48 protein-coding genes and 1 tRNA gene (2 of these 49 running past the window's edge) are annotated in these 56,180 nt (G+C 72.4%); 24 read left to right on the plus strand and 25 right to left on the minus strand.

Translation table 11 applies throughout. The features are described 5' to 3' along the window. A protein-coding gene (locus tag ACIP8Z_RS33015) for an MHYT domain-containing protein (RefSeq protein ID WP_319308481.1) crosses the window boundary here: on the minus strand, positions 1 to 72 show its 5' portion. The gene continues 828 nt to the left of window position 1, outside the view; the window shows 72 of its 900 coding nt (coding positions 1-72); its start codon is at positions 70 to 72; its stop codon lies off the left edge, out of view. Positions 73 to 282: 210 nt separating this feature from the next. Between ACIP8Z_RS33015 and ACIP8Z_RS33020 the strand changes: the two genes are divergently transcribed. Together ACIP8Z_RS33020 and ACIP8Z_RS33025 are read left to right on the plus strand one after the other, a co-directional pair. Then, positions 283 to 849 carry a methylated-DNA--[protein]-cysteine S-methyltransferase gene (locus tag ACIP8Z_RS33020; protein ID WP_402089972.1) on the plus strand — a complete coding sequence of 189 codons (567 nt, stop codon included), beginning with the start codon at positions 283 to 285 and terminating at the stop codon, positions 847 to 849. 88 nt (positions 850 to 937) lie between these two features. Then, on the plus strand, positions 938 to 2,236 hold the full coding sequence (locus ACIP8Z_RS33025; RefSeq protein ID WP_402089974.1) for an MFS transporter: 1,299 nt from the start codon (positions 938 to 940) through the stop codon (positions 2,234 to 2,236). Between the two features lie 16 nt (positions 2,237 to 2,252). Here the strand turns inward: ACIP8Z_RS33025 and ACIP8Z_RS33030 are convergent, their stop codons facing one another. The 4 genes from ACIP8Z_RS33030 to ACIP8Z_RS33045 form a co-directional block, all read right to left on the minus strand. Continuing rightward, a complete protein-coding gene (locus ACIP8Z_RS33030) occupies positions 2,253 to 3,248 on the minus strand; it encodes a TolB family protein (protein ID WP_402089976.1) in 996 nt (331 codons plus the stop codon). 3 nt (positions 3,249 to 3,251) lie between these two features. Then, a complete protein-coding gene (locus tag ACIP8Z_RS33035) occupies positions 3,252 to 4,544 on the minus strand; it encodes an MFS transporter (RefSeq protein WP_402089978.1) in 1,293 nt (430 codons plus the stop codon). Then, entirely contained in the window at positions 4,544 to 5,884 is a 1,341-nt protein-coding gene (locus ACIP8Z_RS33040) for a discoidin domain-containing protein (protein ID WP_402089980.1), read from the minus strand. The genes ACIP8Z_RS33035 and ACIP8Z_RS33040 overlap by 1 nt, the downstream gene beginning before the upstream one ends. Positions 5,885 to 6,180: 296 nt before the next feature. Next, entirely contained in the window at positions 6,181 to 6,537 is a 357-nt protein-coding gene (locus ACIP8Z_RS33045) for a cupin domain-containing protein (RefSeq protein WP_402089982.1), read from the minus strand. Positions 6,538 to 6,810: 273 nt separating this feature from the next. On the opposite strand from ACIP8Z_RS33045, the gene ACIP8Z_RS33050 reads away from it, so the two are divergent. Next, positions 6,811 to 7,779, plus strand: a complete 969-nt coding sequence (locus tag ACIP8Z_RS33050; protein ID WP_402089984.1) for a pseudouridine-5'-phosphate glycosidase — start codon at positions 6,811 to 6,813, stop codon at positions 7,777 to 7,779. After that, a complete protein-coding gene (locus tag ACIP8Z_RS33055) occupies positions 7,776 to 8,690 on the plus strand; it encodes a carbohydrate kinase family protein (protein WP_402089986.1) in 915 nt (304 codons plus the stop codon). Before ACIP8Z_RS33050 ends, ACIP8Z_RS33055 begins: the two co-directional genes overlap by 4 nt. A gap of 43 nt (positions 8,691 to 8,733) precedes the next feature. Here ACIP8Z_RS33055 and ACIP8Z_RS33060 read toward each other — a convergent pair whose 3' ends face one another. After that, a complete protein-coding gene (locus tag ACIP8Z_RS33060) occupies positions 8,734 to 9,375 on the minus strand; it encodes a uridine kinase (RefSeq protein WP_402090060.1) in 642 nt (213 codons plus the stop codon). Between the two features lie 5 nt (positions 9,376 to 9,380). Next, a complete protein-coding gene (locus ACIP8Z_RS33065; protein ID WP_402089988.1) occupies positions 9,381 to 9,890 on the minus strand; it encodes a hypothetical protein in 510 nt (169 codons plus the stop codon). 43 nt (positions 9,891 to 9,933) lie between these two features. Here ACIP8Z_RS33065 and ACIP8Z_RS33070 point away from each other — a divergent pair, with 43 nt between their 5' ends. Together ACIP8Z_RS33070 and ACIP8Z_RS33075 are read left to right on the plus strand one after the other, a co-directional pair. Then, the gene (locus tag ACIP8Z_RS33070) at positions 9,934 to 10,686 is read left to right on the plus strand and encodes an SDR family NAD(P)-dependent oxidoreductase (RefSeq protein WP_402089990.1); all 753 of its coding nucleotides are present in this window, start codon (positions 9,934 to 9,936) and stop codon (positions 10,684 to 10,686) included. Between the two features lie 26 nt (positions 10,687 to 10,712). Then, positions 10,713 to 11,069, plus strand: a complete 357-nt coding sequence (locus ACIP8Z_RS33075; protein WP_402090062.1) for a MerR family transcriptional regulator — start codon at positions 10,713 to 10,715, stop codon at positions 11,067 to 11,069. Between the two features lie 100 nt (positions 11,070 to 11,169). Here the strand turns inward: ACIP8Z_RS33075 and ACIP8Z_RS33080 are convergent, their stop codons facing one another. After that, positions 11,170 to 11,811 (minus strand): winged helix-turn-helix transcriptional regulator, encoded by a 642-nt coding sequence (locus ACIP8Z_RS33080; protein WP_402089992.1) that lies wholly within the window; start codon positions 11,809 to 11,811, stop codon positions 11,170 to 11,172. Between the two features lie 91 nt (positions 11,812 to 11,902). Between ACIP8Z_RS33080 and ACIP8Z_RS33085 the strand changes: the two genes are divergently transcribed. From ACIP8Z_RS33085 to ACIP8Z_RS33095, 3 genes are read left to right on the plus strand one after another with little or no spacing between them, the layout of a single operon-like run. Next, positions 11,903 to 13,114: a pyridoxal phosphate-dependent aminotransferase gene (locus ACIP8Z_RS33085; protein WP_402089994.1), complete on the plus strand. Its 1,212-nt coding sequence runs from the start codon at positions 11,903 to 11,905 to the stop codon at positions 13,112 to 13,114. 53 nt (positions 13,115 to 13,167) lie between these two features. After that, a complete protein-coding gene (locus tag ACIP8Z_RS33090; RefSeq protein ID WP_402089996.1) occupies positions 13,168 to 13,662 on the plus strand; it encodes a hypothetical protein in 495 nt (164 codons plus the stop codon). Positions 13,663 to 13,675: 13 nt separating this feature from the next. After that, positions 13,676 to 14,365 (plus strand): DUF2293 domain-containing protein, encoded by a 690-nt coding sequence (locus ACIP8Z_RS33095; RefSeq protein ID WP_319308519.1) that lies wholly within the window; start codon positions 13,676 to 13,678, stop codon positions 14,363 to 14,365. Positions 14,366 to 14,411: 46 nt separating this feature from the next. Here ACIP8Z_RS33095 and ACIP8Z_RS33100 read toward each other — a convergent pair whose 3' ends face one another. From ACIP8Z_RS33100 to ACIP8Z_RS33110, 3 genes are all read right to left on the minus strand, one after another. Beyond that, on the minus strand, positions 14,412 to 15,218 hold the full coding sequence (locus ACIP8Z_RS33100; protein ID WP_319308523.1) for a chaplin: 807 nt from the start codon (positions 15,216 to 15,218) through the stop codon (positions 14,412 to 14,414). A 124-nt stretch (positions 15,219 to 15,342) separates the two neighbouring features. After that, complete coding sequence (locus ACIP8Z_RS33105) at positions 15,343 to 16,611, minus strand: SWIM zinc finger family protein (protein ID WP_402089999.1); 1,269 nt, start codon at positions 16,609 to 16,611, stop codon at positions 15,343 to 15,345. Further along, on the minus strand, positions 16,608 to 19,478 hold the full coding sequence (locus ACIP8Z_RS33110) for a DEAD/DEAH box helicase (protein WP_402090001.1): 2,871 nt from the start codon (positions 19,476 to 19,478) through the stop codon (positions 16,608 to 16,610). Before ACIP8Z_RS33110 ends, ACIP8Z_RS33105 begins: the two co-directional genes overlap by 4 nt. 207 nt (positions 19,479 to 19,685) lie before the next feature. Between ACIP8Z_RS33110 and ACIP8Z_RS33115 the strand changes: the two genes are divergently transcribed. Together ACIP8Z_RS33115 and ACIP8Z_RS33120 are read left to right on the plus strand one after the other, a co-directional pair. Next, complete coding sequence (locus tag ACIP8Z_RS33115; protein ID WP_402090003.1) at positions 19,686 to 20,024, plus strand: hypothetical protein; 339 nt, start codon at positions 19,686 to 19,688, stop codon at positions 20,022 to 20,024. Positions 20,025 to 20,099: 75 nt separating this feature from the next. Further along, positions 20,100 to 20,369 (plus strand): DUF6343 family protein, encoded by a 270-nt coding sequence (locus ACIP8Z_RS33120; protein ID WP_402090005.1) that lies wholly within the window; start codon positions 20,100 to 20,102, stop codon positions 20,367 to 20,369. Positions 20,370 to 20,391: 22 nt separating this feature from the next. On the opposite strand, the gene ACIP8Z_RS33125 is transcribed toward ACIP8Z_RS33120, so the two are convergent. The 4 genes from ACIP8Z_RS33125 to rpsA form a co-directional block, all read right to left on the minus strand. Then, positions 20,392 to 20,778 carry a tetratricopeptide repeat protein gene (locus tag ACIP8Z_RS33125; RefSeq protein WP_388304277.1) on the minus strand — a complete coding sequence of 129 codons (387 nt, stop codon included), beginning with the start codon at positions 20,776 to 20,778 and terminating at the stop codon, positions 20,392 to 20,394. A gap of 51 nt (positions 20,779 to 20,829) precedes the next feature. Next, positions 20,830 to 21,432 carry a dephospho-CoA kinase gene (coaE, locus tag ACIP8Z_RS33130; RefSeq protein ID WP_402090007.1) on the minus strand — a complete coding sequence of 201 codons (603 nt, stop codon included), beginning with the start codon at positions 21,430 to 21,432 and terminating at the stop codon, positions 20,830 to 20,832. A 31-nt stretch (positions 21,433 to 21,463) separates the two neighbouring features. After that, the gene (locus tag ACIP8Z_RS33135; RefSeq protein ID WP_402090009.1) at positions 21,464 to 22,402 is read right to left on the minus strand and encodes a PAC2 family protein; all 939 of its coding nucleotides are present in this window, start codon (positions 22,400 to 22,402) and stop codon (positions 21,464 to 21,466) included. Between the two features lie 202 nt (positions 22,403 to 22,604). Further along, positions 22,605 to 24,119, minus strand: coding sequence for a 30S ribosomal protein S1 (gene rpsA / locus ACIP8Z_RS33140; protein ID WP_030325237.1), 1,515 nt, complete (start codon positions 24,117 to 24,119; stop codon positions 22,605 to 22,607). 346 nt (positions 24,120 to 24,465) lie between these two features. Here rpsA and ACIP8Z_RS33145 point away from each other — a divergent pair, with 346 nt between their 5' ends. Continuing rightward, complete coding sequence (locus tag ACIP8Z_RS33145) at positions 24,466 to 25,305, plus strand: class I SAM-dependent methyltransferase (RefSeq protein ID WP_402090011.1); 840 nt, start codon at positions 24,466 to 24,468, stop codon at positions 25,303 to 25,305. 178 nt (positions 25,306 to 25,483) lie between these two features. Then, positions 25,484 to 28,156 carry an ATP-dependent RNA helicase gene (locus ACIP8Z_RS33150; RefSeq protein WP_402090013.1) on the plus strand — a complete coding sequence of 891 codons (2,673 nt, stop codon included), beginning with the start codon at positions 25,484 to 25,486 and terminating at the stop codon, positions 28,154 to 28,156. On the opposite strand, the gene ACIP8Z_RS33155 is transcribed toward ACIP8Z_RS33150, so the two are convergent. The 3 genes from ACIP8Z_RS33155 to ACIP8Z_RS33165 form a co-directional block, all read right to left on the minus strand. Further along, positions 28,140 to 29,120: a DUF3068 domain-containing protein gene (locus ACIP8Z_RS33155; protein ID WP_402090015.1), complete on the minus strand. Its 981-nt coding sequence runs from the start codon at positions 29,118 to 29,120 to the stop codon at positions 28,140 to 28,142. The two genes, ACIP8Z_RS33150 and ACIP8Z_RS33155, sit on opposite strands and share 17 nt — an antisense overlap. A 10-nt stretch (positions 29,121 to 29,130) precedes the next feature. After that, positions 29,131 to 29,271, minus strand: a complete 141-nt coding sequence (locus ACIP8Z_RS33160; RefSeq protein WP_106975990.1) for an SPW_0924 family protein — start codon at positions 29,269 to 29,271, stop codon at positions 29,131 to 29,133. Between the two features lie 264 nt (positions 29,272 to 29,535). Continuing rightward, positions 29,536 to 31,332 (minus strand): lytic transglycosylase domain-containing protein, encoded by a 1,797-nt coding sequence (locus ACIP8Z_RS33165; RefSeq protein ID WP_402090017.1) that lies wholly within the window; start codon positions 31,330 to 31,332, stop codon positions 29,536 to 29,538. 281 nt (positions 31,333 to 31,613) lie between these two features. Between ACIP8Z_RS33165 and ACIP8Z_RS33170 the strand changes: the two genes are divergently transcribed. Next, entirely contained in the window at positions 31,614 to 32,513 is a 900-nt protein-coding gene (locus ACIP8Z_RS33170; RefSeq protein ID WP_402090018.1) for a DUF4184 family protein, read from the plus strand. A gap of 23 nt (positions 32,514 to 32,536) precedes the next feature. Here the strand turns inward: ACIP8Z_RS33170 and polA are convergent, their stop codons facing one another. Next, positions 32,537 to 35,248 carry a DNA polymerase I gene (gene polA, locus ACIP8Z_RS33175; protein WP_402090020.1) on the minus strand — a complete coding sequence of 904 codons (2,712 nt, stop codon included), beginning with the start codon at positions 35,246 to 35,248 and terminating at the stop codon, positions 32,537 to 32,539. Positions 35,249 to 35,382: 134 nt separating this feature from the next. On the opposite strand from polA, the gene ACIP8Z_RS33180 reads away from it, so the two are divergent. From ACIP8Z_RS33180 to ACIP8Z_RS33210, 7 genes are all read left to right on the plus strand, one after another. Then, on the plus strand, positions 35,383 to 37,665 hold the full coding sequence (locus ACIP8Z_RS33180; RefSeq protein ID WP_402090022.1) for an FdhF/YdeP family oxidoreductase: 2,283 nt from the start codon (positions 35,383 to 35,385) through the stop codon (positions 37,663 to 37,665). Positions 37,666 to 37,730: 65 nt separating this feature from the next. Next, on the plus strand, positions 37,731 to 38,225 hold the full coding sequence (locus ACIP8Z_RS33185) for a hotdog fold thioesterase (RefSeq protein WP_319308554.1): 495 nt from the start codon (positions 37,731 to 37,733) through the stop codon (positions 38,223 to 38,225). Between the two features lie 561 nt (positions 38,226 to 38,786). Continuing rightward, a complete protein-coding gene (locus tag ACIP8Z_RS33190) occupies positions 38,787 to 40,004 on the plus strand; it encodes a branched-chain amino acid ABC transporter substrate-binding protein (RefSeq protein WP_402090064.1) in 1,218 nt (405 codons plus the stop codon). Positions 40,005 to 40,120: 116 nt separating this feature from the next. Next, positions 40,121 to 41,050 carry a branched-chain amino acid ABC transporter permease gene (locus ACIP8Z_RS33195; protein ID WP_209494229.1) on the plus strand — a complete coding sequence of 310 codons (930 nt, stop codon included), beginning with the start codon at positions 40,121 to 40,123 and terminating at the stop codon, positions 41,048 to 41,050. Between the two features lie 5 nt (positions 41,051 to 41,055). Next, positions 41,056 to 42,888 (plus strand): branched-chain amino acid ABC transporter permease, encoded by a 1,833-nt coding sequence (locus ACIP8Z_RS33200; RefSeq protein ID WP_402090024.1) that lies wholly within the window; start codon positions 41,056 to 41,058, stop codon positions 42,886 to 42,888. A 3-nt stretch (positions 42,889 to 42,891) separates the two neighbouring features. Beyond that, on the plus strand, positions 42,892 to 43,971 hold the full coding sequence (locus ACIP8Z_RS33205; protein WP_402090026.1) for an ABC transporter ATP-binding protein: 1,080 nt from the start codon (positions 42,892 to 42,894) through the stop codon (positions 43,969 to 43,971). Then, positions 43,968 to 44,684, plus strand: coding sequence for an ABC transporter ATP-binding protein (locus ACIP8Z_RS33210; RefSeq protein ID WP_209494232.1), 717 nt, complete (start codon positions 43,968 to 43,970; stop codon positions 44,682 to 44,684). The genes ACIP8Z_RS33205 and ACIP8Z_RS33210 overlap by 4 nt, the downstream gene beginning before the upstream one ends. A gap of 98 nt (positions 44,685 to 44,782) precedes the next feature. Here ACIP8Z_RS33210 and ACIP8Z_RS33215 read toward each other — a convergent pair whose 3' ends face one another. Next, positions 44,783 to 45,436 (minus strand): ANTAR domain-containing response regulator, encoded by a 654-nt coding sequence (locus ACIP8Z_RS33215; RefSeq protein WP_187623954.1) that lies wholly within the window; start codon positions 45,434 to 45,436, stop codon positions 44,783 to 44,785. Between the two features lie 98 nt (positions 45,437 to 45,534). Between ACIP8Z_RS33215 and ACIP8Z_RS33220 the strand changes: the two genes are divergently transcribed. Together ACIP8Z_RS33220 and ACIP8Z_RS33225 are read left to right on the plus strand one after the other, a co-directional pair. Beyond that, positions 45,535 to 45,609: transfer RNA gene (locus tag ACIP8Z_RS33220), tRNA-Leu, on the plus strand. A 109-nt stretch (positions 45,610 to 45,718) separates the two neighbouring features. Further along, positions 45,719 to 46,504, plus strand: coding sequence for a helix-turn-helix domain-containing protein (locus ACIP8Z_RS33225; RefSeq protein ID WP_402090028.1), 786 nt, complete (start codon positions 45,719 to 45,721; stop codon positions 46,502 to 46,504). A 3-nt stretch (positions 46,505 to 46,507) separates the two neighbouring features. Here ACIP8Z_RS33225 and pyk read toward each other — a convergent pair whose 3' ends face one another. Both pyk and ACIP8Z_RS33235 read right to left on the minus strand, forming a co-directional pair. Further along, complete coding sequence (gene pyk / locus ACIP8Z_RS33230) at positions 46,508 to 47,935, minus strand: pyruvate kinase (RefSeq protein WP_402090030.1); 1,428 nt, start codon at positions 47,933 to 47,935, stop codon at positions 46,508 to 46,510. Positions 47,936 to 48,081: 146 nt separating this feature from the next. Then, complete coding sequence (locus ACIP8Z_RS33235; RefSeq protein WP_355956462.1) at positions 48,082 to 48,765, minus strand: SIMPL domain-containing protein; 684 nt, start codon at positions 48,763 to 48,765, stop codon at positions 48,082 to 48,084. A gap of 160 nt (positions 48,766 to 48,925) precedes the next feature. Here ACIP8Z_RS33235 and ACIP8Z_RS33240 point away from each other — a divergent pair, with 160 nt between their 5' ends. Continuing rightward, on the plus strand, positions 48,926 to 50,728 hold the full coding sequence (locus ACIP8Z_RS33240; protein WP_402090032.1) for a bifunctional metallophosphatase/5'-nucleotidase: 1,803 nt from the start codon (positions 48,926 to 48,928) through the stop codon (positions 50,726 to 50,728). 14 nt (positions 50,729 to 50,742) lie between these two features. On the opposite strand, the gene ACIP8Z_RS33245 is transcribed toward ACIP8Z_RS33240, so the two are convergent. The 3 genes from ACIP8Z_RS33245 to pepN form a co-directional block, all read right to left on the minus strand. Continuing rightward, a complete protein-coding gene (locus ACIP8Z_RS33245) occupies positions 50,743 to 52,155 on the minus strand; it encodes a lysine N(6)-hydroxylase/L-ornithine N(5)-oxygenase family protein (RefSeq protein WP_402090034.1) in 1,413 nt (470 codons plus the stop codon). Next, positions 52,152 to 53,570 carry a pyridoxal phosphate-dependent decarboxylase family protein gene (locus ACIP8Z_RS33250; protein ID WP_402090036.1) on the minus strand — a complete coding sequence of 473 codons (1,419 nt, stop codon included), beginning with the start codon at positions 53,568 to 53,570 and terminating at the stop codon, positions 52,152 to 52,154. The genes ACIP8Z_RS33245 and ACIP8Z_RS33250 overlap by 4 nt, the downstream gene beginning before the upstream one ends. Before the next feature lie 361 nt (positions 53,571 to 53,931). Continuing rightward, positions 53,932 to 56,180 carry the 3' portion of an aminopeptidase N gene (gene pepN, locus ACIP8Z_RS33255; RefSeq protein ID WP_402090038.1) on the minus strand. The gene runs 235 nt beyond the window's last position, so only the last 2,249 of its 2,484 coding nucleotides appear in the window; its start codon lies beyond the right edge, outside the window; the stop codon is at positions 53,932 to 53,934.

A 56,180-nucleotide genomic window follows, 5' to 3' on the forward strand; every position in this document is an offset into this window, starting at 1 on the left:
CAGGCACGCCATGAGAAAGGCCGCCACCGGAGTGACGATCCCGTAGCTGAATCCGTCGACCGTGCCCTGCATGAGCGTGTGTCCTCCACCCCTGGTCCCACGTCGTCCGAAAACAGTCGGTACCGCTGGGTAGTACTACCGGGGCGAGATTATGGCGCGCCGGGGGCCACGCGACCACGTGACCGGGGAATTTCCGCTCGTGAGACCTGAGCGAGACCGGTTCGTGATCTTGCGCTCGCGTTCCGGGCCCCGCTGTCGGTGGTGGGTCGTACCGTGGGCGGCATGGACATCGAAGCGGGGCCGGGGGGCGGCGGGCGGGCCGTCCCGGTGGAGTGGACCGTCATGGAGTGCCCCCTCGGGCCGCTCTTCCTCGCCGCGACCGAGCGGGGGCTCGTGCGGGTCGAGTTCCACGCCGACGCGGCGCGGCGGGACCGGATGCCCGACCGGCTGGCGGCGCAGCTCGGCGCGGAGCCGGTGGAGCGCGCCTCGGGGCTGCTCGCGGGCGCGATACGCCGGCTCGACCGGTACTTCGCGGGCGAGCCGGGCGATGTCGACCTGCCCCTGGACTGGAGCCTGACGGCCGGGTTCAACCGGCAGGTGCTGCGCGAGCTGGCGAGCGGTGTGCCGTACGGCACCGTCGTGGGGTACGGGGACCTGGCCAGACGCGTGGGGCAGCCGGGGGCCGCGCAGGCGGTCGGCGCGGCGATGGGCTCCAATCCCCTGCCGGTCGTGGTGCCCTGCCACCGCGTGGTGGAGAGCGACGGCGGTCTCGGCGGTTTCGGGGGCGGTCTGGAGACCAAGCGGCAGCTGCTCGCTCTCGAAGGGGTGCTGCCGACGCCGCTGTTCTGAGGGCCTCTCCCGAGGGCCGGGCCCGGGGCCTCGGCGGCCTCGCCGGGAGGCGTTCCCATCAGGTGGGACGGCTGGCACACTCACGTAAGTGACCCACACCCCCGGCGCCCCTGACGCCACCCTGCCCGGCCACATACCCGGCCCCGCCCCCGTCACCGACGCCGAGCTCCCCGCGCTGCGCCGGCGCGTCCAGGCCGTGCTCCTCGCCACCCAGATCCTCGGGGGCCTCGGCATCGCCACCGGCGTCGCGCTCGCCGCCGTGCTCGCCAGGGACGTCAGCGGTTCCGAGGCGCTGTCCGGTCTCGCGTCGACGGCCACCGTGGCGGGGCCCGCGCTGCTCGCCATGCCGCTGGCGGCCCTGATGGCCTCGCGGGGCCGCCGGGCCGGTCTCGTCCTCGCGTACCTCATCGGCGCGGTCGGCGCGGGCGTCGCCGTGCTCGGGGCGGTCGCCGGGAGCTTCCCCCTGCTGCTGCTCGGCCTCGTCGGCTTCGGCGCCGGGTCCTCGGCCAATCTGGCGGCCCGCTTCGCCGCCGCCGACCTCGCCGAACCGGACCGCAGGGCGCGGGCCATCTCCACCGTGGTGTGGGCGACGACGATCGGGGCGGTCCTCGGCCCGAACATCGCCGCGCCGGCCGGGAAGAGCGTGGCGGGTCTGGGGATACCCGCCACCGCGGGCCCCTTCGTCTGGGCCGCCGGAGTCTTCGTGATCGCTGCGGCCGTGGTGGCCGTGCTGCTGCGCCCCGACCCCCTCCTCACCGCCCGCGCGCTCGACGGGACGGGCGCGGGCGAGGCGCCGGAGGAACGCTCCCTGCGGGCCGGGATGCGGGCCGTACGGGAGTCCCCGAAGGCCCGCCTCGCGGTGGTCACCGTCGCCGGCTCGCACACCGCGATGGTGTCGATCATGTCGATGACCCCGGTGGCCCTCACCCACCACGGGGCGGACATCCGGCTGATCGGGCTCGTCATCAGCGGGCACATCGCCGGCATGTACGCCTTCTCGCCCCTGATGGGCTGGTTGTCCGACCGGCTGGGGAGGCTGTCGGTGATCGGGCTCGCGGTCGGTCTCATCGGCGTGGCGGCGCTCGTCGCGGGCACGGCGGGGCCCAGTCACGGACGTACCGCCCTCGGCCTGTTCCTCCTCGGCCTGGGCTGGTCGGCGGGCCTGGTGTCCGGCTCTGCGCTGCTCACGGACTCGGTGCCGCAGGCCGCGCGGGCGGCGGTCCAGGGGCTCTCCGACTTCATCATGAACACCTCCGCCGGCGTCGGCGGCCTCGCGGCGGGCCTGATCGTGGCGCAGGCCGGCTACGGGCCGCTGAACGCGATCGCCGCCTGTCTGCTGCTGCCGATGGCGGCGCTCGCGATCCGCGGCTCGCTCCGGAAGGCGTGAGGGTCCGCCTGGTCGGTCAGCCCGGCACGGCCGGGGAGGACGCCCCGCTCGCCAGCCGGCGCGGGGTGCCCGTGCCGTCGGCCGGGACCGACCAGACCGCTCCCCCGTAGCCGTACGCGAGGGTGCTCCGGTCCGTCCAGAGCGCCTGGTCGTCGATGCCGCGCCGCTCGGCGACCGCGTGCTCGCGCCCGGTGCCCAGCTCGTACACGTACAGCCGCCACGGCTCGCTCGGGCCGTCGGAGACCCGCTTCTTGAAGGCGAGCCGGGTGCCGTCCGGGGAGAGCGACGGGCATTCGACGTTCTCCCGGAGGGCCTTGGCGGACCAGTTCCGCATGTCGCCCTCGACGAGATGGGTGCGTCCGCCCGTGGAGACGGTCGCGTAGAAGCGGTTGTCGTCGGCTGCGAAGCTGACACCCCAGTAGTTGACGTCGGGGGCGTGGTACCGGCGGCCGCCGAGGGTGAGCGGGATCTGTTCGATGTTCTTCACCAGATAGCCGGTGCGCAGATCGAGGATCGAGGTCCGGGTGGAGAAGGACGAGCGCGCGTAGGAGTCGCCGGTCGCGAACATCGTCCAGGCGAGCATGTTCCCGGAGGCCGAGACCCGGGCCCGGCTGGGGATGCCGGGCAGTGCGATCCGGCGGACCTCGCGCAGCCGCCGGTCGAGGACGAGGACGTACGAACGGGCCGGGACGCCCGGCCTGCGCTGGAGGCAGAGGGCGGTGGGCCCGGCCGCGTGGAAGCGGTCGCAGGAGGGGCCGCCCAGCACCCGGCCGCCGGGCGCTGCCGGGTCCACGCGCGCGACGCGGCCGCTGGCGGTGTCCCGCGCGTAGAGCGCGCCGGTGGCGCGTTCGAGGGTGAAGCCGGGGTCGGCGGTCCCGGCGACCCCGGCCTCACGGCCCGAGGCCGCGCGCAGCGTATAGGCGGTGGCGCCGCCGCCGAGCAACAGAAGGGCGAGTACGAGGATCCACACGCGCGTACGGGTGGACGGCCGGGCGCCGGTCAGGGCGGACATGGGTCAGTCGCTCCTCTCGGAGGGCGCGGAAGGAGTCGCGGGCAGCAGCCGCGCGGCGCAGCACAGGGCCGCCGTGAGGGCGAGCAGCGCCGCGACGAGCGCGGTCTCCGGCCCGCTCGCGGTCCAGACGGCGCCGAACGCTACGGCGGCACCGAGCCGGGCCAGCGCCTGCGCCGTCTGGACCACGGCGAGGCCGCTCGCCTGCCGGCCCTCGGTCAGGAAGGGGCCCGCGAGGGCCATCAGGACGCCGTCGGTGGCGGCGTAGAAGACCCCGAGCAGGAGGAGCACGCCCAGGAGCACCACGGGGTCGGGCAGCGGGGCGAGGAGCAGTCCGTAGGCGAGGAGCAGGGCCCCGTGCCCGTACAGGAGCGGTGCTCGCCGCCCGGCCCGGTCGGCGAGGCGTCCGGCGGGGACGGCGAGCAGCAGATAGACGGCTGCCGCGCCGAGCGGCAGGAACGGGAACCAGGTCGCGTCGAACGCGAGCCGTCGCTGGAGCAGCAGGTAGAGGAAGGCGTCGCCGATGGTGGCGGCGCCGAGGGTTCCGGCGCAGATCACGATCCGTCGGTACTCGGGCGAGCGCGGCCCGCCGAGCAGCCCGCCGAGCAGCCCGCCGAGGAACCCGCCCCGCGCGCGTGCCTCCGCCGGGACGACGGGCGCCTTCTTGTCGCCCCGCGTCCGCCCGGGGACGAGCAGCACCCACAGCAGGACGCCGAACGCCCCGACGCTGAAGCTGACGGCGAAGACGGCGTCGTACGCGTCGGCCGTCGCCCACAGCAGTGCGAAGGCGGCCAGGGGGCCGAGGAGGGCGCCGGTGGTGTCCATGGCCCTGTGCGTGCCGAAGGCGCGGCCCAGGTCCTCGGGCGGGCTGTGCAGGGTGATGAGGGCGTCGCGCGGGGCGGTCCGGACGCCCTTGCCGAGCCGGTCGGCGGTGATCGCGGTCGCGATCCAGCCGGTCGCGCCGCCGGCGAGGAGGAGACCGAGCCGGGAGCAGGCGGACAGGGCGTAGCCGAGCCCGCCGACCTGCTTGTGGCGGCCGCCGCGGTCGGCGGTGGCGCCGCCGAGGAGCCGTACGACCGCGGTGGCCCCGGTCGAGAGGCCGTCGAGCAGCCCGAACTGGAGCGGGGAGAGACCGAGTCCGAGGACCAGGTAGAGCGGCAGGACGGCGGTCACCATCTCCGAGGAGACGTCGGTGACCAGGCTGACCGCGCCGAGCGCGAGGACGGTGCCGGGGACGCGCCGCCGGACCCCCGAGGGGGCGGGCGGCGCGTCGGGGCGACCGGTGGTCGCGAGGTACATCAGTGGCAGGTGTAGGTCGGGCCGGAGTCCTTCACCTGGTTGTCGGTGCCGACGTACTGCCAGGTGTAGGTGGTGTCGGTGAGGTCCAGCTTCAGGACGCCGTACGGACCGCTGATCCGCTTCTGGCTGTTGGGCTGGACGGTCTCGATGTCGTAGGGCTCGGCGCCGCCCATGCCGCCGACGATCTCGACGATGCCGTCGGCGGTGGCCCGCCCGTCGGGGTCCTGCGGGGCGAAGCGCTCGTAGTGGTGGTCGTGGCCGTTGAGCACCAGGTCGGCCTTGGCGTTGTAGAGGATCTTCCAGACCGGCTTGGAGACCGGGTCGTTGCCGTGGCCGCCGGAGGAGTACAGCGGGTGGTGGAAGTAGGCGGCGACGCAGCCCTTGGTGTTCCGTGCGAGGTCGTCCTTGAGCCACTGGATCTGGGCGGCGTCGTCGAAGGAGTTGGAGTCGAGGGCGACGAAGTGCCAGTTGCCCTGGTCGTAGCTGTAGTACGGCTTGCCCTGCGGGTAGGCGATCGAGCCGAAGTAGGACTTGTAGCCGGCGAGCGGGCCGGCCGGGTCGTAGGTCTCGTGGTTGCCGGGCACGGGGCGGGTCTTCGCCTTGAAGGCGCCCCAGGACTTGTCGTAGTAGTTGCGGAAGTCGGAGAGCAGGGCGTCGTCGTACTGGTTGTCGCCCATCGTCAGATAGAAGGACGGCGCGATCCGCTGGGCCAGGGCCGCGGTCTTGGGATGGGCGCAGGAGCTGCTGGAGGCCGTGCACTGGGCGGCGATGTCGCCGGCCGCGACGACGGTGAAGGCACCGGTGGGCGGCTCCGTGGTGCCGGTGGTGCCGTAGACCTCCACCGTGAAGAGCGAGTAGCCGTACGAGGTGCCGCGGGCGGTCCCGTACACACGGAGGTAGCGGCCCTGGCCGGTGAGTCCGGTCCAGTCGTCCGTGGCGCCGTTGCCCGCGGTCTCGTTGGCGAGGCGGGTCCAGGTGGTGCCGTCGGTGGAGATCTCGACGCGGTAGGCCTTGGCGTACGCGGCCTCCCAGACGAGCTTGACGCGGGAGACGGTGGCCGAGGGGCCGAGGTCGACCCGGATCCACTGGGGGTCGACGCCTTCGGCGCTGGCCCAGCGGGTGGTGGAGACGCCGTCGAAGGCCTTCTCCGGGCCGAGGGTGCCGTCCTCGACGGAGGAGGAGGTGGCCGGCCGGCCCTGGGAGATCAGGACGTCGGCGGCGGCTCCGGCCCGGTCCGGGAGGGCGAGCAGGAGCCCGCCGACGAGCAGCAGCACGGCGGCGAGGACGAAGGGGAGTGGGGTGGAGGTGCGGCGGGGTGGGGCGGAGGCGTTCAGGCGCATACCTGGGCTCCCTGGCCTGGGGGGTCGGCGAGAGCTGGACACCGGTGCGGCGCACCACGGACCTGCCGTGCGGCGGCGGGCCGGGGCGCCCGTGCCGTGGGGTACGGGCACGGGCGACCGGCCGGGTGGCGATTCGGGGCGCCACACGGCGGGGGGCGGTGCTCAGCGGCCGGGTCAGAGCTCTCGCTGAGCGCGTCACGCCCCTTGGGGTGGGGCGCCGCGCCAAGCCGCTGCCGGGGATGCTAGCCGATAGGAAGGTTTCCTACCAGACCTCGACCGGGCTTCCCACCGCGACCTCAGAGACTGATGTGGTACGCCTTGCGCAGGGTCTCGTGCACGGTCCAGGTCGTCCGGTCGCCCTCGCGCAGCACACAGGCGTCGCCGGGCCCGATCTCCAGGGTGGCCCCGCCCTCGACGGCGACGGTCGCCCGGCCGGAGACCACCACGAAGAGCTCGTCGGCCTCGGTGTCGGTGACGACGCCGGGCGTGATCTGCCAGATGCCGCGCAGCTGCTTGCCGTCGGCGGACTCCCACAGCACCTTGCCCGTCACCTCGGGCGTACCGGAGACGATCTGGGCGGGGTCGAGCGGCTCCACCTCAAGCTCCGCGTCGGGGATGTGCACGGCGAAGGAGGGCTGGTCATGTGTCGTCATGGGCGGTGACTGTAGCGGGGGTCCAGGGCCGCTCCGAGGCCGGGACCGGCTGGACGGAAGCCCTCCGCTTCACCTCCCACCAGGCGTGATGCCCGGAACCCGACGCGGCGACGAAATCCGCACGACCCCTTCGGCGCAGCGCCCGACGGGTGCCGCGGCCGCCCCGGACGACCCCGCCGGGCGCCCCGTGACGGAATCCGAAGGCGCCCTCACGGTGTGGCCGGAGCTCGCCGGCGAGGTTTGCGGGGCCGGTGGTCGCGCCAGGAATGGGACATGTCCACACAGGTGTCCGAAGAGGTATGCGAGGCGCTCCACGAGGGGCGTCCCGTCGTCGCGCTGGAATCGACGATCATCGCCCACGGCCTGCCGCGCCCGCGGAACCTGGCGGTGGCCCTGGAACTGGAGGAGCTGGTGCGGGCCGGGGGCGCCGTCCCCGCCACGATCGCCGTGGTCGACGGCACGGCCAGGGTCGGCCTGGACCGGGCTGCCCTGACCCGGATCGCCGAGGACCCGGCGGTACGGAAGCTGGGGCACCGCGACCTCGCCCCGGCCCTGGCGACCGGAGCGACCGGGGCGACGACGGTGTCGGCGACGGCCTGGCTCGCGGACGCGGCCGGCATACGCGTGTTCGCGACGGGAGGCCTCGGCGGTGTCCACCGTGAGTGGACCGACACGCAGGACGAGTCCGCCGACCTGCGGCTGCTCGCCCGGGTCGGCACCACCGTGGTGTGCGCCGGGGTCAAGTCGATCCTCGACGTGCCCGCGACGCTCCAGCGCCTGGAGACGCTCGGAGTGACGGTCGTCGGGTACGGAACGGACCGCTTCCCCGGCTTCTACCTCGCCTCCTCGGGCGAGCCGGTCGACTGGACCCTGCGGACCCCGGAGGCGGTGGCCGAGGTGATACGCGCCCAGGACCGGCTCGGCGGGCCCCGGGCGGCGCTGATCGTGGCCAATCCGGTCCCGGAGGCGGAGCAGTTGGACCCCGCGCTGCACGACCGGGTGCTCGCGGGCGGCCTGGCGGCGGCGAAGGAGAAGGGGATCACCGGGCAGGCGGTGACACCGTTCCTGCTCGAATACCTGACGACGCACACGGAGGGGGCGTCCCTGGAGGCCAACCTGGCGGCGGTACGGGGCAATGTGCGGCTCGCGGCGAGGATCGCCGGGGCGTACGGCGCGGGAGCGGCGGCCGGCGCCGAGGCCGGGCGGGACTCCGGGTCCGCGCCCGGCGTGGGCGGCCGGTGAGCAGGGCGGCGGGCGCGCTGCTCGTCGTCGGGGACGTGGTCACGGACGTCGTCGCCCGGCACCGGACCCCGCTGGCGCCCGCGACCGACACGGCGGCGGAGATACGGACCCTGCCGGGCGGCGCCGGAGCCAACGCGGCCTGCTGGGCGGCGCGTTCCGGCTGCCCCGACGTGCGCGTCCTCGGCCGGGTGGGGACGGACGCGGCCGACTGGCACGAGCGGGCGCTCCGGCGCGCGGGCGTGCGTCCCCTGCTCGTCCCGGACGCGGAGGCGGCGACGGCCAGCGTGATCGCGCTCGTGGACTCCTCGGCCGAGCGCACGTTCCTCACCGACAGCGGCGCCGCCCTGCGCCTCTCCCCCGACGACTGGTCGGCGGGTCTGCTCGACGGCGTGGCCCGGCTGCACATCTCCGGCTACATGTTCTTCGCCGCGCCGAGCCGCGAGACGGCCCGGCTGGCGCTGCGGGACGCGCGGGAGGCGGGGGTGCCGGTGAGTGTGGACCCGGCGTCGGCGGGGTTCCTGGCGGAGCTGGGGGTGGACCGGTTCCTGGCGGCGGCCGTCGGCGCGGAGGTCCTGCTGCCCAACGCCGACGAGGCCCGGTCGCTCACCGGGCACGACGAACCGGAGCGGGCGGCGGCCGAGTTGAGCCGCCGGTTCCCGCTGGTCGTGGTCACTCTCGGGGCGGCGGGCGCGCTGGTGGCCGAGGACGGCTCGGTGACCGCGCGGGTGACGGCCCCCGTGGTCCGTCCGGTGGACTCGACGGGCGCGGGCGACGCGTTCACCGGGGCCTTCCTGGCGGCCCGGCTCGCGGGCGCGGACCCCGCGAAGGCCGCGGAGACGGGCTGCCGCGCGGGCGCGGAGGCGGTCACGATGATCGGCGGCAGACCGCCGACGGGCCCACCGGGCGCCTGACACGGGGAGGACCGTGAAGCCCCCCTCGCCCGTCCGACCCTGATCAGGGAGTCTCGCCGAACCCCGTCCAGGCCGGGTGGCGCGGGTCGTCCGCGCGGACGACCACGTCCGCCACGTCGCCGGGACCGACCTCCGTCTCGTACCGGGCGAAGGCCGGCAGCGTCCAGGCCTCCTCGGTGCGTCGGGCGAGAGCGGCGGCCGAGAGCCGCAGATGCACGGTGAGGTCGAAGGGGAACCAGTGGCCGAGCAGGAACGGTCCGTGCAGCACGAGCACCCCGCCCGGCGGCAGCGTCACGTACGGGCTGCGGGTCGCACGGTCCTTCACCGGGTCCCAGAGGTCGGGCAGCACCTTCCCCGTGCCGCCGGGCTCCAGCGGCCCGAAGACCTCCCGCCACAGCGCCCCGTTGTCGGTCCACCCGTCGTAGTACGCGTCCGGGTCCTGCTTCCCGTACTCGTACCGCAGCGACGCGGGCCGCAGGAAGCCGCCGGTCCCCGCGACGAGGACGGAGCGCCCGCGTGTCCGCAAGGCCCCGGCGAGCTGTTCGGCGAGCTCGCCGCCGGGCGCGGCGGGCGGCCCGTCGACGGCGACCTTGAGCCGGCTGCTCCCGTCGGCCGGCGCGGCGCCGTCGAGCCGGCGGGCGAGCGCCTCCGCCAGCCGTTCCCAGGTGATCGCCTCGTATCGCATCCCGCTCATCCCGCTCGCCCCGCGTCTCCCGACCATCCTGCCCGCATGTCCGGCGGCCCGTCGTCGCCGGGGCCGCGGAGCGGTACTCCGAACCGGTCTGCCAGGGCCCGTGCGGTGGCGAGGGGCTCCGCCCAGTCGGCCTGCTGCCACTGGGCCAAGGGGTGCGGCCGGGCCGCCGGGCCGGGGAGGACGGCGCCGAGCAGCAGGATCCAGCCCCAGGTGTCCCCGTCCCAGTCCAGTTCGAGGGCGACGGGCGGACGGGGGAGCTCCGAGGCCCGCCCGGCGAGCGCGTCCACGTCCTGGCACGGGAGCGGTACGAGCCGGTCGGCGAGGATCTCCTCGCGTACGGCACTGAGGACGACGCAGTCGTTCAGGTCCGGCCGGGGCAGGACGCCCGCCTCCCGGATCTCACGGACCGCCATGATCCGTTTCCTCAGGATCACCAGCGCGTCCACCCGTTCGCGGGTCTCCCACGGCAGGGCCAGCCACAGTTCGTGCGCCTTCTCGTACACCACGGCTTGACCTTGTCACTGGCGTCACTGTTTGACCATCGGATTCATGAACACCACCACAGCCACCAGGGTCGTCCTCGTCACCGGTGCGGGCACCGGCATCGGCCGGGCCGCCGCGCGCGCCTTCGCCCGGCAGGGGGCGACGGTCCTCGCCGTCGGCCGCAGGGCCGAGCCGCTGCGGGAGACCGCCGTGGGGCATCCCGGCATCCACCCGCACGTCGCCGACGTCACGGCGGAGGGCGCGGCCGAGGAGATCGTCGACGCCGCCCTGACCGGCCACGGCCGCCTCGACGTGCTCGTCAACAACGCCGGGATCTCCCTCGGCGGCCCGCTCGGCACCCTCGACCGCTCCGTGATCACACCGCTCCTGGAGACCAACCTCGTCGCCCCCGTCCTGCTGACGCAGGCCGCCCTCCCCTCGCTCAGGGAGTCGCGGGGCGTCGTGGTGAACGTGACGACGACGATCGGCCAGCGCGGCTGGCCGGCCAACTCCGTCTACCCGGCGACCAAGAGCGCCCTGGAGACCCTGACCCGCTGCTGGGCGGTGGAGCTCGCACCCGACGGCGTCCGGGTGGTGGCGGTCGCCCCCGGTCCGATCGAGACCCCGATCGCGGACCACATGGGCCTCTCCCCCGAACAGGCGAAGGCCTTGCGGGCCTGGCAGCTCGCGCACGTTCCGCTGGGCCGGATCGGCCGTCCCGAGGAGGTCGCCTGGGCGATCACCTCGCTCGCGGCGCCGGACGCCTCCTTCCTGACCGGCACCGTGCTGCCCGTCGACGGGGGTGCGCTGGTCGCGTGATAGGAGTGGTCGAGGAGGTGGCGTCCTTGCGCATCGGTGAACTGGCCCGGCGGACCGGGGTGTCGCCGCGCGCCCTGCGCCACTACGAGGCGGCGGGATTGATCACGTCGACGCGCGCGGCCAACGGCTACCGGGTGTACGGCGAGGACGCCGTGACGCGCGTGTCGAACATCCGGTACCTCCTGGACGCCGGCCTCACCCTGGACGACGTGTCCGCGTTCCGTTCCTGCCTGGACGGTGACATGCCCTCGGCCCCGCCGTCCGCCCGCGGCCTGGAGATCGCCCGCGAGCGGCTGGCCGTGCTCGACGCGCGGATCGCGGCACAGACCGAGGCCAGGAACCGGCTGGCCCGACGCCTGGGCGTGGTGTCGGACCGGGTCTGACACCCCGGAATGACCGATGCCGGGCACGGGCGGAAGACCGGGCACGGCGGATGCCACGCGATGCTCTGACGCGCGGGGCCGGACTCATCCCCTGGTCCGGCTACGACCGGCCCGCCCGCACGGGTCGTTCCAGCGCCGCCCGCCCCGTCTCGATCGCCTCGGCGAGCGTCGACTCCCCGCCCGCGAGGGCTCGGCAGGTCGCCGCGTCGATCCGCAGCCGGGCGTCGGGCACCTCGGCCGTACCGGCGCCGTACACCCCGTCCCCGTACGACACGGCCCCGTCGCCCCCGACCCGTACGAAGAACTCGCCCTCGTCCAGCGTCACCTGGACGACTCCGGCGCCCAGCTCGGCGAGCGGCCCGAGGAGCGGGATCGCGTACCAGTGGGCGCGGACGGCGTCGGTGGGCCGCGGTTCGCCCAGGTCGGGCGCCCCCCAGGCGGCGAGGGTGCGCAGCACGGGCAGCAGGTCGCGGCCGCGCGGGGTGAGCTCGTAGACGAACGCCGAGGCGGGCGGCGGCAGTCGGCGGCGGGTGACCAGCCCGGCGCCCTCCATGTCCTTGAGGCGGCCGGCGAGCATGTCGGTGCTGACGCCCGGGAGGTCGGCGTGGAGGTCGGTGTAGCGGCGCGGCCCGGCGAGGAGTTCGCGGACGACGAGCAGGGTCCAGCGGTCGCCGACGAGGTCGAGGGCGCGCGCGGCGGCGCAGTGCTGGTCGTAGCTGCGGCGGCGTGGCTGACGTGGCATGCGACGCAGTCTAGACATGTTGTTGGACTTTCCAAGCTCGAACTTGGTAAAACCAAGCAACACTGATTCCGGGGACTTGGGGAGGTCGGACATGGAGTTCCGGCAGTCGAGCAAGCTGAGCGAGGTCTGTTACGAGATCCGGGGCCCGGTCATCGAGCATGCCAACGCGCTGGAGGAGGCGGGCCACAGCGTCCTGCGCCTCAACACCGGCAACCCGGCGCTCTTCGGCTTCGAGGCGCCCGAGGAGATCGTCCAGGACATGATCCGGATGCTCCCCAAGGCCCACGGATACACCGACTCGCGCGGCATCCTCTCCGCCCGCCGCGCCGTCGCCCAGCGCTACCAGTCCATGGGCCTGCCGGACGTGGACGTCGACGACATCTTCCTCGGCAACGGTGTGTCCGAGCTGATCTCGATGGCCGTCCAGGCCCTCCTGGAGGACGGCGACGAGGTCCTGGTACCGGCCCCGGACTACCCGCTGTGGACGGCGGTGGTCACCCTCGCGGGCGGCAAGCCCGTGCACTACCTGTGCGACGAGTCGGCCGACTGGTACCCGGACCTCGACGACATGGCGTCGAAGATCACCGACCGCACCAAGGCCATCGTGGTCATCAACCCCAACAACCCCACGGGCGCCGTCTATCCGAAGGAGATCCTGGAGGGCATCTTCGCGCTCGCCCGGCGCCACGGCCTGATGGTCCTCGCCGACGAGATCTACGACCAGATCGTCTACGACGAGGCCGTCCACCACCCGGCCGCCTCCCTCGCCCCCGACCTGGTCGTCCTCACCTTCGGCGGGCTCTCCAAGACGTACCGGGTGGCGGGATTCCGCTCCGGCTGGCTGGTCGTCACCGGCCCCAAGGAGCACGCCAGGAACTACCTGGAGGGCCTCACCATGCTGGCCTCCATGCGGCTCTGCCCCAACGCGCCGGCCCAGTACGCCATCCAGGCCGCGCTCGGCGGCCGGCAGTCGATCCACGAGCTGACCGCGCCGGGCGGCAGGCTGCGCGAACAGCGCGACCGGGCCTGGGAGAAGCTCAACGAGATCCCCGGCGTCTCCTGTGTGAAGCCGAAGGGCGCTCTGTACGCGTTCCCCCGCCTCGACCCCGCCGTGCACAAGATCCACGACGACGAGAAGTTCGTCCTCGACCTGCTGCTGCGCGAGAAGATCCAGGTCGTCCAGGGCACCGGCTTCAACTGGCCCCGCCCGGACCACTTCCGCATCCTGACCCTGCCGTACGCCGACGACCTCGACGCCGCGATCAGCCGCATCGGCCGCTTTCTGAGCGGCTACCGGCAGTGACGTGACGGCCTCTCAACTGTCATGATCTGAAGGCCGGAAGATCCTTCGGGCCGATGACAGGACAGCAGGACGGGAGGGGGCGCCCGGTCATGGATGTGGCGCTGATAGCGGTGGCGGGAACCCTGTTGGGCGTCATCGCCACGCACTGGTTCCAGGGGCGGGCCACCGAGCGCACCGCCTCGCTGGCCCGGACAGAACAACTCCGCCAGGAACGGATCGCGACCTACAGCGCCTACGCGGGCGCGGTCGTCGACTACCGGCACAGCCAGAACGACCGCTGGTTCCGGGCGGCCGAGGAGCCGGGCTCCGAGGAGGCGGAGGAGTCCCGGCACGCCTCCTACCGGCAGCGGACCGCCGCACGGCAGGCCCTCTTCCGTGTGCAGTTGGTGTGCGACGACCCGCAGGTCCGACTGCTGGCCGAGGCCGCGTTCGAGCAGACCCACTGCATGCACGAGGCACGGGGAGAGGCCGAGCGCGCCCGTCGCTCGGAGGAGGCGAAGGAAGCGCTCGCCGAGTTCATCGCCGCGGCCGCACCCGGCGTGCGCTGAGCGGGGCCCGGACATGGACCTCGTCGCGCCCGTGGTCGTCGAGCCGCTCAGGCGCCGCCGCTGCTCGGAGTGCCTGCGGGGGCCCCTCGACCGGATGATCGTCGAGTTCAACGCCCCGGTCTGCCTCGACTGCGCCGACCTCGGGCATCTCGTCTTCCTGCGGCGGGGCGACACGGCGCTCACCCGCCGGGCCCGCGAGGGCAGCACGCTCTGGGCCGTGGTCGTACGCCACAACCGGCGCCGCACCCGGTACGAACGTCAGGGCCTGCTCGTCGAGGAGGCGGCGCTCGCCGAGGCGGAGCTGTCCTGCCTGGCGGACGCGGAGGCCCGGGCCAGGCGCCGGGCGCGGGACGCCGTACGGCGCGCGGCGCTCGACGTGGAGATCACCGGGGTCCTCCGGTCGGAGATCCTCCGGCTCTTCCCGTCCATCCCGGCGGACCGGGCCACGGAGATCGCCGTCCACGCCTCGGCGAAGGGCAGCGGACGGGTGGGGCGCACGGCGGCGGGGCGTTCGCTCGACCGCGGCGCCGTCACGGCAGCGGTGCGCGCCTCCGTACGCCATGTCGACACGCCGTACGACACCCTGCTGATGCGGGGTGTTCCTCGGCACCAGGCCCGGACGACGGTGGCACCCGCCATCGAGGCGGTGCTCCGGGCCTGGCGTCACGACGACGGGGACGCCGACGGCCGGGGGCGCGGCTGACAGCTCGGGTGTCAGCCCGCGTCGGCCCGGCCGCGGGGCGGAACCGTCAGGCCTGGTCCCCGGCGCGGCGGGCGCGACGGTAGAGCAGGGCTCCACCGAGCAGCAGCGCGGCGCTCGCGGCGCCGGTGTACCCGATGCTGTCGGAACCGGTGGAAGCCAGCGCGACCGTGCTCGTCTCGCCCTGCGGCGCGGGGAGCGGGACGGGCTTCGCCGTCTCGGTCTCGGTCTCCGGCTGCGGAACCGGCACGTTCCGAACGGGGGTCTGCGGGCGCGGCGTCGGCGTCTCGACCGGCGGCGTGGGCTTCGAGGGGCCGTTGACCGACGTGTTGCCGAAGACCGGGTTGAGGATGCCCACCACGTTGACCGAGTTGCCGCTGACGTTCACGGGGAGGTCGACGGGCAACTGGATGCCGTTCCCGGAGAGCACGCCGGGAGAGCCCGCGACGTGGGTCTCGGCCGTGGACCCGCCGCCGTTGGCGGAGCCGCCGTCGGAGGACCCGCCGCCGTGCGAACCGCCCGCCTGCTCTCCGCCGCGCGGGGTGCCGGGCTCGTCCTTGTGGGTGCGGCCGCCGCCGTCCTCCGAGCCGTAGCCGTCGGGCTCCTTCTCGGCGGAGCGGTTGGCACAGCCGTTGCCGAAGGCCGGGTTGAGCAGGCCGACGACGCTGACCGTGTTGCCGCAGACGTTGACCGGCACGTGCACCGGCAGCTGAACCGTGTTGCCGGAGCCGACGCCCGGCGAACCGACCGCGGCGCCCTGCGCGCCGGAGTCGGCGTGCGCGGCGCCGGCCGAGAGGGCGATCGCCCCACCCGTGACCAACAGTGTGGCCAGACCACTTCGGCGAATCTGCCTCATGGCTTCCTGCCTTCCGGAGGTGTGCGGGCAAGTGCCCGTACCGGAATCAACGCGACAAACGCACGTGCCGGATCCGGCCGTTGACGGGTTTCACTCCATCGAGTGGGCCCCGTTCGAGTGTGGGTCAGCGCCCCAGAAGATCGGTGAGGGCTCCGACCGGGTCGTGGTCGGGGGCGCCACGCGGCCACCAGTCCTCACGGCCGGCGTCCGACTCGTAGCCGTACCAGAGGCCGTCCCGGCCGAGGCGAAGCTGGAGGGACTCCGTGGAGAGCCGGTTGCGCCAGGGACGGAAGGCGGGGAAGTCGGCGGCGATCAGGGCGGGTCTGGCCCGGTCGAACGGACCCGCCGGCGGGTCCCACGGCTCCTCGAGTACGGCGAGACCGGCGGCGCCGCCCTGCCGCCAGGCGGCGACGGCCCGGGCGAGGTCGGTGGGGGTGCGGTCCAGCGCGTACGCCAGGTCCCGGTAGAGGGCACGGGTCGAGGCGGTCAGACCGGAACCGGGGTGCGCGGCGGCCAGCCGGACCGCGTCCTGCCACGGCGTGAGCGCGGCGACCGGATCGTGCCCGGTGGTGAGGAACGCATGGGCGCGGACGGCGGCTTCGGAGGCGAGGAGGTCCAGGGCGAGCGGGTCGGGGGCGTCGGGGTCGGGCGGGAACACGGCCGGCCGGCCGGGCCGGTCCGGGGCCGGCAGCGGAGGGGGCAGCGGCAGCCCGGCCCGCTCCGCCGCGTCGAACACGGCCCGGGCGGGGACGGTGGGCATCGGGGGTGCGGCGGCGGTCGTCTCGGCGGCGGACAGCGCGGCGTTGCGCCGGGTCAGCTCGGCGAGCAGCTCCTGCTCCCCGCGGCCGCGCATCAGGAAGAGGACGAACGGGTCCTCGTCGAGGAGCCGGGCGGCCTGGTAGCAGAGGGCGGCGGCGTGCTTGCAGGGGTAACCGTCGTCCGGGCAGGAGCAGTCGGGGACGAGGTCGCCCGGTGCGGGCAGCAGTCCGGTGACCGCCTCCAGGGCGTGCGGCACGTCCTTGTCGAGCAGGGCGGCGATGTGGTCGGGGCGGGCGGTCGCCTCGTCGAGGAACCGCTCCCAGCCCTCGTCACCGAGGGTCCGCATCCTGATCTCGGTGCGGTACGGGCGGGGCCGGCTGCCGTGGACATAGGCGACGACCCGGCCGGGGGTGACGGTGATCGCGTCCACATGGCCGCGCCCCGCGTACGCCTTGCCGCGGGCCAGGCGGGCCGGATCCAGGGCGGTGTCCTCCAGCGCCTCCACCCAGGCGTTGCCCCACCAGGTGGCGGCGAACCGCCCGTCGGGGGCCTCGCGGGGCGCGACCTGCGGGAAGCTGCGGCGGCGGTCGTCGTGGCGGGGCACCGCTCCGCGCGCGCCCCGTGGGGTGGTCACGAGGGCCTCCTCAGGGACACCAGGTCGGCGAGCTCCCGGTCGGTCAGCTCGGTGAGGGCCGCCTCGCCGGAGCCGAGGACGGCGTCGGCCAGGGCCCGCTTGGCGCGGAGCATCTCGCCGATCCGGTCCTCGACGGTGCCCTCGGCGACGAGCCGGTGGACCTGCACCGGCTGGGTCTGCCCGATGCGGTAGGCCCGGTCGGTGGCCTGCTCCTCGACAGCCGGGTTCCACCAGCGGTCGTAGTGGACGACATGGCCGGCCCGGGTGAGGTTGAGGCCGGTGCCCGCGGCCTTGAGGGAGAGCAGGAAGACGGGGACCTCGCCGGCCTGGAAGCGGTCGACCATCCGCTCCCGCTCGGCCACCGGGGTGCCGCCGTGGAGGAGTTGGGCCTGGATGCCGCGCGCGGCCAGATGGTCGGCGAGGAGCCGCGCCATCGTCACGTACTGGGTGAAGACGAGCACCGAGCCGTCCTCGGCGAGGATCGTGTCCAGGAGCTCGTCGAGCAGGGCGAGCTTCCCCGAGCGGCCGGCGAGGCGCGCGGTGCCGCTGCCGCGGGGCGCCTCCTCCTTCAGGTACTGCGCGGGGTGGTTGCAGATCTGCTTGAGGGAGGTCAGCAGCTTCATGACGAGACCCCGGCGGGCGATGCCCTCTGCCTCCTCGATCCGCGCCATGGTCTCCCGGACGACCGCCTCGTACAGCGAGGCCTGTTCCCGGGTAAGGGAGACGGGGTGGTCGGACTCCGTCTTGGGCGGCAGCTCGGGGACGATGCCGGGGTCGGACTTGCGGCGGCGCAGCAGGAAGGGCCGGACGAGCCGGGCGAGCCGCTCGACGGCCTCCTCGTGCTCGATCTCCTCGTGGTTCTCGACGGCGCGGGCGTGCCGGGAGCGGAAGGCCTTGAGGGGGCCGAGGAGACCGGGCGTGGTCCAGTCGAGGAGCGCCCAGAGTTCGGAGAGGTTGTTCTCCACGGGGGTGCCGGTGAGGGCGACCCGGGCGGGCGCGGGGATCTCGCGCAGCGCCCTCGCGGTCGCGGAGAACGGGTTCTTGACGTGCTGGGCCTCGTCGGCGACGACCATCCCCCACTCCCGCCCCGCCAGCTCGGCGGCGCTCGTCCGCAGGGTGCCGTACGTGGTGAGGACGAATCCGCCCTCGGCGCCGTCGAGGTCCCGCTCGGCGCCGTGGAAGCGGCGGACGGGCACGTCGGGGGCGAACCTCTCCACCTCCCGCTGCCAGTTGCCGAGCAGCGACGCCGGGCAGACGACGAGGGTGGGGGCGCGCCGGGCGCGGCGCAGATGGAGGGCGATCAGGGTGACGGTCTTGCCGAGGCCCATGTCGTCGGCGAGGCAGCCACCGAGGCCGAGCGAGGTCATCAGGTCCAGCCAGGCGAGGCCGCGCAGCTGGTAGTCGCGGAGGGTGGCGGTGAGGCCGGGCGGGGCCTGCACGTCCTCGGGTCCGGCGAGGAGCCGGTCGCGGAGCGCGGCGAGCGCCCCCACAGGGACGGCGGGCACGGTCTCGCCGTCCACCTCCGCGGTGCCGGTGAGGGCGACGGCGAGGGCGTCGACCGGTTCGAGCAGGCCGAGTTCCCGCTTGCGCGCCTTGCGGACGAGGTCGGGGTCGACGACGACCCACTGGTCGCGGAGGCGCACGATCGGCCGGTGGGCCTCGGCGAGGTGGTCCATCTCCCGCTCGGTGAGCGGGTCGCCGTCGAGGGCCAGCTGCCAGTTGAACCGCAGGAGTTCCTCGCTGTCGAAGAACGCGGTGCCGTCGGTCGCCGAGCCCGGCGCGGCGTGGCCGGCGCTGACGACGGCGGAGGCGCTGAGGGAGCGGGCGAGCTCGCGCGGCCAGTGGACGGCGACGCCGGCGTCGGCGAGCCGGGCGGCGGCCGGGCCGAGCAGCTCGTACAGCTCGTCCTCGGTGACCGCGAGGACGTCGGGCACGTCCCGCTCCAGGAGCCGGGCGAGCGGGGGCCAGACGCGGGCGGCCCGGCGCAGCGCGAGGACCGCGTCGATCCGGGCACGGGGGCCGAAGTGCTCGCCGTCGCCCGCCCAGAGGGCCGTGGCGTCGATGACGAGGGTGGGGTCGGCGAGGCTGTGGACCTGGAGGAGCGCGGCGGCCGCGTGGCGCTCACCGCGCGGGGTCCGGCCGGCTTCGTCGGCTTCGTCGGCTTCGTCGCCGGAGGCCGTGTCGAACAGTTCGTAGGGGGAGAAGTCCAGGCGGATCGAGACCCGGACGCCCGCGTCCATCCCGGCCGCCGCCTCGGCGGCCCAGGCACGCGCACGGGGCAGATGCTGGGGCGCACGGGCGGCGAACGGCGCCCCCACCGCGTGGGCGGCGGCCGGGGTCCTGGGCAGGATGTCGGCGACGGCGTCGAGGAAGGCGCGCACGAGGGCCTCGGGATCGGGCAGTCGCAGCGGTCCGCGCCCGGGGACGGGCACGGCGTGCGCCTCGTACGGCAGGGCCGCGGCGACGGCCCGCAGATGGGCGATGTCGTCGGCGTCCAGCGGGCCGGCCCGCCAGGCGTCCAGGTCGTCGGCGGTCAGACCCGGCAGCATGCGGCCGCGGGCCACCAGATGCAGGGCGTGCAGGGCGGCGGCGCCCCAGCCGGCGGTCGCGGGGTGCGCGGCCGGGTGGTGGCGGGCCGCGACGAGATGGGGCAGCGCGGCGTCGACCGGGAGGGTCAGGGCGGGGACGGACCGGCTCCGGGCGCCGCTGCCGTGCCGCCGGGCGACGGTCAGCTCGACGCGCTCCGCGCCGCTCTCCGCCGGGTCCGGCAGTGCCCCGCCGTCGGGGGCCCAGAAGGCCACCCGGCCCTCACGCGGCAGGGCGGCCGGCAGGAAGACGGCGGCGCTGGTCGTCCAGGTGTGTGCCACGGCTCCGCGCTCCTTCCCTCCGGGTGACGAATGTCCACTGGATCTCCGACCTTACGGCGGGGGTCTGACAACGGCCGCCAGGCGGGTTCGCCCGAGCGGCCCAGCAGCGGATGACACGGGCCCCCGGGCGCGCGAGGGTGGCTTGAACCGGGTGCACCGAGGTGCCGCCGGGACACCGACCTGGACTCCGACAGAAGAGGAACCGCCATGTCCGTTCGCCGGCGTCTCACGACCGCCACCGGGGCCGTGCTGCTCACCTTCGCCGTCGCCGGCTGTTCGGGCCTGGGCCGCACCATGGTCGGCACGCTCTCGTACGAGACGGAGCGTGAGGTCGTCGTGACCGTGACGAGCCCCTCGGTGAACGGCTGCCACCGCCTGGTCGCCCCGAGCGGTGTGCACCGGGTCGAGAACAACACCCTGGTCGACATCAGGCTGTACCCGACGCGCGACTGCAAGGGGAAGCACAACATCTACCTCCCCATGAACACCAGCTACAGGGTCGCGCCGGGCGCCCTGCCGTGGCGCAGCTACAGCGTCATCCACTAGCCGGTTCCCTCCGGCCCGCCCCAGGGTCCATCCTGGAAGAGGCCCTTCGGGCTCGGACGGGAGAGGGTGACCGTCATGCGATCCGGGAACGAACCGGCGACCGCGCGCAGTCCCCTGCGCATGCGCTTCTGGCTGGGTCTGTGGGGACTGCTCTGGGCCGCCTTCGGCACGACCGTCTTCTCGCTGCTCGGCCGGCCGGGATGGGCCGCGGCCTGCGGTGTGCTGTTCCTCGTCGTCCTCGTCGACCTGGGGATCGTGGTGCACCACATGCACCAGGGCCCGCACTGGCAGCCGGGCCGGAACATCCCGCCGTACGAACCGGATCACGGCGGCACGGGCCGCTGAGCGCCCGCGCACGACTCCGCTCCTAGTTCTCCGTGCTCTCCCTGTTCTCCGAGTCGAACCCGGCCGCCTGGAGGTACTCCGGCTTCGGGTCCAGCGCGGCCGCGAGGCGGAAGTGCCGGGTGGCCTGGGCGGTCAGGCCGGAGCGCTCGAAGGTGCGGGCGAGGGCGAAGTGCGCGAACGCGTTGTCCGGCTCGCGCTCCAGGACCAGCTCGAACTCCAGCTGCGCGGGTCGCAGCTGCGCGGCGGCGAAGAACGCACGGGCCCGCAGCAGACGCGCCGCCGTGTTCTCGGGATGGGCGGCGATCACCGAGTCCAGGAGCTTCACGGCGCCACGAGGGTCCCGCGCGGCCAGCAGGTGCTCGGCTGCGCGGAAGTCGATGACGTGCGTTTCCGGGTTTCTGTCGGCCACCATGGCATCCTTCCCCTCGATCCGGGTGGTTGAACACCGGACCCGGCACCCTCATTCCACCGACGCGCGGCGCTCCAGCTCGTCCCAGACCTTCCGCACCTGCGGTTCGAGCGCGTCGAGCGGCCCGTCGTTGTCGATCACGAGATCCGCGACGGCCAGCCGCTGCGCGCGCGTGGCCTGGGCGGACATCCGGGCCCGTGCCTCGGACTCGGCCATGCCCCGGAGTCGTACGAGCCGGTCGAGCTGGGTCTCCGGGGAGGCGTCCACGACCACGACCAGGTCGTACAGCGGCGCGAGCCCGTTCTCGGTGAGCAGGGGTACGTCGTGGACGACGACGTCCCCCGCGCCCGCCCTGCTCTCCAGCTCCGCCGACCGGGCGCCGACCAGTGGGTGCACGAGGGCGTTGAGGGTGGCGAGACGGTCGGCGTCGGCGAACACGATGGAGCCGAGCTTCGGCCGGTCGAGCGTCCCCTCCGCGGTGAGGACGTCCTCCCCGAAGGCCTCCACGACGGCCGCGAGCCCCGGTGTGCCGGGCTCGACGACCTCGCGGGCGATCCGGTCCGCGTCGATCAGCACGGCCCCGTACGAGACGAGCAGCCGTGACACTTCGCTCTTGCCGGCGCCGATCCCGCCGGTCAGGCCCACCTTCAGCATGAGCGGCAGCTTAGGGCCTGCCCCTGGCGGGTCAGGAGTCGCCCTCCCGCTCGGCGAGGAAGCGCTCGAACTCGCGGCCCAGCTCGTCCGCCGACGGCAGGTCGACGGGTTCGGCGACCAGGCTGCCGCGGGTCTCCGCGCCGGCCACCGCGTCGTACTGGTGCTCAAGGCCCTGCACGAGGGCGACCAGCTCCTCGTCGCCCTCGCCGATCTGGCGGTCGATCTCGGTCTGGGTGCGACGGGCCTCGGTCCGCAGCGCGTGCGCGACGGCGGGGAGGACCAGGCCGGTGGCGGCCGTCACGGCCTCCAGCGCGGTCAGCGCCGCGTCCGGGTACGGGGAGCGGGCGACGTAGTGCGGGACGTGCGCGGCGACACCGAGCGTGTCGTGGCCGGACTCGGTGAGCCGGTACTCGACGAGGGCCTCGGCGCTGCCGGGGACCTGCGCCTCGTCGAAGGGGCTGCGGTGGCCCGGCATGAGGTCGGTACGGCTGCCGTGCGGCGTGAGGCCGACGGGCCGGGTGTGCGGCACACCCATGGGGATGCCGTGGAAGTTCACGGAGAGGCGCACGCCGAGGCGCTCGATGATCTGCCGGACGGCGGCGGCGAACCGCTCCCACTCGACGTCCGGCTCCGGGCCGGAGAGGACGAGGAAGGGGGCGCCGGTGGCGTCCTGCACGAGGCGGACCTCGATGGACGGCGTCTCGTACGCGGTCCAGCGGTCGCGCCGGAAGGTCAGCAGCGGGCGGCGGGCGCGGTAGTCCACGAGCCGGTCGTGGTCGAAACGGGCCACGAGCTGGTGGGGCAGGGTGTCGAGCAGGCCCTCGATGATCTGCTCACCGGTCTCCCCCGCGTCGATGTATCCGTCGAAGTGGTACAGCATGACCAGCCCGGCCGACTCCTGCGCCAGTGCCAGGTCGACGACGGCCAGGCCTTTGGCGTCCCATGCGTACAAATCCTGGGGATCAAGCACGATTACCGCTCCTCCTCGTGTTCTCTCTGGAAACGTCTCGCGCGGCGACGCCATTCCCGGACGGCGCGATCTTCCGTACGGGCGGGGGCTTCCGGGCGGGGAGGAGGGGCCGCGGAAGGCGCCGGAACATGACCGAGGCCCGCTCCCCCGAAGGGGAGCGGGCCTCGATTCGCTAGCGGCTAGCGCTCAGCGGAGAGCCTGTTCAGCTCTGGCCGCCGGCCAGCTTCTCGCGCAGGGCGGCGAGCGCCTCGTCCGACGCCAGGGCGCCGGAGTTGTCGTCCGACTCCGAGGAGTACGAACCACCCGAGATGCCCGCACCGGCGTTGCCACCGGCGGCCGGGGCGGCAGCGCCCTCGGCAGCGGCGGCCTCGTCGGCCTCGCGGGACTTGATGACCTGAGCCTGGTGCTGCTCGAAACGAGCCTGCGCCTCGGCGTACTGGGTCTCCCAGGCCTCGCGCTGGGTCTCGAAGCCCTCGAGCCAGTCGTTGGTCTCGGGGTCGAAGCCCTCGGGGTAGATGTAGTTGCCCTGGTCGTCGTAGGACGCGGCCATGCCGTACAGGGTCGGGTCGAACTCGACCGAGGCCGGGTCGGCACCGAAGGACTCGTTGGCCTGCTTCAGCGAGAGGCTGATGCGACGACGCTCGAGGTCGATGTCGATGACCTTGACGAAGATCTCGTCGTTGACCTGGACGACCTGCTCCGGGATCTCCACGTGGCGCTCGGCCAGCTCGGAGATGTGGACCAGACCCTCGATGCCCTCGTCCACGCGGACGAACGCACCGAACGGAACCAGCTTGGTGACCTTACCCGGGACGACCTGACCGATCTGGTGGGTCCGGGCGAACTGCTGCCACGGGTCCTCCTGCGTCGCCTTCAGCGACAGGGAGACACGCTCGCGGTCCATGTCCACGTCGAGAACCTCGACGGTGACCTCCTGGCCGACCTCGACAACCTCGGAGGGGTGGTCGATGTGCTTCCAGGACAGCTCGGAGACGTGCACGAGGCCGTCGACGCCACCCAGGTCCACGAAGGCACCGAAGTTGACGATCGAGGACACGACGCCGGAGCGGACCTGACCCTTCTGGAGGGTCGTGAGGAAGGTCTGGCGAACCTCGGACTGGGTCTGCTCCAGCCAGGCGCGGCGGGACAGGACCACGTTGTTGCGGTTCTTGTCCAGCTCGATGATCTTCGCCTCGAGCTCCTTGCCCACGTAGGGCTGGAGGTCGCGGACGCGACGCATCTCGACGAGGGAGGCCGGCAGGAAGCCACGGAGGCCGATGTCGAGGATGAGACCACCCTTGACGACCTCGATGACGGTACCGGTGACGATGCCGTCCTCTTCCTTGATCTTCTCGATGGTGCCCCAGGCGCGCTCGTACTGGGCACGCTTCTTCGAGAGGATCAGGCGGCCTTCCTTGTCCTCCTTCTGGAGAACAAGGGCTTCGATCTCGTCGCCGACCTTGACGACCTCGTTCGGGTCGACGTCGTGCTTGATCGAGAGCTCGCGGCTCGGGATGACACCTTCGGTCTTGTAACCGATGTCGAGCAGGACCTCGTCCCGGTCGACCTTCACGATGACGCCGTCGACGATGTCGCCGTCGTTGAAGTACTTGATCGTCTCGTCGATCGCGGCGAGGAAGGCTTCCTCGTTACCGATGTCGTTGACCGCAACCTGCGGGGTGGTGCTGGTGGCGGTGGTCTCGGTGCTGCTCGTCATGTGGGAAAGGGCTCCGGTTACGGACAGAAAGTCGTAGGTACTGCTACGCCGAGAGCCCGTATCGCACCAAGAAGCCGGACAGCCAATGAGGCCCCCTTCCCGCGAACGGGAGGAGCCTCGAAAACCGAGGGGACATACAACAGGTACGAGCGCGGCCTGCTCCGTCTGAGGCGCGCAGGCCCGCAGCGCAACCTTTAGCATACGGGGGCGGCCGGACAGGGTCAATGCGCGAAGCGCGCACCCGGGGCAGATCTACTCAACTCCGGCACCAACTCGTGTCCTTCCACGCCTCATCGGCGGGATCCGCGCACAGCGGCACTGAGCGCAAACTACATCGGCGGGCGAGATGAACCAAGAGTACGAACAGGAAGTCCCCTCCTCCTCGGCCGAGGAGGAGGCGGAGGCGACCCGGCGTGACGCGGGGGACGCGGAGAGCAGCCGGGCGAGCCGCGGCTGGTGGGACAGGAACGCCGACGAGTACCAGAGCGATCACGGATCGTTCCTGGGCGACGACCGGTTCGTCTGGGGTCCGGAGGGGCTCGACGAGGCCGAGGCAGGGCTCCTCGGGCCGGCCGCCTCGCTGAAGGGCCTCGACGTCCTGGAGATCGGGGCGGGCGCGGCGCAGTGCTCGCGCTGGCTGGCGGCGCAGGGGGCGCGGCCGGTGGCCCTCGACCTCTCGCACCGCCAGCTCCAGCACGCGCTGCGGATCGGCGGGGACGTGCCGCTGGTGGAGGCGGACGCCGGTGACCTGCCGTTCAAGGACAGTTCCTTCGACCTGGCGTGCTCGGCGTACGGAGCGGTGCCGTTCGTCGCCGACCCGGTGAAGGTGTTCCGGGAGGTGCGGCGGGTGCTGCGGCCCGGCGGCCGGTGGGTCTTCTCGGTGACGCATCCGATCCGCTGGGCGTTCCCGGACGAGCCCGGTCCCGAGGGCCTCTCGGTCGCGGCCTCCTACTTCGACCGCACCCCTTATGTGGAGCAGGACGAGCAGGGGCGGGCGGTGTACGTGGAGCACCACCGGACGATCGGCGACCGGGTGCGGGACGTGGTGGCCGGCGGCTTCCGTCTGCTCGACCTGGTCGAGCCGGAGTGGCCGGCGTGGAACAGCCAGGAGTGGGGCGGCTGGTCCCCGCTGCGGGGGAATCTGATCCCGGGCACGGCGATCTTCGTCTGCGAGCGCGCGGAGTGAGCGTGCGGGACCAGTCGCGCGGAGTGAGCGTGCGGGACCAGTCGCGCGGAGTGAGCGTGCGGGACCAGTCGCGCGGAGTGAGCGTGCGGGACTAGCCGCACCACGCTTGTCCTATTTATGGGTGGGTCCTGTGGACAACGGGGCCCACCTTTTTCGCGCCTCGTACGAGACTGAGTGCGTGATCCGAAACGACGCTCTCGACCGTCTCCCCGTCCGCCATGCCGTCCCCGAGCTGCTGGCCGCGCTCGACCGGCGCGGTACGGCCGTGTTGTCCGCGCCTCCCGGCACGGGCAAGACGACGCTGGTGCCGCTCGCGCTCGCCGGTCTCATAGGGGAGGGACCGCGGCGTCGGGTCCTGGTGGCCGAGCCGCGGCGGATGGCGGTGCGGGCGGCGGCCCGGCGGATGGCGTGGCTGCTGGGCGAGGAGGCCGGCGGCACGGTCGGCTTCTCGGTGCGCGGCGAGCGGCGGACCGGCCCCGCGACCCGGGTCGAGGTGGTGACCACGGGCATTCTGCTCCAGCGGCTCCAGCGCGATCCGGAGCTTGCGGGTGTCGACGTGGTGCTGCTCGACGAGTGCCATGAGCGGCATCTGGACGCCGACACGGCGATGGCCTTCCTGGTGGACGTGCGGGCCACCCTGCGGCCGGAGCTGAGGCTGATCGCCGCGTCGGCGACCAGCGACGCGGCGGCCTGGGCGGATCTCCTCACGGTCCTGGAAGGCGGCGGGCCCGCCCCGGTGGTGTGGAGCAGGGGCGAGGGCCACGGCTGCCGGGTCTTCTTCGAGGCACCGCCGTCGGGCATCCGGCCGGCCCACGGCACCTGGGTGGATCCGGCGCTGCTGCGGCACGTCGCCGCGACGGTCCGGCTGGCGCTGGAGCGGCACGAGGGGGACGTCCTCTGTTTCCTTCCGGGCACGGGGGAGATCGCGCGGACGGCCGGGATGCTGGCGGATGTCGACGCGGAGGTGCTCCAGCTGCACGGGCGGGCGCCCGCGGCGGTGCAGGACGCGGTGCTGCGCGGTACGGAGCCGGGCGGGCGGCGGCGGGTGGTGCTCGCGACCTCGGTGGCGGAGTCCAGCCTGACGGTGCCAGGGGTGCGGATCGTCGTGGACTCGGGTCTGGCCCGTGAGCCCCGGATGGACCACGCCCGCGGTCTCGGCTCGCTGGCGACGGTGACGGTCTCGGAGGCGACGGCGACCCAGCGCATGGGCCGGGCGGGCCGTGAGGCCTTCGGGTTCGTGTACCGCTGCTGGGCGGAGGCGAGCGACGGGGGCAGGCCGCGCTTCCCGTCGCCGGAGATCAAGGTCGCCGACCTGGCGGACTTCGCCCTGCGGGCGGCCTGCTGGGGCGTCCCGACGGCGGAGGGGCTCGCGCTGCTCGACGCGCCGCCCGCCGGGGCGATGACGGCGGCGCGGTCGGTCCTCGGCTCGATCGGAGCCGTGGACGAGGCCGGGCGGGCCACCGACCGAGGGGTACGGATGTCCCGGCTCGGTCTCCATCCCCGGCTCGGCCGTGCGCTCCTGGACGGCGCGCCGGAGGTCGGGGTACGGCGGGCGGCGGAGGTGGTGGCGCTGCTCAGCGAGGAGCCGCCGCGCGACTACGGGGACGACCTGGCGGCCGCCTGGCGCGCCGCCCGCCGGGGCGCCGACGGGTACGGCGCCCGGTGGAAGGCGGAGGCCCGCCGACTGGAGCGGTCGGCGGCGGGGGTGGCGGGCGGCGGCGCTTCGGGGGCCTCGGGGACCGCTGGGGCCTCGGAGGCTTCGGGAGCCCCGCGGACTGCGAATGCTTCGGGGCGCCTCTCCGGCGCCGGGGCTTCGGGGGCTTCGGCGCGCCTCTCCGGCGCCGGGGTTTCGGCGGGGCCGGCGACCGGGGACGACGCGGTGGCCGGTCTGGTGACGGCGCTCGCCTTTCCCGAGCGGGTGGCGAGGGCGCGGGAGCAGGGCGGCTATCTGATGGTGTCGGGGAGCGGGGCGCGGCTCGGTGAGGGTTCCGGGCTGCGGGCCACCCCGTGGCTGGCCGTGGCGGTGGCGGACCGTACGGCGCGGGACGCGACGGCGCGGGTGCGGCTGGCGGCGGTGGTGGACGAGGACATGGCGCGGCGGGCGGCCGGGCATCTGCGGTCCACCGGCGAGGAGGTCCACTGGGAGGACGGGGACGTGGTCGCGCGGTCGGTGGACCGGCTCGGCGCGGTCGAGCTGACGGTACGGCCGCTGGGGGCGAAGGCGGAGCCCGCGCTCGTGCGGGCGGCACTGCTCGACGGGCTGCGGCGCGAGGGGCTCGGGCTGCTGCGGTGGAGCCGGGAGGCCGGGGAGCTGCGTGCCCGGCTCGCCTTCCTGCACCGGGAGGTGGGGGAACCCTGGCCGGACGTGGCGGACGCGGCGCTGGTGGAGCGGGCCGGGGAGTGGCTGGAGCCGGAGCTGTCCCGGGCCGCGCGGCGCGCCGATCTGGGCCGGATCGACGCCGGTGAGGCACTGCGGCGGCTGCTGCCCTGGGCGTCGGGCGAGGCGGGCCGGCTGGGTGAGCTGGCGCCGGAGCGGATCGAGGTGCCGAGCGGCTCGCGGATCCGGGTGGAGTACGGCGGTGAGCGGCCGGTGCTCGCGGTGAAGCTGCAGGAGATGTTCGGGCTCGCGGAGACGCCTCGGGTGGCGGGGGTCCCGGTGCTCGTCCATCTCCTCTCCCCCGCCGGGCGGCCGGCGGCGGTCACCGCCGACCTGGCGTCGTTCTGGCGGGACGGCTACCGGTCCGTGCGGGCGGAGCTGAGGGGGCGGTATCCGAAGCATCCGTGGCCCGAGGACCCTGCCGCGGCGGAGGCGACCCGGTTCACGAGCGCGCGGCTCAGACGGGAGGGGTGAGCGGGACGGCGGCGGGCTGCGGTGCGGGGCGGCGGGAGCGGGCCTCCAGCCAGAGCGCGAGGGCGAGGAGGAGCAGCGCGAGGAAGGTGAGGCTCCACGGGACGTAGGAGACGAGGAGGAGGACCGTGAGGCGGTTGGAGGCGACCATCTCGCCGACGCTCCGGATGTAGTCCTCGCGCATCTTCACATGGCCCTCGAAGACGGTGAGGGTGTCGACGCCCATCAGCGTCCTGGCGTTGCGGAGCTCCTCCTTGTGGATCTCCTCGCCGTTCACCGGGGCGCCGGTGACGGGCTCGATCCAGAACATCCGCTTGGTGGTGTACCAGCGGGTGAGTCCGGATTCGGCGATGACCTCCGGCGGGATCTTGACCGGCATGGTCTTGGGCATGGGGACCTTGGTCCAGGGGATGGTCTGCTCGAAGTAGTAGACCTCCATGCCCCGGAAGGTGCGGGTGCCCTTGTAGTGGATGGGGGACGAGCTGCGGGTCTGGGCGTCGAAGTACTGGTAGTCCCGCTTCTCGGTGAGGAAGGGCCACTTGAACTCGATGCCCTCTCGGCGGACCGGGTCGCCGTCGACGGATTCGCCGGTGGCGTTGACGGGGTCCTGGGTGTGGGCGTCGAAGATGTACCGCTCGGGGACCTTGGAGACCATCTTGCCGTCGGGGCCCGCTATGTAGGCGAGGGCGTCCCAGACGACGACGTCGCGCCCGGCGTCGCGTTCGATGCGTTTCGACTCCTCCACGTTGCCCTTGAGGGTCTGGATGATCGTGATCTTGTCGACCTTCTCCGCCTTGAGCGTGGAGTAGTTGAGCAGGGTCGCGGGCTGCGCCTCCAGGACGGTCTCCTGGTACTGGTTCGGCGGGATCTTCGCCAGGCGGGGGAAGGCGTACCAGCGCAGGGTCGGGGCCATCGCGACGCAGAAGACGGCGAGGGCGAGGAGGACGAGGCTGGCTCGGCGGCGCACGGTCGGCCCCTTACTTCTTGGGGCCGGGATCGGCGGTCAGCAGGGGCTTGGGCGAGGTGGGCCCGTCGGGCGGCAGATCGACCACGGAGACGAGGAGGACGAAGAGGAGGACTGGGGCGAGTCCGATGGCGGCGGCGACGAGGGCGCGCATGGTCGGCCTCCCGGGATGCGATCTGATAGGTCGTCAGGGCGGGGGCACCGTAGCAACGCGACCGCGAGATGAGAACACGTTGCACCGCCCCACCCTGCCCGGGGATCCCGGTGCCACTCCCCCGCCGCGACCTCCCCGTGAGGCCGCGCGCCCGCCCGGGAGACACAAGGCGCCGATCGCCCGCCCGGGGAACGCGAAGCGCCGCTCCCCCGCCCGGTGGGGGCGGAGGGGCGGCGCGTGGGGAGAAGGGGAGGCGCGGGTGGGTCAGGCCGAGGGCGAGGGGGAGGCCTCCGGCGAGCCGGTGCCGGAGGAGGTCGGCTCCGGGGTCGGGCTCGGGGTCGCGGTGGGCGCGGTGACCGTCAGCTTGATCTCCGCGTCGCCTCCGCCGGGCGCGGTGAGGCGGAGCACGAACTCACCGGCCTTGTCGCCCGCGAGGATCTCCGGCAGCGAGATGAGGCCGTTCTCGTCCGTCTTCAGGACGAGCGTACGGACCCCGTCCTTGAAGGACGGGCCGCCGGTGCCCTCCGTGGTGCCCGCGGCGTCGGCGATCACGACCGTGACGAGCACACCGGGGGCGAGCGCGCCCTTGTCGGTGGCCTTGACCTGTACGGACTGGCCGAACGTGGTGCCGGTGGCGGCCGACAGCGGGTCGCCGCCGACCCGGGCGAGGGCGTCCGCCTGCCGAGCGGTGACGGTCGCGGCGAACGCGGTCGCGTCCATGCCGCGGCCCACGACGGTGGCCTTGACCGTGAACGACCCGGTCTTCTCGCCCGCCCGCAGGGTGGGGGCGGCGGCGATGCCGGCCGAGCCCGTGGTGACGGTCGCGGTCGTCGCGCCGCCGGAGAAGCGGGTGTCGGTGGTGCCGGTGATCTCGAAGCGGATGCTCACACCCGTGATCGGCGCGCCCGCGGCGTCGAGCGCCGCGACCGTCGGGGACTTGGTGAAGGCGCTCTCGGTGGTCGCGGTGAGAGGGCCGGAGGTGACGGCCGCGAGGCGCGCGACCTTGACGGCCGGCGGCACGGTCGGCGGAACGGTCGGCTTCGTCGGCGGCGTGACCGGGGGCTTCAACGGCGGGGTCGGCTTCGTCGGCGGCTTGGTGGCCGAAGGCCCGCCCGGCTTCGTGGGATCGGGCTTCGGCGTGCCCGTCCCGGACGGCTTCGGCGCGGGGGTCGTCGGGGCCGGCGAGGTGGGGAGGGGGCGGTTGTCCTGGCCCCGGCCGTCGCTGCGGTCGACCGGCAGCACTCCCGTGCCGTCCGGGACCTGGTGGGTGCCGCGCCGGTAGAACTCGAACCACGACATGACCGTGTTCAGGTACTCCGTCGAGCGGTTGTAGCTGAGGATCGCGCGGTCGAGGTCGGCCTTGAGCGCGAGGTTGCGGTCGTTGGCGCAGAGGTAGAGACCGGCGGCCTGCGCGGCGTCGTAGATGTTGTTGGGGTCCTTCTTCCCGTCGCTGTTCGCGTCCTGGCCCCAGGTGGCCCAGGTGGACGGGATGAACTGCATCGGGCCGACGGCGCGGTCGTGGGTGCGGTCGCCGTCGAAGGCGCCGCCGTCGGTGTCCGAGATCTTGGCGAATCCGACGCCGTCGAGGACGGGGCCGAGGATCCGCGTGAGGGTGGTGCCGTTCGCGTCGACCCGGCCGCCGCTCGCCTGTCCGGACTCGACCTTGCCGATGCCGGCGAGCAGCTGCCAGGGCAGGTTGCAGCCGGGGGCGGTCGAGCGGATCGACTGCTCCGCACGCTGGTAGGCGGCGAGCACCGACGCGGGTATGCCGGCCTGGGCGGGCCCGGTGATCACCGGCAGCTTGGCGGCGGGCAGCCCGGGGTTGCTCGGCGGGTTCAGCGGCGGCAGTTCCGTGTAGTACGGCGAGTTACCGGTGGCGGAGCCGTCGCCGGAGGGCGACGCGGTGTCCCCGGCGCCGATGGCCCGGTCTCCGCCGGCGTTGTCGGTGGGCGGCGGGGTCATCTCCGGCGCCTGTGAGGCGGCGAGCGCGGCGACCGCCGCGGCCACCACCGCACCGCTGGTGGCCCCCTTGCGCAGCCTGCGGCCCAAGTGCGCTGACATGTCCGTGGTCCCTTCCCCCTCGACTGAGGTCCCGTGCTCCCCGCGCGAGACCTCTGGCGACCCTATGCCAACTCCGGCCCACCGGGCACCGGCGCCTGACCGCCTTTCACGCTTTCGTCACCTCTCGGCTGCCTGACGACTTCCCAGGTCGGACACGGAGAGCGACCGGGGCGGAGGGCACGGCGCCGCCGGGCGGGAACCGGGCGGAGGGTCGAACACCTCTTGCACTGCGGCCGATGACGTACTGCGGCCGTCGCCACCGGAACCTGGGGGAACACCCGTTGCCGTTCACGCTGAGCCATGCCGCTGCCGTGCTGCCCGGACTGCGCCGGAACGGCACCGCGCGCGGACCGCTGGTCGCGTCCGCTCTCGTCGCGGGCTCCTTCGCGCCCGACATGACCTATTTCGCGGCGACGGCCTTCCCCGAGGCGATGGTCTTCGGGGACGTCACCCACTCCGCCGTCGGAATCGTCACGGTCGACGTCCTGATCACCGCGATGCTGGTGGCCCTGTGGCTGACCGTCCGTGAGCCGCTCGTCGTACTGCTGCCCGCCCGGTGGCGCGGGCGGGTGTACGGGCTCGTCCGGGGCGGTGTCTGGCGGGACCGGCACCCGGCCGTGCTCGCCGGGTGGTTCGGCCTCTCCGCGGTCGTCGGCTCGACGACCCATGTCGTGTGGGACTCCTTCACCCACCTGGACCGCTGGGGGACCCGGGCGATCCCGGTCCTCGGTGACGTCGTGGCCGGGTTCCCCGTCTATCTCTACGCGCAGTACGGGGGTTCGGCGCTGGCCCTCGGGCTCCTGGTGTGGTTCACGGTGCGGGCGCTCCGCTCCGCCGCGGGCGTGGACCTGCCGGCCGGGGTACGGGTTCCGGGCCGACGCGGGCGGCTGCTCGCCGCGGGGCTCATCGGCGGCTGCGTCCTCGCCGGGATGGCCCACCGGGTGCTGCGCTGGGCCGCGTACTGGGGCTGGGACCGGATCGAGACGCCCCTGGACGTCATTCCGACGGCCTGCTTCGGGGCCGGTGCGGGGCTCGCCGTCGGGCTCGTGCTGTACGGGGCGGGTGCGCGGCTCCTGGGATCGCCGCCCGCCGCGGGGCCGGGGGCTCCGGCGCCCCTTCCCCCGGTGTCGGGAGAAGGGGACCGCCGCACGTGTGACGTGCGGTCAGGCGCCGAAGCCTAGGGGCGCCTGCCCGCCGTGGTGGGTCAGTGGGCCGCCGAGTCCCAGTCGTGGCCCACGCCCACCGAGACGTCCAGGGGGGCGCGCAGGTCGGCCGCGGCCGACATCTGTTCGCGGACCAGGGCCTCGACCTGCTCGCGCTCGCCGGGGGCGAGTTCGAGCACGATTTCGTCGTGGACCTGGAGGAGCATCCGGGAGGCGAGGCCCGCCTCGGTCAGTGCCCGGTCGACGCCGAGCATGGCGACCTTCACGATGTCGGCGGCCGTGCCCTGGATCGGGGCGTTGAGCGCCATCCGCTCGGCGGCCTCGCGGCGCTGGCGGTTGTCGCTGTTCAGGTCGGGCAGGTAGCGCCGGCGGCCGAGCATGGTCTCGGTGTAGCCGGTGGCGCGGGCCTCGTCGACGACCCGGCGCAGGTAGTCCCGCACCCCGCCGAAGCGCTCGAAGTAGGTGTCCATCAGGCCGCGGGCCTCGCCCGGGTCGATGTTCAGCTGCTGCGAGAGGCCGAAGGCGGAGAGGCCGTAGGCGAGGCCGTACGACATGGCCTTGATCTTGCGGCGCATCTCGGCGTCGACGGCGGACCGCTCGACGCCGAAGACCTGGGAGGCGACGGTGGTGTGGAGGTCCTCGCCGGAGGTGAAGGCCTCGATGAGGCCCTCGTCCTCGGAGAGGTGGGCCATGACGCGCAGCTCGATCTGGCTGTAGTCGGCGGTCATGAGGGCCTCGAAGCCCTCGCCGACGACGAAGCCGTGCCGGATGGCGCGGCCCTCGTCCGTCCGTACCGGCACGTTCTGCAGGTTGGGGTCGGTGGAGGAGAGGCGCCCGGTGGCGGCCACCGTCTGGCTGAAGGTGGTGTGGATGCGTCCGTCGGCGCCGATCGTCTTGATCAGGCCCTCGACGGTGGAGCGCAGCCGGGCCTGCTCGCGGTGCCGGAGCATGATCACGGGCAGGTCGTGCTCGGTCTGGCCGGCCAGCCAGGCGAGCGCGTCCGCGTCCGTGGTGTACCCGGTCTTGGTCTTCTTGGTCTTCGGCAGGTTCAGCTCGCCGAAGAAGACCTCCTGGAGCTGCTTGGGCGAGCCGAGGTTGAACTCGTGGCCGACGGAGGCGTGCGCCTCCTTCACCGCCTGCTGCACGGCCCCGGCGAACTGCTGCTCCATGGCCTCCAGGTGGTCGCGGTCGGCGGCGATGCCGTGCCGCTCCAGGCGGGCGAGGAGGGCGGAGGTGGGCAGCTCGACGTCGTGGAGGAGCTCGCGGGCGCCGACCTCGCCGAGCTTCTCCTCGAAGGCCCCGGCGAGGTCGAGGACGGCCCGCGCCTGGGTCATGAGGGCCTCGGCCTCGGCGGTGTCGTCGGCGCCGAAGGCGAGCTGGCCGTCGGCGGCGGCCGCGGGGGCGAGCTCGCGGTGGAGGTACTCGACGGAGAGCGCGTCGAGCGCGAAGGAGCGCCGGCCGGGCTTCACGAGGTAGGCGGCGAGGGCGGTGTCCATGGTGACGCCCGCGATGCTCCAGCCGTGCTCGGGGAAGACCCGCATGGCGCCCTTGGCGTTGTGCATGACCTTCGGCCGGTCGGGGTCGGCGATCCAGGCGGCCCAGGCGCGCTCGTCGGCCTCGTCGAGCGCGCTCGGCTCGAACCACGCGGCGGCGCCTCCGGCGGCGGCGAGGGCGATCTCGCCGACGTTCCCCGTGCCGAGGGCCCAGGTGTCGACGGTGGCGATGCCGAGGGGCTCGGTGCCGTGCTCGGCGAGCCAGGGAGCGAGCTCGCCGGCGCCGAGGACGGTTCCGTCGATCTCGACGCCCGCCTCCGGGGCCGGGGCGGTGTCCTCGGCGGCGCCCGGGTCGACGGCGAGGAGCCGCTCGCGCAGCGAGGGGTTGCGGATCTCCAGGGTGTCGAGGACGAGGGCGACCGCCCCGCGGTCGTACGGCTCGCGGGCGAGGTCCGTGACGCCCTTCGGCAGCTCGACGTCCGTGACCATCGCGGTCAGGCGGCGGTTGAGCTTGACCGACTCCAGGTGGTCGCGGAAGTTCTGGCCGGCCTTGCCCTTGACCTCCTCGGCGCGCGCGACGAGCTCGTCGAAGGAGCCGAACTGGTTGATCCACTTGGCGGCGGTCTTCTCGCCGACGCCGGGGATGCCGGGCAGGTTGTCCGACGGGTCGCCGCGCAGGGCCGCGAAGTCGGGGTACTGCGAGGGCGTGAGGCCGTACTTCTCCTGGACCTTCTCCGGGGTGAAGTGGGTGACCTCGGAGACGCCCTTGGTGGGGTAGATCACGGTGGTGCGGTCGGAGACCAGCTGGAAGGAGTCCCGGTCACCGGTGAAGATCCGGACGTCGAAGCCCTCGGCCTCGGCCTGGGTGGTGAGGGTCGCGATGACGTCGTCCGCCTCGAAGCCGTCGACGGCGAACCGCGGCACGTTCATGGCGTCGAGGAGCTCGCCGATCAGCTCGACCTGCCCCTTGAACTCGTCGGGGGTCTTGGAGCGGTTCGCCTTGTACTCCGGGAACTCCTCGGACCGCCAGGTCTTGCGGGACACGTCGAAGGCGACCGCGAAGTGCGTGGGCGCCTCGTCGCGCAGCGTGTTCGCCAGCATCGAGGCGAACCCGTAGATCGCGTTCGTCGGCTGTCCGGTCGCGGTGGTGAAGTTCTCCGCGGGCAGCGCGAAGAACGCCCGGTACGCGAGCGAGTGCCCGTCCATGAGGAGCAGGCGGGGGCGGGTGTCTGCGGGGTTCTTCGATGCTGTCTCGGCCACATGACGATCCTGCCACGGACGACTGACAATCCCGCCCACTCCTCCCGTCGGCACCGGCGGGGTGCCGGGCTGTCACCGCCGCGTGACAGGATCGGAGACGTACGCCGCAGGGTTACCGCTCAAGGGAGAGCGCGATGGTCAGCAAGCCGCCGGTCGGCGACCCGGTCCAGGACGCACCGCAGGTCACGCCGCCGCAGCACGCCGCCGCCGGGCTGCCCGCCATCGGGCACACCCTGCGGATCGCCCAGGAGCAGATGGGGCTGCGGCGCACCGCGCGGACCCTGCTCAAGGTCAACCAGAAGGACGGCTTCGACTGTCCCGGCTGCGCCTGGCCCGAAGAGGACAAGCGGCATGTGGCCGAGTTCTGCGAGAACGGCGCGAAGGCGGTCGCCGAGGAGGCGACGCTGCGCCGGGTCACTCCGGAGTTCTTCGCCGCGCACCCGCTGGCGGACCTGGCGACCCGCAGCGGGTACTGGCTGGGCCAGCAGGGCCGGATCACCGAGCCGATGCTGCTGCCGGAGGGCGGCGACCGGTACGAGCCGGTGACCTGGGAGCGGGCCTTCGCGATCCTGGCGGAGGAGCTCCGGGCGCTGGCCTCCCCCGACGAGGCGCTCTTCTACACCTCGGGGCGGACGAGCAACGAGGCGGCGTTCCTGCTCCAGCTGTTCGCCCGCGAGTTCGGCACGAACAACCTGCCGGACTGTTCCAACATGTGCCACGAGTCCTCGGGGTCGGCGCTGACGGAGACCATCGGCATCGGCAAGGGCAGTGTCTCCCTGGAGGACCTGCACCGGGCGGACCTGATCATCGTGGCCGGGCAGAACCCGGGGACGAACCATCCGCGCATGCTCTCGGCCCTGGAGAAGGCCAAGGCGGGCGGCGCGCGGATCATCTCGGTCAATCCGCTGCCCGAGGCGGGGCTGGAGCGGTTCAAGAACCCGCAGACCCCGCAGGGCATGCTCAGGGGCGCCGCGCTCAACGACCTCTTCCTCCAGATCCGGATCGGCGGCGACCAGGCCCTCTTCCGGCTCCTGAACAAGCTGGTCCTGGAGACGGCAGGGGCGGTCGACGAGGAGTTCGTCCGCGAACACACCCACGGGTACGAGGAGTTCGTGGCGGCGGCCAAGGACGCCGACTGGGACGAGACGCTCGCCGCGACCGGTCTGGACCGTGCCGAGATCGAGCGGGCCCTGGAGATGGTGCTCGCCTCGGAGCGGACCGTCGTGTGCTGGGCGATGGGTCTCACCCAGCACAAGCACTCGGTGCCGACCATCCGTGAGGTGGTCAACTTCCTTCTCCTGCGCGGCAACATCGGCCGGCCGGGCGCCGGGGTGTGCCCGGTGCGCGGCCATTCGAACGTGCAGGGCGACCGCACGATGGGGATCTTCGAGCGGCCCGCGCCCGCCTTCCTCGACGCCCTGGACAAGGAGTTCGGGATCGTCTCGCCGCGCCATCACGGCTTCGACGTGGTCCGGTCGATCCAGGCGCTGCGGGACGGCGAGGCGAAGGTGTTCTTCGCGATGGGCGGCAACTTCGTGGGGGCGACGCCCGACACGGAGGTGACGGAGGCGGCGATGCGCCGCGCCCGGCTGACCGTCCACGTCTCGACGAAGCTGAACCGCTCGCACGCGGTGACGGGCACGCGCGCGTTGATCCTGCCCACCCTGGGCCGTACCGACAAGGACGTGCAGGCGGGTGGCAAGCAGTTCGTGACGGTCGAGGACTCGATGAGCCAGGTGCACGCCTCGCGGGGCAATCTGCCGCCCGCGAGCCCGCACCTGCTGTCCGAGCCGGCGATCGTGGCGCGGATGGCCCGCGCCGTCCTCGGCGACGGATCGGCCACGCCCTGGGAGGAGTTCGAGGCCGACTACGCCACGATCCGGGACCGCATCGCGCGCGTGGTGCCCGGTTTCGAGAACTTCAACGCCCGTCTCGCGGCGAACCCGGGCGGCTTCCGGCTGCCGCACGGACCGCGCGACGAGCGCCGCTTCCCGACGAAGACCGGCAAGGCGAACTTCACGGCGGCGCCCGTGGAGTACCCGAGGGTGCCGGAGGGGCGGCTGCTCCTCCAGACGCTGCGCTCGCACGACCAGTACAACACCACGATCTACGGCCTCGACGACCGCTACCGGGGCATCAAGGGGGGCCGCCGGGTCGTCCTGGTCCACCCCGAGGACGCGGCGGCGCTGGGCTTCGCGGACGGGGCGTACGCGGATCTGGTGAGCGAGTGGACGGACGGCAGCGAGCGGCGGGCGCCCGGCTTCCGGGTGGTGCACTACCCGACGTCCCGGGGGTGCGCGGCGGCCTACTACCCGGAGACGAACGTGCTCGTGCCGCTGGAGTCGACGGCGGACGTCAGCAACACCCCCGCGAGCAAGTCCGTGATCGTCCGTCTGGAAGAATCCGCATCCGCCTAAGCGTTTGCTCAGGCAGCTCAGGAAGACCAGCCGTACGAAGACGTACGAAACGAACGGAGCCGGGCATGGGTGAGCAGCAGCACGTGAAGTTCCCGCAGGAGGTCCTCGACGAGTACGCGGCGCTGGGTGTCGACCTCCCGGCGCTCTTCTCGGCCGGGCACCTCGGCAACCGGATGGGCGTCCAGATCCTGGAGGCCTCCGCCGAGCGGGTCGTCGGCACCATGCCCGTGGAGGGCAACACCCAGCCGTACGGCCTGCTGCACGGCGGCGCCTCGGCGGTGCTCGCGGAGACGCTCGGGTCCATCGGGTCGATGCTGCACGGCGGGGTGTCGAAGATCGCGGTGGGCGTCGACCTGAACTGCACCCACCACCGCGGGGTGCGCAGCGGCCTGGTGACGGGTGTGGCGACGCCGGTGCACCGCGGGCGGTCCACGGCCACGTACGAGATCGTGATCACCGACGAGCAGGACAAGCGGGTGTGCACGGCGCGACTGACGTGTCTGCTGCGCGAGGTCACCGCGAAGGACGCGTCCAGCATTCCGGACACCTCGAACGCCTGAGCGGTGACATACAGGGCCTGACCAGCCACGCACGACCAAGGGGCGGCACCTGCGGGTGCCGCCCCTTCGGCGTTCCCGCCCTGCCTCCACCCCCGGTTTCGTCACGCTGTGTCACATACACAAGGAGGGTGGGCGACCGAACCGGAGGGGCCGGTTCGTCCGCTCAGGTTTCTGCCGTTGTCCGATATCCGGAGAGTCCGCTGAGCGGACCGTCAGTACCAAGAATCGCTCAAGCCCCTTAGCGGAACTGCGCGTTCTCACTATGTGAACACCGCATTACAGCCCCCTATGCCCCGGTTTTCCCACCCGACGCGCACACTCTTTCCCCCTCGGCATAACAAGACAGTCACATCCTGTCCTCGGCGCTCCCCGACCCTCCCCACCTGCGCTTAGAGTCACCGCCAGTCACCGCGCCGCCGGGCGCGTTCTACTGCACGGCCCTGTACCAACCCCAGTACGGCCCGGCGTTCCAAAACGGCACCCCTCGCTCCGCAGCTTCACGGCACCGCCTCATCCGAGGGGGCCGCGCCAGGGAAAGGACCCTTCGTGCGAAACCGTTCGATGCTCATACTCACCACCGCGGTCACCGCGGGAGCACTCACCCTCACCGCCTGTGGTTCGCGCGACGACAAGGGCGCCGCGAAGGACGGCGACAGCGGCAACGTCACCGTGACCATCGGTCTCGACGCGCCCCTCACCGGCGAGCTGTCCGCCCTCGGCCTCGGCATCAAGAACTCCGCCGACCTCGCGGTCAAGACCGCCAACGAGAAGGCCTACGTCAAGGGCGTGACCTTCAAGCTGGAGTCCCTGGACGACCAGGCGCAGCCCTCCGCCGGCCAGCAGAACGCCACCAAGTTCGTCGCCGACAAGAGCGTCCTCGGCGTCGTCGGCCCCCTGAACTCCTCCGTCGCCGAGTCGATGCAGAAGGTCTTCGACGACGCGAAGCTGGTGCAGGTCTCCCCGGCCAACACCAACCCCGCGCTGAGCCAGGGCATCAACTGGAGCACCGGCGACAAGAAGCGGACCTACAAGTCCTACTTCCGCACCGCCACCACGGACGCCATCCAGGGCCCGTTCGCCGCCCAGTACGTCTTCAAGGAGGCCAAGAAGACCAAGGCCTTCATCATCGACGACAAGAAGACCTACGGCGCCGGCCTCGCGGGCACCTTCAAGGGCGAGTTCGAGAAGCTCGGCGGCAAGGTCCTCGGCACCGAGCACATCAACCCCGACACCAAGGACTTCTCCGCGGTCGCGACCAAGGTGAAGAGCTCCGGCGCCGACGTCGTCTACTACGGTGGCGAGTACCCGGCCGCCGGCCCGCTGGCCAAGCAGATCAAGGAAGCCGGCGCGAAGGTCGTCGTCGTCGGCGGCGACGCGATCTACAGCCCCGAGTACGTGAAGCTCGGTGGCGCGGCCGCGACCGACGGCGACATCGCCACCTCGGTCGGCGCGCCGATCGAGTCCCTCGCCTCCGCCAAGGACTTCCTGGCCAACTACAAGGCCAAGGGCTACAAGGAGGCCTACGAGGCCTACGGCGGCTACGCGTACGACTCCACCTGGGCGATCATCGAGGCCGTCAAGAAGGCCACCGAGGGCAACGGCGGCAAGGCCCCCGAGCGCGCCAAGGTCGTCGAGGCCATGCAGGGTGTCTCCTTCGAGGGCGTGACCGGCAAGGTCTCCTTCGACGAGTTCGGTGACACCACCAACAAGCAGCTGACCGTCTACAAGGTCGAGGGCGGCGCGTTCAAGCCGGTCAAGTCCGACACCTTCGGCGGCTGATCAACCTCTCCACTCCGCACCACCAGCACCACTCAGCACCACTTTCACCGCGCGGGGGGCCGCACCTGGCTCCCCGCGCGGTGTCACATCCGTCGAAAGTCTCGGAGGACAATGCGGTGAACGAACTGCCGCAGCAGCTGGTCAACGGCCTGCTACTGGGATCCATGTACGGGCTCGTCGCCGTCGGCTACACGATGGTCTACGGCATCGTCCAGCTCATCAACTTCGCCCATGGCGAGATCTTCATGACCGGCGGCTTCGGGGCGCTCACGGTCTGGCTCATCCTGCCCGGCGGCACCAGCATGTGGGTCGCACTGCCCGTCATGATCATCGGTGCCGTGATCGTCGCGACCACCATAGCCGTCGGAGCGGAACGGTTCGCCTACCGACCGCTCCGAGGTGGCCCACGCCTCGCCCCCCTCATCACAGCCATCGGTCTCTCGCTCGCCCTGCAGTACGCGGTGTGGGTCTGGTACCCCGAGGCCAAGTCCGCCCGGACCTTCCCGCAGATCCCCGGCGGTCCGATCGAACTCGGCCCGGTCACCATCCAGACCGGCGACGTCTTCCTCCTGATCGCCGCCCCGATCTGCATGGCCGTCCTCGCCTTCTTCGTCATGCGCACCCGCGTCGGCCGCGGCATGCAGGCCACCGCGCAGGACCCGGACACCGCCAAGCTCATGGGCGTCAACACCGACCGCATCATCGTGATCGCGTTCGCCCTCGGCGCCGCGATGGCCGCCGTCGGCGCCGTCGCCTACGGCCTCAAGTACGGCGTCGTCGACTACAAGATGGGCTTCCTCCTCGGCCTCAAGGCCTTCACGGCCGCCGTCCTCGGCGGCATCGGCAACATCTACGGAGCCATGATCGGCGGAGTCGTCCTCGGTATCGCCGAGACCATGGCGACGGCGTACATCAGCCACATCCCCGGTATGGAGCAGCTCGGCGGCCAGTCCTGGGCCGACGTCTGGGCCTTCGTACTCCTCATCGTCGTACTCCTCGCCCGGCCACAAGGCCTCCTGGGCGAGCGCGTCGCGGACAGGGCGTGAGCACCATGACCACCATCTCCGAGAACCCCCAGGCAACACCGGTCACCAAGCAGGACGAGGCCACCGGCCTCATCGGCTTCGTGCCGGCCAAGGCCGCCCGCGCCCTCGTCCTCGGCGGCGCCGTCCTCACCGTCGCCAGCTGTTTCCTCTCCTGGACCTGGACGCCCAGCTTCCCCGGCGACCTCACCTACTACGGCTCCCCGGCCGGCCTTCAGCTCCAGGTCCTGGTGCTCGGTCTGCTCACCGCCGTCTTCGCCCTCTCCTCGTACGGCGTCAAGGGCACCCGCTGGCTGACCCCCGCCGGCGCCGACGCGGCCGTCAAGTTCGCCGCACTCGCCGCCTTCGGCACCACCTGGTACACCGTCGCCGCGATCAGCATCTCGCTCGGCGGCCCCGTCAACCTGGAGCCGGGCGGCGCCATCGTCGCGTTCGCCACCCTGATCACCCTCCTCGGCGCCCTCGCCCTCCCCTTCGAGCGGCCCACGGTGCTGCCCGTGGACCCCGAGGACACCGCCTGGGACCAGTTCAAGCACCGCGCCGGCAACGGCTGGACGGTCTTCAAGGGCGCCTTCGCCGCCACCGGCCCCGCCCGCAAGCTGCCCCCGCTGCACTCCTCCGTCGAGATCCTGATCATCACGGGCATCCTCGCCGTGGCGCTCGGCGTCTTCACCTACGGCGTCGGCACCGAGTACGACGAGCTGTTCCTCGGCTTCCTGATCACGGCCGGCCTCGGCTTCGCCGCGGTCAACAAGTCGGGCCTCATGCAGCAGGCCACGCAGCTCACCAAGAAGCACCAGAACCTCACCATCGCCGGCGCGTTCACCGCCGCGGCGCTCTTCCCCTTCACCCAGACCGACGACCAGTACGCGACGCTCGGCGTCTACATCCTGATCTTCGCCACGGTCGCCCTGGGCCTGAACATCGTCGTCGGCCTCGCCGGTCTCCTCGACCTCGGCTACGTCGCCTTCCTCGGCGTCGGCGCCTACGCGGCCGCCCTCGTCTCGGGCGCCCCGACCTCGCCGTTCGGCGTGCACTTCCCCTTCTGGGCCGCCATCCTGGTCGGCGCCGGAGCCTCCCTGGTCTTCGGCGTCCTCATCGGCGCCCCCACCCTGCGCCTGCGCGGCGACTACCTCGCCATCGTGACCCTCGGCTTCGGTGAGATCTTCCGCATCGCCGTCATGAACACCGACGGCACCTCCGGCCCGGACATCACCAACGGCTCCAACGGCATCGCGTCCATCCCGAACCTCAACATCCTCGGGTTCGACTTCGGCGCCGAGCACTCCATCGCCGGATTCACCATCGGCCGCTTCGCGAACTACTTCTTCCTGATGCTGCTGATCATGGCCGTCGTCGTGCTGGTCTTCCGGCGCAGCGGCGACTCCCGCATCGGCCGCGCCTGGGTCGCCATCCGCGAGGACGAGACCGCCGCGCTCGCCATGGGCATCAACGGCTTCCGGGTCAAGCTCATCGCCTTCGCCCTCGGCGCCTCCCTCGCCGGCCTCGCCGGCACCGTACAGGCCCACGTCACCTACACGGTGACCCCGGAGCAGTACCTCTTCGCCGGCCCGATCCCGCCCAACTCCGCCTTCCTGCTCGCGGCCGTCGTCCTCGGCGGCATGGGCACGATGAGCGGCCCGCTGGTCGGCGCCTCGCTCCTCTTCCTCATCCCCAACAAGCTCCAGTTCATGGGCGAGTACCAGCTCTTCGCCTTCGGCGTCGCACTGATCCTGCTCATGCGCTTCCGCCCGGAAGGCATGATCGCCAACCGGCGCAACCAGCTGGAGTTCCACGAGAACGACGAGACGCCCGCCACGCTCGCCAAGGCAGGTGCCTGAACCATGACGACCACCACGAAGACCGCCGACGCCACCGCCGCGCCGACCGCCGGCGAAGCCGTGCTCGACGCACGCGGGGTCACGATGCGCTTCGGCGGCCTCACCGCCGTACGCGACGTGAACCTGACCGTCAACAGCGGCGAGATCGTCGGTCTCATCGGCCCCAACGGCGCCGGCAAGACCACCTTCTTCAACTGCCTCACCGGCCTCTACGTCCCCACCGAGGGCGAGGTCCGGTACAAGGGCCAGGTCCTGCCGCCCACGTCCTACAAGGTCACCGACGCCGGCATCGCCCGCACCTTCCAGAACATCCGCCTGTTCCACAACATGACGGTCCTGGAGAACGTCCTCGTCGGACGACACACCCGCATGAAGCAGGGCCTCTGGTCGGCACTGCTCCGCCTCCCCGGCTTCAAGAAGGCCGAAGCCGAGGCGACGGACCGGGCCATGGAGCTCCTGGAGTTCATCGGACTCCAGGACAAGGCACAGCACCTCGCCAAGAACCTCCCCTACGGAGAGCAGCGCAAGCTGGAGATCGCCCGCGCCCTCGCGAGCGACCCCGGTCTGATCCTGCTCGACGAGCCCACCGCCGGCATGAACCCGCAGGAGACCCGCGCGGCGGAGGAACTCATCTTCGCCATCCGCGACATGGGCATCGCCGTGCTCGTCATCGAGCACGACATGCGGTTCATCTTCAACCTCTGCGACCGGGTCGCCGTACTCGTCCAGGGCCAGAAGCTGATCGAGGGCGACAGCCAGACCGTCCAGAGCGACGAGCGTGTCATCGCCGCGTACCTCGGCGAGCCCGTCGCGGAGGAGGCGCCGTCGGCGCAGGCCCCTGCGGAGGAGGCTCCCGCGGAGGAGGCTCCCGCGAAGGCCGCCCTCTCCAAGGACGCGCCCGCCGACGAGGACGCGCCGTCGGAGGACGACACCCCGTCGGAGGACGACGCCCCCGAGGCCCCTGAGGCAGCTGCGGCGACCGACACCCCCGAGGCCGCCGCCGACGAGGCACCGGCCGCCGAGGAGACCTCCTCGCAGGACACCACGCAAGACCCTGCTTCGGGCAAGGAGAACGACGCATGACCGCACTGCTCGAAGTCGAGGACCTGCGCGTCGCCTACGGAAAGATCGAGGCCGTCAAGGGCATCTCCTTCTCCGTCGAAGCCGGTGAGGTCGTCACCCTCATCGGCACCAACGGCGCCGGGAAGACCACCACCCTGCGGACCCTCTCCGGGCTCCTCAAGCCGGTAGGCGGCCAGATCAAGTTCGAGGGCAAGTCCCTCCGCAAGATCCCCGCACACAAGATCGTCTCGCTGGGTCTGGCCCACTCCCCCGAAGGCCGCCACATCTTCCCCCGCATGACGATCGAGGAGAACCTCCTCCTCGGCGCCTTCCTCCGCAAGGACACCGCGGGCATCGCCAAGGACGTCCAGCGCGCCTACGACCTCTTCCCGATCCTGGGCGAGCGTCGCAAGCAGGCCGCCGGCACGCTCTCCGGCGGCGAGCAGCAGATGCTCGCCATGGGCCGGGCCCTGATGTCCCAGCCCAAGCTGCTCATGCTCGACGAGCCCTCCATGGGTCTCTCGCCGATCATGATGCAGAAGATCATGGCGACCATCGCCGAGCTCAAGGCCCAGGGCACCACCATCCTGCTCGTCGAGCAGAACGCCCAGGCCGCGCTCGCCCTCGCGGACCACGGCCACGTGATGGAGATCGGCAAGGTCGTGCTCTCCGGCACCGGCCAGAACCTGCTCCACGACGAGTCCGTCCGCAAGGCGTACCTCGGCGAGGACTGACCCACCGGTCGGCACCACGGACAGAAGGCCCGCCCCACAAAGTCGTGGGGCGGGCCTTCTCCGTACGCATACGGCGGGGCGGGCGGGGCCGGGCGGAGCTACTGGCCCTTGGCCGCCTTCTTCTCCTCGGCGTCCTCGATCACGGCCTCGGCGACCTGCTGCATGGACATCCGCCGGTCCATGGACGTCTTCTGGATCCAGCGGAACGCGGCCGGCTCCGTCAGCCCGTACTGCGTCTGCAGGATGGACTTGGCCCGGTCGACCAGCTTGCGGGTCTCCAGACGCTGCGAGAGGTCGGCGACCTCCTGCTCCAGGGCGCGCAGTTCGGAGAAGCGGGAGACGGCCATCTCGATGGCCGGCACCACGTCGCTCTTGCTGAACGGCTTCACGAGGTACGCCATGGCGCCGGCGTCCCGGGCCCGCTCGACGAGCTCGCGCTGCGAGAAGGCGGTGAGCATGAGCACCGGGGCGATGGACTCGCCGGCGATCTTCTCCGCGGCCGAGATGCCGTCGAGGACGGGCATCTTCACGTCGAGGATGACGAGGTCGGGGCGGTGCTCGCGGGCGAGCTCGACGGCCGTGGCACCGTCACCGGCCTCGCCGACGACCGTGTAGCCCTCTTCCTCCAGCATCTCTTTGAGATCGAGGCGGATGAGGGCCTCGTCCTCGGCGATGACGACGCGGGTCGTCAGCGGCGGGACGTGCGACGCGTCGGCGTCGTCGGCGGGCTGGGGCGACTCGGGGGCGGTCACGGGGGCTCCTCGTTGCGGGGCAAGTACTGCTCCCCTGAGCCTACCTAGCTCCTGTAATGTGGTGCCCCACAGGGAGGGTATCGCCCTCGCTTTCCAAGGCCCCAGTACTCCAACTGGTCAGAGAGGCCGCTCTCAAACAGCGGACAGTGTGGGTTCGAATCCCACCTGGGGCACTTTTCCTTCGATTCGAAGGTCGACGAGCAGTCAGTGATCGTCACCCACACGCGTGAACTCCGCCGAACGGCGTGCGGACCCTCCACCGCACCAGGCACCGTCGGCCATATGTACGACATCGGAACACGCCAACGGGCGCTCACTCTTCTGCGAAGCGGCGCAAAGAACGCGGCTGTCGCCCGGACACTGAACATCCCACCCGGCACGATCAGCGCCTGGAAGCACGAGGACCGTGCGAAGCGCGCCGCATGCCCAGGCAGGGTGCACCGCCCCCTCTGCCCACGGTGCGACGGACGCCGGCTCGACAAACCCGCGTACGCGTATCTTCTCGGGCTGTACCTCGGTGACGGGCACATCAGTCACCCCCGGCAGCACCGGGTGCCGAACCTGCGGATCACACTCGACGACGCCTGGCCCGGAGTGCAGCAGGAAGCCATGGCGGCCGTACGCACGGTGTTCCCCGACAACACGGCTTCCTGGGCACGGAAGACCGGGTGCAGCGACGTCAAGGTTTACTCCAAGCACCTCACCTGCCTCTTCCCGCAGCACGGACCCGGCCGAAAGCACGAACGGGCCATCGTCCTCGAACAGTGGCAGCACGAGATCGTCGACGCCCACCCGTGGTCGTTCATCCGAGGACTGATCCATTCCGACGGGTCGCGCATCGTCAACTGGACGGAGAAGACCATCGGCGGGCGGATGAAGCGGTACGAGTACCCCCGCTACTTCTTCACCAACTCCTCGGACGACATAGCGCGGCTGTACACCGACACGCTGGACCGTGTCGGTGTGGCCTGGCGGAGCAGGCGCCGGGCGACCGGGGCGCACGATGTCTCCGTCGCCCGCAGAGCCTCCGTCGCTCTCATGGACGCGCACGTCGGCCCCAAGCACTGACCCCTACGTCAGCGGATCCCCGATGTGGTGGACCCGTACCAGGTTCGTCGAGCCCGCGACTCCCGGCGGGGAGCCCGCCGTGATCACCACGATGTCGCCCGGCCGGCAGCGGCCGATCCGCAGCAGTTCCTCGTCCACCTGGGCCACCATCGCGTCCGTCGAGTCGACGTGCGGGCCGAGGAAGGTCTCGACGCCCCAGGTGAGGTTGAGCTGGGAGCGCGTCGCCGGGTCGGGCGTGAAGGCGAGCAGGGGGATCGGTGAGCGGTAGCGGGAGAGTCGCTTGACGGTGTCGCCGGACTGGGTGAAGGCGACGAGGAACTTGGCGCCGAGGAAGTCGCCCATCTCGGCGGCCGCGCGGGCGACCGCGCCGCCCTGGGTGCGGGGCTTGTTCCGGTCGGTGAGGGGCGGGAGGCCCTTGGCGAGGACGTCTTCCTCGGCCGCTTCGACGATGCGGCTCATGGTGCGGACGGTCTCGATGGGGTAGCGGCCGACGCTGGTCTCGCCGGAGAGCATGACGGCGTCGGTGCCGTCGATGACGGCGTTGGCGACGTCGCTGGCCTCGGCGCGGGTGGGGCGGGAGTTGTCGATCATGGAGTCGAGCATCTGGGTGGCGACGATGACCGGCTTGGCGTTCCGCTTGGCGAGTTTGACGGCGCGCTTCTGGACGATCGGGACCTGTTCCAGGGGCATCTCGACGCCGAGGTCGCCGCGGGCGACCATGATGCCGTCGAAGGCGGCGACGATCTCGTCGATGTTCTCGACGGCCTGCGGCTTCTCGATCTTGGCGATGACGGGGAGCCGGCGGCCTTCCTCGTCCATGATCCGGTGGACGTCGTCGATGTCGCGGGCGCTGCGGACGAAGGAGAGCGCGATGACGTCGGCGCCGATGCGCAGGGCCCAGCGGAGGTCTTCGATGTCCTTCTCGGAGAGGGCGGGGACGGAGACGGCGACGCCGGGGAGGTTGAGGCCCTTGTTGTCGGAGACCATGCCGCCTTCGATGACCAGGGTGTTCACCCGGGGTCCGTCGACGGAGGTGACTTCGAGGGTGACGCGGCCGTCGTCGACGAGGATGCGCTCGCCGGTGGTGACGTCGTCGGCGAGGCCGGAGTAGGTCGTTCCGCAGCTGTGGCGGTCGCCTTCCATCGGCTCGACGGTGATGGTGAACTCGTCGCCGCGTTCAAGGAGTACGGGGCCTTCGCGGAAGCGGCCGAGGCGGATCTTCGGGCCTTGAAGGTCGGCGAGGACGCCGACGCTGCGACCGGTCTCGTCGGAGGCTTTGCGTACGCGCTGGTAGCGCTCCTCGTGCTCGGTGTAGGAGCCGTGGCTGAGGTTGAGGCGGGCCACGTCCATTCCGGCCTCGATCAACGACTTGATCTGGTCGTATGTTTCGGTGGCGGGCCCAAGGGTACAAACGATTTTCGCTCGGCGCATGCTTCGAGCCTAGGCCTTACCCACCAGTAGCGAGTTGGCAAGACATGACTACCCAACAACCTTTCCGTGAAAGGCTGTTGACAAGTCTTGAATCTGTGCGCCGGGGTGCTCCGATGAGCGATTTTCGCGCCCCGGCGCCCCTTGTCTCAGAGTGCGGGCGGCCGCATCGTGAAGCGGGCCACGACCTCGGCGGTCACCGTCTGGCGCTGCGGTTCGAGGTCGAGCGGCGGGGCCTCTCCGACGCCCTCCGCCGCGTACGCGACCGCGGCCGATCCGAAGGCGGCCCGCCGCGGCATGAGCGGTTCCGCGACGCCCGCGTCCGACAGTTCGAGGAGTGAGGAGAGCGAGGTCCCGAGCGCTTCCGCGTAGGCCCGCGCCCGCTGGACCGCCTCTGTCACCGCGAGCCTGCGGGCCTCCGCGTACGCCGGGGAGGCCGGGCGCAGGAACCACCACGGTCCGTCGACGCTCGTCAGTTCCAGGTCGGCGAGCCGGGTCACCAGCTCCCCGAGCACGGTGAAGTCGGTAAGTTCGGCGGTGACCCGTACCCGCCCGTGGAAGGCGTGCACCCGCTCGCCCCGCCCCTTGCGGGTGAGCTCGGGGGAGATCGAGAAGCTGCCCGTCTCCAGTTTCTCGACCGCGGAGCCCTGCGCCTTGATCAGGTCGAGCACCAGGGCGTTGCGCCGGGTGAGGTCCGTGAGCGTCGCCGACCGGTCGGGTCCCCGGGCGGAGACGGCCACCCAGATGCGGGCGAGCTCCGGGTCGACCTCAAGGCGTCCCTCCCCACGAACCGTCACCTGGGGTGCTTCCGGTGTCGCGTGTTCCTGGGTCACGTCCTGACTCCTCCGTGTTCGGCAGCGATCGTCCTCCGAACACTTTCCCACTCCGTAACCCGAAAGCTCTGTTGCCGGTGTGGCTGTCCGGGTCAGAATCTACGCGCGTTGTGCGCCACGGTCGGCGCCGACGGCACAGAACCACAAGGGGAGAGAACACATGCCGCTGAACCGCAGGACGTTCCTGGAGCGCTCGGCCGCCGCCGGGGCCGGAGTGGCCGTCGCCGGAGCCGTCGCCGTTCCCGCCGAGGCCCACGGGGGCCATGGCCGTCCGCGTCCGCGGAAGCGGTACTCCTTCACCGTGATGGGCACCACCGACCTGCACGGCAACGTCTTCAACTGGGACTACTTCACGGACAAGGAGTTCGACGACAAGGCGCACAACGACGTCGGCCTCGCCAAGATCTCCACCCTGGTCGACCAGGTGCGCAAGGAGAAGGGCCGTCGCAACACCCTTCTCATCGACGCCGGTGACACGATCCAGGGCACCCAGCTGTCGTACTACTACGCCAAGGTCGACCCGATCACCGCCCGCCGGGGCCCGGTGCACCCGATGGCCCAGGCCATGAACGCCATCGGTTACGACGCCGCCGCGCTGGGCAACCACGAGTTCAACTACGGCATCCCGGTGCTCCGCAAGTTCGAGGAGCAGTGCGACTTCCCGCTGCTCGGCGCCAACGCGCTCGACGCGAAGACGCTGCGCCCGGCCTTCGCCCCGTACAGCATGCACCGGCTGCGCACCCCGCACGGCAAGGACGTCAAGGTCGCGATACTCGGGCTGACCAACCCCGGCATCGCCATCTGGGACAAGGCGAACGTCAGCGGCAGGATGGTCTTCCCGGGGCTTGAGGAGCAGGCCGCGAAGTGGGTGCCCAAGCTGCGTTCGATGGGTGCGGACGTGGTCGTCGTCTCGGCGCACTCGGGCTCCAGCGGCACCTCCTCGTACGGTGACCAGCTCCCCCACATCGAGAACGCGGCCGGGCTGGTCGCCGAGCAGGTGCCGGGCATCGACGCGATCCTCGTCGGTCACGCGCACACCGAGATCCCCGAGTACCGGGTGAAGAACAAGGAGACCGGCAAGGACGTCGTCCTGTCGGAGCCGCTGAAGTGGGGCCAGCGCCTCACCCTGTTCGACTTCGACCTGGTGTGGGAGAAGGGCTGCTGGACCGTCGAGAAGGTGGCCGCGCAGGTCCTCAACTCCAACACGGTGGCGGAGGACCCGGAGATCACCGGGCTGCTCGGGGACGAGCACAAGAAGGTCGTGGCGTACGTCAACCAGATCATCGGCACCTCCACCGCCGCCATGACCACGGCCGACGCGCCGTGGAAGGACGAGCCGATCATCGATCTGATCAACGTCGTCCAGGCCGAGACGGTGAAGGCGGCCCTCGCGGGCGGTGCGCACGCGGCGCTGCCGGTCCTCTCGCAGGCCTCGTGCTTCTCCCGCACGGCCCGTATCCCGGCCGGCCAGGTCTCCATCAAGGACGCCGCCGGTCTGTACCCCTTCGAGAACACCCTGGAGGCCCGTCTGATGACGGGCGCCCAGCTGAAGGACTACCTGGAGTTCTCGGCGCGGTACTACGTCCGGACCCCGGCGGGCGCTCCGGTCGACACCGCGAAGCTGACCAACGCCGACAACACGCCGGACTACAACTACGACGCCGTCTTCGGGCTCACGTACGACATCGACATCGCCAAGCCGGCCGGTTCCCGGATCGTGAACCTGTCCTTCGAGGGCAAGCCCCTCGACCCGGCGGCGAAGTTCGTCCTCGCGGTCAACAACTACCGGGCGAGCGGCGGCGGCGCGTTCCCGCACGTCGCCGGCGCCCAGCAGCTGTGGGCCAACTCGGACGAGATCCGCAACACCATCATCCAGTGGGTGAAGGCGAAGGGGACGGTCGACCCGTCCCTGTTCGCCTCGGTGGGCTGGAAGCTGACGCGGGACGGCGTTCCCGTCTTCTAGGGGTCAACGGGTTCTCATTGCTGTACGAGAGGCGTCAGCTTCTGGCCCTGGGCCGGGATGCTCGGCGCCTCTCGTGTCTCCAGGCCGAAGCTGGTGAAGGCGGTGCGGCGCGGCAGCGGGTAGGGCTCCTTGCCGGTGACCGAGTTGAGGATGGTCGCGCTGCGCCAGGCCGCGAGGCCGAGGTCGGGGGCGCCGACGCCGTGGGTGTGCCGTTCGGCGTTCTGTACGTGGACGGCGCCGGTCACCGACGGGTCGAGGACGAGCCGGTACCGCTCGTCGATCCGGGCGCGGCCGGCGGAGTCGTGGCGGAGGTAGGGGTCGAGCCCGGCGAGCATCCGGTCGACCGGGCGTTCCCGGTAGCCGGTGGCGAGGACGACGGCGTCGGTGGTGAGGCGGGAGCGGGTGCCCTGCTGGAGGTGTTCCAGGTGCAGTTCGACCTGGGTGGTGGCGACCCGGCCGGCTGTGCGGACCCGGACGCCCGGGGTGAGGACGGCGTCCGGCCAGCCGCCGTGCAGGGTGCGGCGGTACAGCTCGTCGTGGATGGCGGCGATGGTGTCGGCGTCGATGCCCTTGTGCAACTGCCACTGCCGGGGCAGGAGTTCGCCGCGTACGGGTTCGGGCAGGGCGTGGAAGTAGCGGGTGTAGTCCGGGGTGAAGTGCTCAAGGCCCAGCTTGGAGTACTCCATCGGTGCGAAGGCCTCGGTGCGGGCCAGCCAGTGGATGCGCTCGGCGCCGGCGGGGCGGGCCCGGAGCAGGTCGAGGAAGACCTCGGCGCCGGACTGGCCGGATCCGATGACGGTGACGTGCCCGGCGGCGAGGAGCGTGTCGCGGTGTGCGAGGTAGTCGGCGGAGTGGAAGACGGGGACGCCGGGGGCGTCGGCGAGCGGCTTGAGCGGCTCGGGGACGTAGGGCTCGGTGCCGACGCCGAGGACGACGTTGCGGGTGTACGCGCGGCCCAGGGCCTCGGCCTCGCCGTCCGGGTCGATCTGGGTGAAGTCGACCTCGAACAGGCGTCGTTCGGGGTTCCAGCGGACCGAGTCGACCTGGTGACCGAAGTGCAGGCCGGGGAGCCGCTCGCTGACCCAGCGGCAGTAGGCGTCGTACTCGGCGCGCTGGATGTGGAACTTCTCGGCGAAGTAGAACGGGAAGAGGCGCTCGCGGCTCTTGAGGTAGTTGAGGAAGGTCCACGGGCTGGCCGGGTCGGCCAGGGTCACCAGGTCGGCGAGGAACGGGACCTGGAGGGTGGCGCCCTCGATGAGGAGGCCCGGGTGCCAGTGGAAGGCCGGCTTCTGCTCGAAGAAGGCGGTGGCGAGCCCGCCGGGGACACCGTGCGCGAGGGCGGCGAGCGAGAGGTTGAAGGGGCCGATGCCGACGCCCACGAGATCGTGGGGGCGGTCGAGGTCGTCCTGGGGGGTGCTGCCGGTCATCGGTGCGCGCTGCCTTCCACGAGGGTGATGAGCTGGGCCAGGTCGCCGGGGGTGGCGTGGGGGTTGAGCAGGGTGGCCTTGAGCCAGAGGCGGCCGTCCGCCTCGGCGCGGCCGAGGACGGCGCGGCCCTCGGCGAGGAGGGTGCGGCGGATGGCGGCGACGGTCTCGTCGGTGACGGTCTCGTCGGTGCCGGCGGGGCCGGAGCCGTTGCCGTTGCCGTTGCCGTTCGGCCGGAAGAGGACGGTGGTGAGGGTGGGGCGGGCCCGCAGGTCGAGCCCCGGTGTCTTCTCCACGAGGTCGGCCAGCTCCTGCGCCCGGTCCATGCAGGCGTCGACGAGCTCACCGAGACCGGTGCGGCCGAGGGCGCGGAGGGTGACGGCGGTCTTGAGGACGTCGGGGCGGCGGGTGGTGCGCAGGGAGCGGCCGAGGAGGTCGGGGAGGCCGGCCTCGGTGTCGTCGTCGGCGTTGAGGTACGCGGCGGTGTGCCCGAGTACGGCGAGGTCGGCGGCGTCCCGTACGGCGAGGAGTCCGGCGGCGGCCGGCTGCCAGCCCAGTTTGTGCAGGTCGACGGTGACGGTACGGGCGCGGGCCAGGCCGTCGAGGAGGGAGCGGTGGGTGCGGCTGAAGAGGACGGGGCCTCCGTAGGCGGCGTCGACGTGGAGGTCGGTGTGCCGCGCGTCGCAGAGGTCGGCGAGGGCGGGGAGGGGGTCGATGAGGCCCTCGTCGGTGGTTCCCGCGGTGGCCGCGACGAGGGTCGGGCCGGTGAGGGCGGTCAGGGCCTCGTGCACGGCGGCCGGGTCCAGGGTGCCGCGCGGGGTGGGCACCACGACCGGCTCCGGTAGGCCGAGGAGCCAGGCGGCGCGCTGGAAGGAGTGGTGGGCGTTCGCGCCGACGACGGTGCGGACGGCGGGGCCCTGTCGCTCCCGCGCGAGCAGCAGGGCGAGCTGGTTGGACTCGGTGCCGCCGGTCGTGACGAGCGCGTCGGGGTGCGTGGCGTCGGGGAAGACCTCGGCGGCGAGGGCGGCCGTGACCAGGTCCTCGATCACGGAGGCGGCGGGGGCCTGGTCCCAGGAGTCCATGGACGGGTTGAGCGCGGAGGCCGCGAGGTCGGCGGCGGCGGCGAGGGCGAGGGGTGGGGTGTGGAGGTGGGCGGCGCAGAGGGGGTGGGCGGGGTCTGCGGCCCCCTCCGCGAGGACGCGGACGAGGGTACGGAGTGCCTCGTGGGGGTCCTGGCCCGTCTCGGGCAGGGGGTCGCCCAGCGTCTCCCGCACCCGCCGCGCGACGGCCTCCGGCCCGCCGGCCGGAAGGGGGCCGCCGCGGATTCGCGCGCCTTCGCGGAGGGCGTCGAGGGTGGTGCCGAGGAGGCGGCTCAGGGAGGTGGGGTCGGCGGCGAGGGGTGGGGGTTCGGCACGCATGGGCGACAGAGTGCCGGGGGTTGTGGGGGTATGTCCGGGGAGCCGCCGCTTATAACCCGAACGGGTGACCCGCCGCTGCGCGGCCCGCGCCCCTCCGCGCGGCCCCGGGGGGGACCCCCAGGGCGGGACGGGTGGGCACACGGGACGGCGCCCTCTCGCGGCGCCTCCGCCCCTTTGTGCCCTGGCCCGCCCCCCTGGCTCGGCACACCCGGGGTGCGGGTTCAGGCACGGAAGCCCAGGCCCGGCAGAGGGCGCCGTTCCGTTGTGCCCACCCGTTCCGCCCCAGCGGAACAACTGCCCAACGGGGGTGGGCGGCGTTCCCGGTGGGTGGGCGCCGCCCCTGGCCCGGGGGGCGGTCGGGTCAGGACTCGCGGGATTTCAGGGCTCGGGTCAGGTCGTCCAGCTGGTCTGCCAGTTTGCGGTGGAGCGCCGGGATCATCTCGTCCGTCAGATGGCGCTCCCCCAGGGCCAGGGCCTCCCGGTCGATCGCGTACGACGGGAAGGCGTAGCGGCCCGCCGCCTCCGCCATGGCCGCGCCCCGCCGGGCGCCCAGGGCGATGGCCGCCGGGTAGAAGCGGGGGACGTACTCGCGTACGAGTTCCGCCTGCTCCGGCTGCCAGAAGCCCTGGGCCGTGGCCGTGAAGAGGTAGTTGGAGAGGTCGTCGGTGTCGAAGAGGGCCGACCAGGCCGCCGCCTTCGCCTCGGCCGTGGGGAGCGCGGCCCGGCAGCGGGCCGCGCCCTCCTGGCCGGTGGCGCTCGGGTCCCGCTCCAGTTCGGCCGCGATGGCCGGCTCGTCGGTGGCGCCGAGGACGGCGAGGCGGGCCAGGATGCGCCAGCGCAGCTCCGGGTCGAGCTCGGGGCCGCCGTGGACGGTGCCCTCGTCGAGCCAGGAGGTGATCTGGTCGGGGGTGGTGGCGCTGTCGATGAGGGCGCGGACGGCGGTGAGGCGCAGGCCGGGTGCCTCGCCGTCCTCGGTGCGGCGCAGCAGGGCGCGGGCGATCTGCCGGATGGTGGAGAGGGCGGCGGGGCGCTCCTCCTCGGTGACGTACCGGTCGGCGATCTGGGTGCGGGCGAAGCCGAGGACGCCCTGGACGAGGGCGAGTTCGGTCTCCTCGGTGAGGTGCGCGAGGGCGACGTCGAGGTAGTCGGCGGGGCGGAGGTCGCCGTCGCGGACCATGTCGCGCAGCGCGTTCCAGATGACCGCGCGGGTGAGTGCGTCGGGGATGCGGGAGAGGCCGCGCAGGGCGGCCTCCTGGGACGCCTCGTCGAAGCGGAGCTTGGTGTAGGTGAGGTCCTGGTCGTTGAGGACGACGAGGGCGGGGCGCGGCCCGGTGAGTTCGGCGGGTTCGGTCTGGGGTACGTCGAGTTCGCGGCGCTCGCGGAGGACGAGTTCGCCGGAGGGGTCGCGGTCGTAGAGGCCGGCGGCGACCCGGTGCGGGCGGCTGCCGTCGCGGTCGACGGCGAGGTTCCAGCGGAGGCCTTCGCCGGTGAGGGCGGGGGTGAGGGTGTCGACGCCCGTCGTGCGGAGCCACTGGTCGGCCCAGGCGTGGACGTCGCGGTCGGTGGCGGCGGCGAGGTTGTCGATGAAGTCGGCGAGGGTCGCGTTGCCGAACTTGTGGCGCTTGAAGTGGATGTTGATGCCGGCGAGGAAGTCCTTCTCGCCGAGCCAGGCGACGAGCTGGCGGAGGGCGGAGGCGCCCTTGGCGTACGAGATGCCGTCGAAGTTGAGGAGGGCGGAGGCGGTGTCGGGGACGGCCTCGGGGTCGGGGGCGACGGGGTGGGTGGAGGGCCGCTGGTCGGCCTCGTATCCCCAGGCCTTCCGGGTGACGCCGAAGTCGACCCAGGTGTCCGGGAAGAGGTCGGAGCAGGCTTCGTTGACGGTCTGGTAGCCCATGTACTCGGCGAAGGACTCGTTCAGCCAGATGTCGTCCCACCAGCGCAGGGTGACGAGGTCGCCGAACCACATGTGGGCCATCTCGTGGGCGATGACCATGGCGCGGGTCTGCCGCTCGGTGACGGTGACGGCGGAGCGGAAGACGAACTCGTCGCGGAAGGTGACGAGGCCGGGGTTCTCCATGGCGCCGGCGTTGAACTCGGGGACGAAGGCCTGGTCGTACGAGTCGAAGGGGTAGGGCTCGTCGAACTTCTCGTGGAAGCGGTCGTAGCAGGCCTTGGTGACGGCGAGGATCTCGTCGGCGTCGGCGTCGAGGTGGGGGGCGAGGGAGCGGCGGCAGTGGATGCCGAAGGGCAGCCCGGCGTGCTCGGTGCGGACCGAGTGCCAGGGGCCGGCGGCGACGCACACGAAGTAGGTGGAGAGCGGCGGGGTGGCGGCGGAGCGCCACCGGCCGTCGGGCTGCTGTTCGGTGATGCCGTTGGCGAGGACGGTCCAGCCCTCGGGGGCGGTGACGGTCATCTCGAAGACGGCTTTGAGGTCGGGCTGGTCGAAGGCGGCGAAGACGCGCTGGACGTCTTCCATGAAGAGCTGGGTGTAGACGTAGGACTCGCCGTCGCTGGGGTCGGCGAAGCGGTGCATGCCCTCGCCGGTGCGGGAGTACCGCATGGTCGTACTGATCCGCAGGACGTGCTCGCCCTCGCTGAGGCGCAGCGGGA

It is taken from the genome of Streptomyces sp. NPDC088553 (assembly GCF_044752965.1).
Classification (GTDB): Bacteria; Actinomycetota; Actinomycetes; order Streptomycetales; family Streptomycetaceae; genus Streptomyces.

Coding starts and splice junctions, on each gene's coding strand:
- ACIP8Z_RS33145 (WP_402090011.1), top strand. CDS start 24,466: ATGAACCAAGAGTACGAACAGGAAGTCCCCTCCTCCTCGGCCGAGGAG.
- ACIP8Z_RS33225 (WP_402090028.1), top strand. CDS start 45,719: ATGTACGACATCGGAACACGCCAACGGGCGCTCACTCTTCTGCGAAGC.
- ACIP8Z_RS33210 (WP_209494232.1), top strand. CDS start 43,968: ATGACCGCACTGCTCGAAGTCGAGGACCTGCGCGTCGCCTACGGAAAG.
- ACIP8Z_RS33020 (WP_402089972.1), top strand. CDS start 283: ATGGACATCGAAGCGGGGCCGGGGGGCGGCGGGCGGGCCGTCCCGGTG.
- ACIP8Z_RS33190 (WP_402090064.1), top strand. CDS start 38,787: ATGCTCATACTCACCACCGCGGTCACCGCGGGAGCACTCACCCTCACC.
- ACIP8Z_RS33100 (WP_319308523.1), bottom strand. CDS start 15,218: ATGAGGCAGATTCGCCGAAGTGGTCTGGCCACACTGTTGGTCACGGGT.
- ACIP8Z_RS33165 (WP_402090017.1), bottom strand. CDS start 31,332: ATGTCAGCGCACTTGGGCCGCAGGCTGCGCAAGGGGGCCACCAGCGGT.
- ACIP8Z_RS33085 (WP_402089994.1), top strand. CDS start 11,903: ATGGAGTTCCGGCAGTCGAGCAAGCTGAGCGAGGTCTGTTACGAGATC.
- ACIP8Z_RS33040 (WP_402089980.1), bottom strand. CDS start 5,884: ATGCGCCTGAACGCCTCCGCCCCACCCCGCCGCACCTCCACCCCACTC.
- ACIP8Z_RS33070 (WP_402089990.1), top strand. CDS start 9,934: ATGAACACCACCACAGCCACCAGGGTCGTCCTCGTCACCGGTGCGGGC.
- ACIP8Z_RS33035 (WP_402089978.1), bottom strand. CDS start 4,544: ATGTACCTCGCGACCACCGGTCGCCCCGACGCGCCGCCCGCCCCCTCG.
- ACIP8Z_RS33185 (WP_319308554.1), top strand. CDS start 37,731: ATGGGTGAGCAGCAGCACGTGAAGTTCCCGCAGGAGGTCCTCGACGAG.
- rpsA (WP_030325237.1), bottom strand. CDS start 24,119: ATGACGAGCAGCACCGAGACCACCGCCACCAGCACCACCCCGCAGGTT.
- ACIP8Z_RS33160 (WP_106975990.1), bottom strand. CDS start 29,271: ATGCGCGCCCTCGTCGCCGCCGCCATCGGACTCGCCCCAGTCCTCCTC.
- coaE (WP_402090007.1), bottom strand. CDS start 21,432: ATGCTGAAGGTGGGCCTGACCGGCGGGATCGGCGCCGGCAAGAGCGAA.
- ACIP8Z_RS33045 (WP_402089982.1), bottom strand. CDS start 6,537: ATGACGACACATGACCAGCCCTCCTTCGCCGTGCACATCCCCGACGCG.
- ACIP8Z_RS33095 (WP_319308519.1), top strand. CDS start 13,676: ATGGACCTCGTCGCGCCCGTGGTCGTCGAGCCGCTCAGGCGCCGCCGC.
- ACIP8Z_RS33250 (WP_402090036.1), bottom strand. CDS start 53,570: ATGCGTGCCGAACCCCCACCCCTCGCCGCCGACCCCACCTCCCTGAGC.
- ACIP8Z_RS33030 (WP_402089976.1), bottom strand. CDS start 3,248: ATGTCCGCCCTGACCGGCGCCCGGCCGTCCACCCGTACGCGCGTGTGG.
- ACIP8Z_RS33080 (WP_402089992.1), bottom strand. CDS start 11,811: ATGCCACGTCAGCCACGCCGCCGCAGCTACGACCAGCACTGCGCCGCC.
- ACIP8Z_RS33200 (WP_402090024.1), top strand. CDS start 41,056: ATGACCACCATCTCCGAGAACCCCCAGGCAACACCGGTCACCAAGCAG.
- pyk (WP_402090030.1), bottom strand. CDS start 47,935: ATGCGCCGAGCGAAAATCGTTTGTACCCTTGGGCCCGCCACCGAAACA.
- ACIP8Z_RS33060 (WP_402090060.1), bottom strand. CDS start 9,375: ATGCGATACGAGGCGATCACCTGGGAACGGCTGGCGGAGGCGCTCGCC.
- ACIP8Z_RS33050 (WP_402089984.1), top strand. CDS start 6,811: ATGTCCACACAGGTGTCCGAAGAGGTATGCGAGGCGCTCCACGAGGGG.
- ACIP8Z_RS33090 (WP_402089996.1), top strand. CDS start 13,168: ATGACAGGACAGCAGGACGGGAGGGGGCGCCCGGTCATGGATGTGGCG.
- ACIP8Z_RS33115 (WP_402090003.1), top strand. CDS start 19,686: ATGTCCGTTCGCCGGCGTCTCACGACCGCCACCGGGGCCGTGCTGCTC.
- ACIP8Z_RS33245 (WP_402090034.1), bottom strand. CDS start 52,155: ATGACCGGCAGCACCCCCCAGGACGACCTCGACCGCCCCCACGATCTC.
- ACIP8Z_RS33205 (WP_402090026.1), top strand. CDS start 42,892: ATGACGACCACCACGAAGACCGCCGACGCCACCGCCGCGCCGACCGCC.
- ACIP8Z_RS33180 (WP_402090022.1), top strand. CDS start 35,383: ATGGTCAGCAAGCCGCCGGTCGGCGACCCGGTCCAGGACGCACCGCAG.
- ACIP8Z_RS33120 (WP_402090005.1), top strand. CDS start 20,100: ATGCGATCCGGGAACGAACCGGCGACCGCGCGCAGTCCCCTGCGCATG.
- ACIP8Z_RS33240 (WP_402090032.1), top strand. CDS start 48,926: ATGCCGCTGAACCGCAGGACGTTCCTGGAGCGCTCGGCCGCCGCCGGG.